This is a genomic window from Nostoc sp. (genome assembly GCF_036917615.1).
Lineage (GTDB): Bacteria > Cyanobacteriota > Cyanobacteriia > Cyanobacteriales > Nostocaceae > Nostoc.
Window position 1 is genome coordinate 115,343 of sequence record NZ_JBALCZ010000093.1, and the last position, 57,671, is coordinate 173,013.

Below are 57,671 nucleotides of genomic sequence, written 5' to 3' on the forward strand. Positions count from 1 at the left end.
CAGAAGTTTTGTGTTTTGTTTAGTCCATGTTCTTGAGGACTCAGTACTACTTAATAGTCAATATTTCAGATGCCAGCAACAACTCATACACCAACAGAGGCAATCTAATTGCCCTGTTTTTTTATACTCAGTAATGTTAACTTTTAGGATTCACCTCTTGACAGAAGCGATCGAGGATAGAATGGTTAGTGTCAGGCATAAAAGTTTGATTTTACCCGCTTGCTTTTGTGAGTAATCAAAAGCGCTATCTGGCGACAAGCCGCCACGCATCTACACTAGCAGTCTGGAATAACTGAACTTCTTTAATGCCCAACTTATTCGATGCATAAGTCCTAAATTTAGGTTTGTACCGCTACATCTACCCAAGGCACTACACAAGCACTTGAAAGGATAATAACTCAAGACATTTCTCGTCGGTTCAGATATTACGCGCACTTATTTGTAGAAGGAGAACCACTATAAATGTAATGCAGCTTCATCAAGTCGAATTCACCAACCTTTTTACATGAACACAACATACCAAGGACAAAACAAACAAACTGCTCTTATTACTGGAGCAGCAGGTGGAATTGGCTATCAATTAGCATGTCTTTTTGCTGCTCATGATTATAATCTTGTTTTAGTAGATAGAAATGGGGTAATGCTTGTAGAACTTGCAGTTAAATTCAAAGAAGAATTTGGAAATTTTGTTACAACTATTGTTAAGGATCTATCTATACCAACAGCTCCTGAAGAAATTTTTGCAGAGTTGCAACAAGCCAATATTAAGGTTGATGTACTGGTAAATAATGCTGGATTTGGTATTTATGGATTATTTCATGAAACAGACCTAGCGACTGAACTGGAAATGCTACAGGTAAATTTGGTGTGTCTCACCCATTTAACCAAGCTATTCCTGAAGGACATGGTAAAGCAAGGTGAAGGAAAAATATTAAACGTCGCCTCAGCCGCTGCCTTTCAACCAGGCCCTTTGATGGCGGTTTATTTTGCTACTAAAGCCTATATCTTATCTTTTTCAGAAGCGATCGCTAATGAATTAGAAGGTACAGGTGTCACTGTGACAGTTCTTTGCCCAGGCTCAACCGCATCTGCGTTTCATGAAAGAACCGGGATGGCTGACTCTAAGTTGCTCAAGGGCAAGAAGATGATGGATGCACAAACAGTAGCCGAAATTGGTTTTCGCGCCTTAATGAAGGGTAAAACCATTGTCATTCCTGGTTTTATGAATAAACTACTTGCAAAAAGCGTCAGATTTGTACCCAGAAACCTGGTGACAAAAATTGTTAGAAATATGCAGGAAGATAAATAAACGATTTAAAATACTGAACATTAATACTGCCAACACTTCAAGTGCCAGTCAAAATTCTCTACAGCAATAGCAGCAACATAATTGTTAGCAGGTAGTAGTTCAAAAAGACTCCAGTCTTCTTCAGATATCTGTAACTTGGCTGGTTCTGTGAGAGTCAGCGACACTTCAACTTGCTCTAACTGAGCTAGTCCGTCTCCAGTTGCTTTTAAATAAGCTTCTTTACAAGTCCAGTAACGGAAAAATACGTCTTGCTGTTTGCTGGGAGATAGCGATCGCAACATTTCATATTCTCTCGGTAAAAAGAACCGTTTGGCAAGAGTTTCTAAATCAGACATCAGGCGAATATATTCTAGGTCTACACCAATTGGGCGGGTGCAATTCACCCCACACAAACCCAACCCTTGGGAATGAGATAAGTTAAACGCCAGTCCAGTATTGGCAAATGTATCTGCTAATACTGGTTTGCCACGGTGTTGATAATTAAACTGCACTTGTAGCGGCTGAATACCCAAATAGCGACCTAATATAGTTCGGAGAATACCACGGCCAGCAATGAACCGCTGCCGATGTTCCTGAAAATAGAACCGTTCAGCACGAGCCATTTCGTCACTGGAAAGAGTCGCTGCTAAATTTTGCAGCTGTGATTCTGGTTGGTCAAGGTCTATGCGCCAGACATGAATCTCATCTGGTAGCAAAGTTAAATCTGTTGGTGCAGGTAGCCAGAGATGATGAGTAGCAGTCACGTCACTTCGCTCCGAATTCAAAATTCAAAATTAATAATCCCCATAAATAAATTTAGTTGCTTTGTAATAAGGACGCCGTATTTCTCTCTACGAGAAGCTTAATCACTTAGCAAAGTAGCTGCGCTTATTTTTCCTAGAATGAATCTGCCAGAGGAGTTGTTAGATGTTAAGTCGGGCTGTAAACATAACTACAGATAGCTATGAGCGCTTTCCCTGACTAACATGCTAATTTATTACTCTACCGTGCCATTTTTATTACTTTAGATGTACGATCCTTTACTCAAGGTTAAATCCTTTGAAAGAGAATACGTTAAAACCCTTGACAGAGAATAATAAATTTTCTTTTGGCTACAACATTAGCTATTACAGTATTACTCTAAGGAATTACCAGGAATGTCTGCAAGTGATTTGCCAGTACGTAAGCTTTGTAAAGGTCAGATAGTAAGTTTTATGGGTGGGGAAGGCATGATCAAAAACTACCGATTTGAGTCAGGTAGCTGGGAATATTTGGTGGAAATGCCTATGGGACCAAAGCCAGAAATGGGTCGGGTTGGTTATGAAACCATGATTTGGCTACCTGAAGTAGATATCTCTTCACTGATAAATAGTTTTTCTCAGAAATTGTTAAATCTGGAACAAAAAAACCTCCCCAAAGCTTGTTAAAAACCTATTAGAACTACTTTTTTACAAAACATAGTGAGAATGAATGCTCGTTAATTTGGAGTACCTTACCTTCTTCGTGCTGCTACTGGCAGCGCTGCTATTAGCAATTAAGCAAATGAGTGTTGCTTTGGATGAAGTAGATATTGAACGCTTTACTCTCTGGACAGGTGTTGCTTCTGTCATTGCTGGTTTACCAATAATATTGTGGTAGTTTCTCAGCCAATGCTATCTTCTCTATTGCAATAGTTGATTGTAGTAAAAACAAGCTACTCTGTTCACTTTTTTGGATTTCCAAACAATACGACGCCATGCGTCGAGTAGCCTAGCAACTTGAATATTTTCTCGGCTAGTACAGTACGGCGTAAATAAACAGACCATACTCTCCGGGAAGCCGCTTTGCGTCTACAAAATTGCACAAAAGCCCGGAATACAATTCTTTTGACTTTTGACTTTTACTTCTCTACGAGAGGCTGCGCCCTTCGACGCCGCTCAGGCTAAACTCAGTACAAGTGACTTTTGACTTTTGCCTTGCGGTATTAGTACCTTATTCGCTTTTCCTCCAACCATTGTAAAATCCGATTCCATGCCCACCAAGGGTCAGGATCTTGTAATTGGCGCTGGCACTCTTTGCTACTCAAATAGCTAACATGACCACCGTACTGAGTGAGTAACAAATCTATTGTGGGATTGCGATCGCAGGCTTGTTGTAAATCTGGTATGATAGCTGGGTCAAAAAGTGGGTCATCAGCAGCATATAAAATTAAAGTCGGTTTCGAGATTTGTGGCAATATATGTAAAGGACTACTAGCTTGGTAATATGCTTCCACAGAAGGAAAACCTAGTCGGTTAATTACTAGTTCATTGTCAAAACCCCAGATACTATTCGCCCGTTCAATCGCTGCTGGATCAATGCTTCCAGGATGGGCATCATGGATTTGCCATGCCAGTTTTTTTAAATTCTGTGCAATCCCTGCTTCCAAATATCTGCCGAAGGGCGTTGTAACTAGATAAGATAGCGATCGCTCAGAATCTAAACTGGGACAAATCACCATACCACCGCCAATATCGCTATCTTCTAGTCCTAAATCTTCATGCTCCTTAATCACCTCAAGAGCGACCTTCACCGCCCATAGTGCCAATTGCCCTCCTAAAGAATACCCTGTAAACCAAAATTTTCCCGGACATCCCATTGCCTTAGCAGCAGCGGCGATGCGAACAAAATCTTCCCCCTCGTACAGTCCATCGGAAGTCAGAGTCGGAGACAAAACGGCCGTTTTGCCGTGGGCACGCCAATCAAATAACACCATAGCGTATCCTTGAGCGTAGGCTTTACGTCCTAGCACTCTCAAAAACCATTCTGTTTCTAACTCTCCAGTAATCCCATAAGTACCGATAATCGTGCTATGAGCATTTTCAGGAATAGCAACCAAGCCAAAAATTGGCACACCTTGGCCACCAATAAAGATTTTTTCGTGATAATACGGTTCTTGTAATTGAATAGTACTTTCCCAGTGACGTCTTCCCCACAAAGCGGTGTATACAGTCATCGTCACACCGTTTTGTAAAAACCGAGACGGATTGTAGGGGGCAGTATAACACATCATAGACTATAAGATTTCGTGTAGTTGAGTCTTGATTTCACAGTCATTTAATCTTAATATTTATGTAAGATTTAAAACCTTTTTCATAATCGATTCAAAAATCTTTGTATCTATCAAAGGTTGTTATTTATCCTTAATAAGTAGTAATAATTTTTTAAGAATGCCGAGGATTCTTGTCATAGACGATGACCCAGCGATTTCAGAACTAGTTGCCGTCAACTTGGAAATGGCTGGCTACGATGTTAGTCAAGCTGAAGACGGGATCAAAGGTCAAGCGCTGGCTCTCCAGCTACAACCAGACTTGATCATGCTCGATTTGATGTTGCCCAGGGTAGATGGGTTTACCGTTTGCCAACGCCTGCGTCGCGACGATCGCACCTCTGAGATTCCGGTGTTAATGTTGACGGCTTTGAGCCAAACTCAAGACAAGGTGGAGGGCTTCAACGCTGGCGCAGATGACTACCTCACCAAGCCTTTTGAAGTTGAAGAACTGCTGGCGCGGGTGCGGGCGCTTTTGCGGCGGACTGACCGCATTCCCCAAGCAGCAAAGCATAGTGAGATTCTCAACTATGGCTCACTCACTCTCGTTCCCGAAAGATTTGAGGCAATATGGTTCAATGAGACGGTGAAATTGACTCACTTAGAATTTGAGCTACTTCACTGCTTACTACAACGCCACGGTCAAACGGTTTCTCCCAGCGAAATCCTCAGAGAAGTTTGGGGCTACGATCCCGATGACGATATTGAAACGATTCGAGTCCATATTCGCCACTTGAGAACTAAGTTAGAACCAGATCCCCGCCACCCCCGCTATATCAAAACAGTATATGGTGCAGGATACTGTCTTGAGTTACCCGGTATACCTCCATCAAATGAAGGGGCTTCAGTAAAAGTCGTTGAATGAAACCACGCTAAATAACCTTAACTAAGCCATCACTTAGGCAAGAACTCTTAGAAACTCTTATTCCTTACCGTTTAGTTAAGGTTATTGCTGAGATTTTCCGCTGTGTAGAGACGTTGCAATGCAACGTCTCTACAAGCGCATCCGTGATAATAGAGGATAAAGCATCTTTTCTCCATGAGTGAAAATACTTAAAATAAGCTTAATGAAAATGATAATTGTGTGGTAGAAAGGGAGAGAATTCGAGTTTCGGTTGCACTTCTTTATCTCTTTTTGATTATCATTATTTTCATTTTGCAATAGTCACTCATTTTATTTATATAGTTAGCAGAAGCAGCATAGGATTTAGATCAATACGCTTGGGTTAAAAAGAATAGTAGGTTGGGTTGAGCAATAGCGAAACCCAACAAAGCCTTGATAATGTTGGCTTTCGTTCCTCAAACGCCACTTGCTAAAGAGCGGGAACGCTAAGAGCGAACAAGTCGGGAAACCGCAAGGGCGCAGTGGCTTCCCAACCTACGCCAGTTTTAGTTTTTAGCCTTAACCCAAGCGTATTGGGGTTTAGATGCCAACACACCTCCATCAGTAAATAAACCCATACCAATGACATTTGTTTGCATTACCCAGTCATAAGCATCAATAAACACTGCATGGAACCAGTTTTCTATAAATTGGGAGTGTTTATCTGTAGTGGGGAAGTTGCGACGAAGCTGGCCAGAGCGATCGCACTGACTTTGGCTATTAGATTTTTCTATTTTCCTACCTTCTAGTATAAAAATCACTTGACAACATCAGTTAAAGGGTGATAAAGCTTTTATACCGATTGGTAAATAAGTTACTCACTAGCAATAAGATAATCTGCAAAGCGGATTATCTTGCGATCGCGCGTTATGCCCGTCTGGAGAAACTCGCCTTCGACATCATTTTCCTCGCCTATACCGGGACGGTGCTTGATGTCGAAGGCGGCTACAGCGCTTAAGCATAAGCCCAATCGAAGAAACATCTGGTTCACACTCAAATTCAAGCGAGCCATTACCATGTCACAGAAACTCACAGGAAAAATCGCACTTGTTACCGGCGGTAACAGCGGCATTGGACTAGCCACAGCAAAGCGGTTTGTCGTAGAGGGGGCGCACGTCTTTATCACAGGTCGTCGTCAAGACGGACTTGATGCTGCGGTTAAGGAGATCGGCGAAAATATCACTGCTGTTCAAGGTGACGTGTCCAATCTCACCGATCTCGATCGCCTTTATGCCACGATCAAAGAGCACAAAGGACGCCTCGATATCCTGTTTGCGAACGCGGGTGGCGGCGAGTTTGTGCCGCTCGAACAAATCACCGAGGCGCACTACGACAAGTATTTTGGCATCAACGTCAAAGGCACCCTTTTCACCGTACAGAAGGCGCTGCCGCTGATGCCTGCTGGTGGGTCGATCATCATCAACGGGTCGATGGTATCGATCAAGGGCATACCAGCTTTCAGTGTCTACGCTGCTACCAAGGCAGCCCTGCGATCGTTCGCACGCACGTGGTCGGTCGATCTCAAAGACCGCAAACTCCGAGTCAATGTTGTCAGTCCGGGGACGGTGATCACACCTGGCTACAAGACCGAACTCGGGATGAGCGACGACCAAATTGAGCAAATCAAGGCAGATACTGCTGCTACAACGCCTTTGGGTCGCCCAGGCACGCCCGACGAAATCGCCAAGGCAGTTTCTTTCCTCGCCTCCGACGACAGCAGCTACATCACTGGCATCGAACTCTTCGTCGATGGCGGCACGGCACAAATCTGAAAATTCCTAACCACAACCCTAGGAAACATCCTCATGTCACAGAAACTTTCGGGAAAAATCGCACTTATTACCGGCGGTAACAGCGGCATCGGACTCGCCACAGCAAAGCGGTTCACTGCTGAAGGCGCACACGTCTTTATCACGGGCCGTCGTCAAAACGAACTTGATGCTGCGATTAAGGAGATTGGAGAAAACGTCACTGCTGTTCAAGGTGACGTGTCGAATCTCGCTGATCTTGATCGCCTTTATGCCACGATTAAAGAGCAGAAAGGACACCTTGATATCCTGTTTGCGAACGCGGGTGGCGGCGAGTTTGTGCCGCTCGAACAGATCACCGAGGAGCATTTCGACAAGACATTTAACATCAACGTCAAAGGTGTTGCTTTCACGGTGCAAAAGGCGCTACCGCTACTTAAAGATGGCAGTTCAATTATTTTGAACGCTTCGATATCAGCCTCCATAGGCCAACCTGCGTTCAGTGTTTATGCAGCGACTAAGGCAGCCGTGCGCTCATTCGCACGCACTTGGTCGGTTGACCTCAAAGAACGCCACATCCGGGTCAATGTCGTCAGCCCTGGAATCATTCCTACACCAGCTCATGAGCGCATTGGGATAACTGACGAAATGTATACGGCGATGTTGAATGGCGTTCCGCTGGGGCGCGTGGGAACACCGGATGAAGTGGCAAAACCTGTCGTGTTCCTGGCTTCAGACGACAGCAGTTATATCACCGGCATCGAATTGTTCGTCGATGGCGGTATAGCACAAATCTAATCGCTTTTAGTCAGCGTAACTCGATAAAGCCAGCCTGCACTCAGCCACGGTAAAACAATTTTGGATTTTGGACTTCGGCTACGCCCTTCGACTACGCTCAGGCTAAACTCAGTCGAACGATTTTAGATTTTAGATTGACCCGATGCCTGTCCCTTGAGCGTTCCCACTCTTTAGGCAGTTGCTCTGAATAGATAATTTTAGATTTTGGATAATAAAATTGTTCTCGCACAGGACTTAGGCAAAAAGGCAGTGAAAGCCTTGATTTAGCTAGGGGCAATTCATGAATTGCCCCTACATTTCGTACTTGATGCGTAAGTCCTATCGCATTTAAATTCGCTTGCTCTCAGACCTTTTTAAAATTTGAATCTTTCAATTCCATTATCCAAAATTTAAAATCTAAAATTGGGTCACAGAAGCCAACTACCCGATTTTAGGCAATTCGAGTTACCTGCTGATTCACACGGGGACGGCCAAAGCGCTCCCAAGCACTGCCTCCTCGCAGAAATAGCTCTAAAAAGCGCAATGGTTCTCCTGAATCGCCTCTTGACCAACCGGAACTACCAGGAGCAAAGGCCAAGGTTCCTTCAGACACCTTGAAGCTGCCATCAGAATACACTGCATCACTGACCACATCTCCAATCCGGATCACAATCTTGCTTTGAGGCTCCAAATTAAGTGTATGCGCCCCAATAGTTGTTTTGATGTTGCCGTAGCCATCAATCCAGGCAATTCGATCTGGTGGAACATCTGGGATTTGCTCACTCTTAAGGCTATCTCCCAGAAGGCTAAAATCTTCACCCATAATGGCAGCCGCAGCCGGAGGAAAGACATCTCGTGAGCGAAACTGCGAGCCACCACGAGAAACATTAACCACTCGCAACTCCTTTGTATAGTCTTTGATGAAGGAGAGAGTGTAACCTGCATTCACACCCACTACTTTTACACCATTGGATAAAAGGGCATAAGTTAGTCCTTCACCTTCATTGTCTCGTCGGGCTTCGGGATCATCTTGACGAGGCGCACAGTTATGATAAATTAGGCGATCGCTCTTTCCTGGGTTGAGTCCAAGTTGGGCAATCCAGAATCCCGTTGCCAATGTACTGAATGCTGGAACCGAAAGCAAATGAATTTGGGCATGGGGAAAAGCCATCAGCAGACGTTGTGTGACTTCAATAAATGCCGGATCTCCTGTACCGTAGTCTGCAATGACGCAGATAAACATTTTGCTCCTCCTTCCTTAACTAGTAATTTGCAATCAATGGTTAGGCAATGGATGGCTCTCAAACGCCCCAGTCAACCTGCCTGATCAGCAGTCTAGATGTGATCTCAACTATATGCAAGATTTCTAGATAACATTGAGCGTAATTTTCTAGTAAAAAGATGCTAGAACCATGCAACTCAGTTAATTACATCAGTCATCATGTGATTACAGAGTGAAATGAACAAACAACTGTTCATTTCACCCCTATTAGTAACGTTAAAGTCTTAGTCAACGCCATGAAAACAATAACTTCACTTTTTAGCGAAGAACGCAACCAACTTCAGACAGATATTGATAACACAACCAACATTGAGCAGACAGTTAAGCTGGTTCAGAACCGACTCGATCATCTCGAAAGAATTTATATTGAAAAGCTTAATCTGGCTCAAGTTCGTCTGGCTTCCTTTTTCCTGGATACGCTGCGCCAGTCGATCGCCACTCTCGCGGCGGCTAACTATTCTCAACTTGCTCCAATAGAGCAAAGGCAAATTACTAACCCAGGTACAAAGTTTTTTGCCAACAGATTTATCCTGAAACTGCTACAGGGACTAATTTTTATCGGCATCTTAGGTTCGTTGTTTTCCTTAACTAAAACTACCCCAGGTGCATGGATGGCTATCTTACTAACCTCTCTACTTCTAGGACTAGAAATTGTGCTTCAACTCGACTTAAACAATCAGCAAAATTCTATGTCTCAAGAGCTATTGGAATTACCTCAACCTATTCTCCGGGTTGATAGCAAAGTATTTCTAGATCACCTTGGCGATGCTCTCAACACGATCGACCTAGCAGTGGCTAGAGTAGAAGAATCGAATAAACATGAAGGCGATTTAGCAATAGAAGAACTGCCAGAGCTATTGAACTTTCTGCAAAGGCTAATGGGCGCATCAAAACTTGATAAACCCCAAATGGCTCATGAACTGGCGAAACTTCTGCCACAGATTTTAATGTCTCAGGGAATTAACGCTCAAATTTACCGACAAAATGACCCTCATAGCGATCGCGAGTATTTTGACTTTGAGCCAAGTATCGACCCTGATACCAAAGATCACGTAACTCTAACTCCGGCTTTGTTGAAAGGCGATCGCCTCTTGAGGCGCGGTCGGGTAATTGAGCCAGTGTATTCTTCTTCTAGAGAATAATAGACAATAAGGGTATGGAAATTTTAGAAACAATCGGTTTTGATTTGGGACACGGTGAAACGGCTGTAGCTAAAGCTATAGTGGAAAGCATCGAACCCCCCCAGATGCTGGAGATTAATAATAAGAAGAACCAAGTTACAGCTCTTGGTTGGCATCCTAAACTCGGTTATCTTGTCGGAGAACAAGCATTAATTCAAGCTGGCGTTACCCAACTGACAATCTCTTTTAAGCAAAAACCCAACAACGATCCCAAATATCGGGAAACAATTAGCACTTTTGTCGCAACCTACTACCGCCTTTTGAAAGAAAGCAAACAAGTTGAAGGTGGTGAAAGTAGCTATTTTTACATTGGTTGCCCTTCCGGATGGTCAGTTAGCGATCGCTCAGAATACCAAAAGCTACTTCAAGAAGCTGGCATTCCCCGACTAAATGTTGTACCCGAATCGCGGGCTGCTTTCATGCAAGCTAAGGAAGCCGGGAAGCTGGAGTATGACAAACTTGTTGCATCGGTGCTAATTGTCGATATTGGTTCTTCAACCACAGATTTTACCCTAGTTAAAAGCTTAGAAGAGATCCCGATAGATTTCGGGAGTAATACTTTAGGAGCATCTCTAATTGACAAGGCAATTTTTGCCCGGACTCTCGCCAACCACGAGCAAAAAGCATTACTCGAAAAAGTATTTCAGGAATATCCGCATCACCAAGCTCGTTGTGAACTTGCTTGCCGCAAAGCTAAAGAAGATTACTTTTCTAATGAACAGCTATACAGCGAGCCTGAATCCTTTGCGCGTGGCTTCGAGTCTATCAACGAACAGATTTATTTTATTCCCCAAGTTAATAAATTGATGATGGAGGAAATCTTAAACCAACCCTTACCTGAACTGGAGCTTCATAGTTGGATGCGATCGTTTCGCGACTCTTTAAAGGAGGCAAAAGAAAAGCTGGACGAACTTGGAATCGTGCCAAAACTTGTGCTGATGACTGGCGGTGCATCTCGCATGAAGTTTACGCACTTTCTTTGTCAGGAAATGTTTCCCGAACCAGAAACGCTGCTTCGCCCTGATCCAGAACCGGAACGGTGTATTGCAATGGGTTTAGCACGAGTAGGACGATGGGATCTGCGTGCGGCTGCTTTTAAAGAAGAAGTCAACAAACTATTTACCTCGAATCAGCTTAAAGGTTTGATTGAGAGGCATATCCCAGAGTTAATCGAATCACTAACTAAGCCTTTGACAAATAGCTTGATTGTCAACGCAGTTAAACCAGGTTTAAAAGATTGGCAAAAAAACAAAATACGGACTTTAGCAGATTTGGAAACATCTTTGATCAGTCGGGCAGAACAGTCGCTCAAAAGCGATTTCGCTGGGCAGATAATTAATCATCAATGCGCTTCTTGGTTTAACAATAAAATACAACCCGATTTAGCCGCACAAACCGATCCAATCTGTCGAAAGTTTCAGATCCCTAGAAGCAGCTTAAGGTTCGAGGATAGCATTGACCCAAATTTTGTTAACCCAGAGCTACGAATTGGAGATGCTATCATTGCTGAGACAGTAGCGTTTATTGTCAATGTCATAATTGGTGGTGGCGCTGTGGCTAGCATCATCACTCTCATACTGACTGGACATTTAACTTGGCCTATTGCACTAGTATATGGGGCTTCGCTTATGGCGGCAGGAATGGAGCTAAATCGCCAGAGTGTTCAAGAAGTAATCAAGACAAATGTGGATGTACCTAGTTGGATTCGTTCTAGTTTTTTGAGCGATAAAAAAATCGAGGAGATGTGTGAGCAAATAAAGCCGGAGTTAGAGAAAGTTCTTCAAGAACAACTGACAGCGGATCAAGAGGCTTTTGACAAACTGATTGGCAAAGTTGAGCAAGGACTTCAAAAAACCCTTTCTACCAAGGTTCAATCTTGCATAATTCTGATCCAATAGCGGTAATGTGTGCCAGTAAATATAGTTTTTATAAATTCTGATCCCATCGCCTAAGTATTTTACAGCGCTTTTAAAGTAATTGAACTACACCACTCCCTACTTCCCTGACTTAAATATGTAAACTGCTCAAAAGTCAATGATTAAAACAATAGTTGCCTTTCTGATCATCGGGCTAATTATCACTGGGATTTTAATCAATCCCATGCTAGTCAAAAGGCGAAGAAACCGTTTCAAACATCGTCCTTTTCCCCCACTTTGGAATGCCATTATTGAGAATAACCTTCCCATTTATCTTTATCTTTCTCCCAATGAAATCAGACGACTTCAGGGACATATTCAAGTGTTCTTAGCAGAAAAACAATTTATTGGCTGTAGAGGATTACAGGTGACGGAGGAAATGAAACTCACCCTTGCAGCTGTCGCCTGTTTACTCCTACTCAATGAACGTGGGCAGTACTTCCCCAGACTTCGTTCAATTCTGGTGTATCCCAATACTTATTTTGTTCAGGAAACGACTTCTATCGGAAATTATGTTGTTGAAGAAAGGCGTGTGGCAAGATTAGGGGAATCCTGGACAAATGACCAAGTAGTACTGTCTTGGGAACAGGTGAAACAAGACACTGAGAACTGGAGGGATGGACGTAACGTTGTGCTTCATGAATTCGCCCATCAGTTGGATCAAGAAGATGGTAAAGCTGAAGGAGTTCCGATACTGCAACGCGACTCAGACTATCCTATTTGGGCGAAGGTGATGACAGAAGCATATCAGCAACTTTGCAATGATGTTCTACAAGGCGTAAAGACGGTAATGGATAGCTATGGCGCAACCAATCCCGCAGAATTTTTTGCCGTAGCGACTGAGACATTTTTTGAGAAACCGCACCAATTGCTGTCCAAGCATCCGGCAGTCTATGAACAACTGCAACGTTACTATCAATTAGATCCTGTGCAATGGGCGTGAAGTAAAGGGGCTTAATGGGAGTTAGACAAGAAGTAGCCCGAAAAAAGCCTCAAATGTATGTACAGAGGGACTTTGACATCGATTTGCCTAGTTTCTTGATATATCTGGGTTTCAAGCATTTTTGAACCTTTGGTGTATTTTCCTTGCCCTGTATGGGTTTGAGGCTTATTTATCCCCCAAAAATGTTTAAGTCCCGTTAAGCCCCTTATCTGATTTGAGATGGTAGCTGGATTTACGCCCTCGCTGTACTGGTAACTATTTGGCTTAACTGCGGTAAGCTATAACAGCATAAAACGGGTCTCCTCCAGCTGCACCTAACCACTGGAATAAATTCGGTAATGTTGACTTATGAACTATAACTTCTGCGGTTGTGAATCCTGGAACTGAGGCGAAGTAGGCTTTGACTAATTCCACTCGCTGTGCTTCTGAAGCCTCCCGCCAAGCTTGAATCGCCTTTTCAAAAAACATCCGGTTAGAAAAACTGATAATTGCCACACCACCGGGTTTCAGGATGCGGTAAATTTCGGAAAAGACTGCTTCTGGATATTGCACATACTGCACAGATACGCAATTCAGGACAGCATCAAAATCTTCATTTGGTAAAGGTAGCTGCGGATTTTCGTTGAGATTTTGCACAAAGTAATGATTTAAGCGGGGATTACGTGCTAGTTCCTCAGCGTTGAGTCCGTGTCCCTCCACATGATCAAACTGCATCTCTTCTGGCAGATGAGACACCCAACTGCTCATCATATCAAAAATGCGGGTGTTGGGTTTGAGGCGATCGCGATATAAATCCGTTAGCTGTTGAATAAATCCTTCATCGACATGGGTGACGAAGCGGGGATAGGCATAGAACAGCTTATCATCTGTGTCGTCTAATTTCAGGCGTTGATTCGGTCTTAACTGCATAAATCTCTGTTTTGAAGAACTTTTTCGGAAAATTGCGGCAATTTTAGGTATTTTTCAACCATCACTATGTAACATATTTTAATAACAGCAGAACACATAAACGAGTCTAAATAGCAGCATTCAATTTTTATCAATTTAATGTTATATAAACTACACTTCTTGCAGTATATTTGGACACAAATTCGCCTAGTCGGATCATTACCCTATTTTAGTTTGTTAGTTTGGATACTGCCCTTATTATTATTTACTTCTGGGCACAATAGTCTGATGGCACATGATGAAGCGCTTTACGCTTCGCGTGCCCGTCTAATGTTTGATTCTGGTAATTGGATAGCTCCTTGGGAAAGAGCACATCATAAAACCCCTGGTCCTTATTGGTTAATTGCTAGTTTTTACAAGCTGTTTGATCTTAGTGATGCTAGTGCGCGTATTCCTAGTATGATTGCTGGCATTTTTAGTTTATGCCTTGTGTATGAAATCGGCAAAATTATGCTAGGCAAAAAATTAGCAAGGCTTGCTGCTGCAATTTTAAGCGTGGAATTTCTCTGGCTGCAATACTGCCGCTTAAGTACACCTGATGTACCGATGATTTTCTTGGTACTTTTAGCTATTTGGTCTTTAATAAAAACGGAATTACATCCTAAATATCGCTATTTTTGGAGTTTTATAGCTGGTTTAAGTTTAGGTTTAGGCTTCTTAATCAGAAGCTTTATGATTTTTTTGCCAATTCTAGCTTTATTCCCTTATTTAATTTGGGAACATCGCCGTCATCGTCATCTTACTAACCCAATTTTGTATTTAGGCTTTTTCGTAGGTTTAATACCTACCTGTGTTTGGCTGTGGTTAAGCTGGCTACACTACGGAAATCAAAGTTTTGAGGAGTTGTTCAAGTTTGTTGTGCAGCTAGGTTCTGAGGATCATTATAATAATGGGCCGCTGTTTTATATATGGAATATTCCTTTAGGAGCATTTCCTTGGGCTTTTTTTGGGATTTTAGGTTTAGTTTTGACTCTCCGTCGTCCCATTCCTCGTTACCAGTTAATATTAGTTGGCTTTCCCCTTGTCCTATTTTGTGAACTTAGTCTTTTTAGCACTCGTTTCCCTCACTATAGTCTTTGCCTTTATCCGTTCATAGCTTTGTTTGCATCTGTGGGTTTAAACTGGCTAGGTAATATTTATCAGACAGGGATTCCTCTACAATTTCCTCTTCAAAAGGGTAAAATAAATATATTAAAGCTTTTTGCCAAGAAGAATCTTCCTCGAAATCTCAGTTATGGCTTTGGTGGGTTAGGTGTTTTACTTGTTATAGCGAGTATTGGTGTTCTTAGTTGGGGTAGTTCCGACATCTACAAATATGCAACTATTGGCTTGGCTATGGGCTTGGGTTGGCTAATTTTGCCTGGGGTGTGGATTAGTCGTTACCACTTTGGCAAAAACTTTCTCACAGCTCGTTACTGGATTGCAGGTTGGTTAATTCCCTGTTGGCTAGCTTTAGCGGCCACAGGTAGCATCGGTCTGTTAAGTGACTATAACCCTGTTTTGAGAACTTTCTTACAACAACCTGCGATCGCCTCAATTCTCCAATCTCATCCTATCTACTTTGTGCAAATAGACGCTAAAACCAAAGTACTGCTTAATTTCTATCTTCCGATTCACCCCCTACAAATAGTCTCTATTTCTCAAGTACCAGCTTTGAGCTATGCTTGGATCTATACTGACCAGTCTCCTAAATTATCTAGACCTCACCGCATTCTCGGTACAGTCAATGAGTACCAGTTGATTCAATTTATTCCCTAAGACAGATGCAAAGCAACTGTTGCTAAAAAAGACTAATTTAGTTATAATAGTACGTACACTAAGTATTTTGCTAAATGGTTTCTACATCTAATCACTTCCCAGCTTTAGAATCGTGGCAACAAAATCTGGCACCATACAATTTGGGTTACAGAATCAAATTAGTTTCACAACTGCTCAGTCGCAAGTTTACTGAGAGGCTAGAACCGTTTGGATTGACGCCATTTCACTGGTTAGTGTTGTGCTGTCTTTGGCAAGAAAATGGTTTACCTACTTCTAGTATTGGGGACAAACTCAAACAAGTGGGAGGGACTTTAACAGGCGTACTAGATCGGATGGAAGAACGCGGCTTGGTGCGTCGAGAACGCGACACCCACGATCGCCGCATCTGGCGGATCTGGCTAACGGATGCAGGTAAGGAACTAGAAGCTGTCTTACCGCCTATTGCGGCAACAGTGCGTGATGAAGCAATGGACGGTATTTCCTTCGCTGACCGGGAACTGTTTTCCCAAATGTTGAATCGGGCGATCGCTAACCTCTCCTAAAGATGATCCGATAATCACCCGACTGGGGGAGGTGCTGTAAAGATTTGTTTTGAGATAATAATACGCATACTAAGGAAAAAAGTTTTTTTCAGAAAATATTACGCATTCTAAATAAACGACTATCAATCAAATTATTGAACGGGCAAGGGAGGTAACAATCATGGGTGCTAATACTTTGAACGGAAGCAACGGACACAAAACCCCAGTTTTAGAAAAACAATTGATTACTAATTCAGAGACTTTAGAAGTTGTGACCACCGAGACACCCGCAACAACAGAAGCGCCTGTTGTAATTCCTGAGACAGAGAAAGAAGTTCCAGCGAAACCGAAGCGGAAAAAACCGACTGGTTTAATTTTGGCAGGATTAGGTGTGGGTGCGATCGCCGCAGGTGCTTTTGGTTTTCACTATTGGCAATACGCCTCCACCCACCAGGAAACAGACAACGCCACCGTTGCAGGAAACATTCACCAAGTTAGTAGCCGCATTCCCGGAACTATAAGTCAGGTGCTTGTGAATGATAACCAACTGGTGCAACCAGGACAATTGTTAGTGAAGTTAGATCCACGGGACTATGAAAGTAAGGTATTACAAGCACAAGCAGCCCTAGAAAATGCGCGTGGTGAAGCGCAAGCCGCCCAAGCAAATATTGCCTTAAGTTCACAAACTACCACTGGTAAGACAAGTCAAGCGCAGGGGGATGTCAGCGGTGCGGTAGCAGCAATTTCCACAGCCCAAGCAGCAGTACAAGAAGCCCAAGCTGGGATACCAGCGGCGCAAGCTGAAGTCAGACTAGCCCAAGCGGGGATTCCCGCCGCGCAAGCGCAGGTAGCGCAAGCAAATGCGAATTTGGAAAATGCCCAAGCAGATTACAATCGTTACAATCAGTTGTATAAAACAGGTGCGATCGCTCGTCAGCAGCTAGACACAGCCAAGGCAGCTTATGATGTGGCTACGGCACAAAAAAACGCCGCTATTCAGGGAGTAGAACAAGCCCAAGCTAAGTTAGCCTCCGCCAAAGTTGGTGTCGCCAAAGCCCAATCTCAACTAGCACAAGCGCAAGAAAATGTCACCAACGCCCAAGCTAAATTGGCAGCATCCAAAGGAGGATTGCAACAAGCTACTGCTGGTGGACAAGATACAACAGTAAAACGTAGTCAATACGAAGCGGCAAAAGCGGCGATCGCCCAATCAGAAGCATCGCTCAAAGACGCACAATTGCAACTATCTTATGCCAACGTTACCGCTCCCAGTGCCGGACGAGTCGGGAAGAAAAACGTGGAAATTGGCAACCGAGTCCAATCGGGAGCACCATTAATGGCGATCGTGGATAACAACTATTGGGTAGTTGCAAACTTCAAAGAAACTCAATTAGAAAAGATGCGCCCAGGAGAGCCAGTAGAAATCAAGCTGGATACTTTCCCTCATCACACCTTTATTGGTCGTGTTGACAGTATTTCGCCAGCTTCCGGCGCTCAGTTTGCATTATTGCCACCGGATAATGCTACAGGTAACTTTACTAAAGTGGTACAGCGCATCCCAGTCAAAATAGTTTTTGACCAAAAGAGCATTCAAGGGTACGAATCGCGGATTACTCCTGGGATGTCTGCGGAAATTGCGGTGGAAGTTAAGTAATATCATGTCCACTAAATTACCCATAATAAAAGAACCCCAACCCCTAAGAGCAGGCTCTTAGGGGAGACAAAGCACAGCTTTGGCTCTTTGGGGTTCTCCGGGTTTAATAAGTAATCAAACGAGAAATCAGTAAACAAAATTGTCTGCAAACAGATGAAAAACCTCTTTTTTGCTATGACATTCTCTTACATCTAAAGACAGGCGTATAGAGATGAGGTCAAGCAATTTTGGATTTTAGATTTTAGATTTTAGATTTTAGATTTTAGATTGAAAAGAGTAATCAAGTCAGGCGATGCACTTAGCGTACTTGTACTGAGCGCAGCGATGCACTGAGCTTGTCGTAAAGCCTGCGGCATAGCTACGCTTAGGGCGCAGCCTCTCGTAGAGAAGTGTCGAAGTAGCCGAAGTGGGCAAGTCAATTAATGCAAGGATTTTGGATTAAAGAATTATTCTCGCATTTAAATTCGCTTGCTCTCAAACCTCTCTTACAAAGTTCAGATACCTACGGCGGGCTACGCCAACGGCGGGAGCCGCCGCTCTGACGCAAGCGCTTTTGAAATTTTGGATTTTGAATCTTCTTTTCCATTATCCAAAATTTAAAATATAAAATTCGGTGAGATGATATTTGTGAGAGCAGATTGGTATAAAACAAACCTTAGATGAAAAAACCGCTACTACCTGCATTAAGGTCAAAAAACTACCAGCTGTTTTTTGCCGGACAAGGTATTTCCCTAATTGGGACGTGGATGACGCAACTGGCGACGATTTGGCTAGTTTATCACTTAACAAACTCCCCATTAATGCTAGGAGTTGTGGGATTTTCGAGTCAAATTCCTAGCTTTTTTTTAGCTCCCTTTGGCGGAGTATTTGTAGACCGCTTTTCTCGGTATCGTACCTTAATTAGTACGCAAGTTTTGGCGATGATTCAATCGTTAACCTTAGCAGTGCTGGCGCTAACTGGTGTGATTCAGGTATGGCATATCATCGTCTTGAGTTTGTTTCAAGGATTTATTAACGCCTTAGATGCGCCAGCACGCCAAGCATTTGTACCAGAATTGGTTGAACGCAGAGAAGATTTAGCCAATGCGATCGCTATCAATTCAACGATGATCAACGGTGCGCGATTAATTGGCCCTGCGATCGGGGGTTTATTAATTGCTAGCGTTGGAACGGGCTATTGTTTTTTAATAGATGGTTTGAGCTACATTGCTGTAATCGCTGCTTTATTGGCAATGAAAGTTAAACCTTGGAAAAATTCGGTAACTGACGGTAATCCCTTGCAAAAAGTCAAAGAGGGATTTGTATATGCCTTTAGCTTCCCACCCATTCGCTCCATCCTATTGCTATCAGCTTTAGTTAGTCTTATGGGACTGCAAAACACTATTCTTGTACCAGTGATTGCAGAACAAGTTCTCAAAGGTGGTGCAGAAACATTGGGGTTTTTGATGGCGGCATCTGGAGTTGGAGCCTTAACTGGTGGTATTTATCTAGCTACGCGCCAAACAATCTTGGGAATTGGGAAATTGATTGCTTTAGCTCCAGCAATTTTAGGAATTGGTCTAATTGCCTTTTCTTTGTCTCGATTTTTACCACTTTCTTTATTCACAATGTTATTCGTTGGCTTGGGAACAATTCTCCAAATTGCTGCTAGCAACACATTTTTACAAACAATTGTTGAGGACGACAAACGTGGGCGATTGATGAGCTTATACACAATGTCATTTTTGGGAATGATTCCCGTGGGTAATTTATTAGGAGGTTTATTAGCAAGTCGTATTGGTGCTACCAACACTTTGATTATTGATGGGATAGCTTGTATTTTAGGGTCGATCATTTTTAGCAGACAGTTGCCTGCTTTAAGGAAAATAATGCGTCCAATTTATGAGCATAAGGGTATCTTAATAAGTAATAAAGCTTAAGATAAAAAACCACCAATAGATGGTATAAGATTTAATAATAATTTTGTGACTTAACCTTGGAACTGGAACAACACTATGGCTAATACAGGTGTAATTCGTCAGCAAGGGCAAAATCCTGCTGTACCACCAGAACGTGTACCGCTAAAAACCTGGATTGGTGTATTAGCCAGTATGCTTGGTGCATTTATGGCGGTATTAGATATTCAAATAACTAATGCTTCGCTGCAAGATATTCAAGCAAGTTTAGGAGCGACTCTAGAAGAAGGTTCTTGGATTTCTACGGCGTATCTCGTAGCAGAAATTGTGGTAATTCCTCTAACAGGATGGTTATCACGGGTATTTTCTCTACAACGTTATCTGTTAGTCAATACTACACTATTTATTTTCTTTTCTATATGCTGTGCTTGGGCATGGGATCTGAATTCCATGATTTTATTTCGCGCCTTACAAGGTTTTAGTGGAGGAGTATTAATTCCCACCGCTATGACAGTTGTCTTAACGACTTTACCTCAATCTAAGCAATCAATTGGGTTAGCTGCATTTGGATTTAGTGCAGTTTTTGCACCCTCAATTGGCCCGACAATAGGAGGTTGGTTAACAGAAAATTTTGGTTGGGAATACAACTTTTATATAAATGTAATTCCAGGAGCATTAATGCTGGCTGGCGTTTGGTATGGAATTAAGCAAGAAAAACCCCAAATTAATTTACTCAAACAAGGTGACTGGTGGGGAATTATTGCAATGGCTATAGGGTTAGGTTCCCTGCAAGTTGTTTTAGAAGAAGGTAGCCGTAAAGATTGGTTTGGTTCAGCGTTGATTGTGCGCTTAAGTGCGATCGCAGTAATTTTTTTGGCGATATTTTTCTTTATAGAATTAACTCGGAAGCAACCATTTATTAATTTACGGCTTGTGCTTAGGCGGAACTTTGGTTTAGCCAGTATTGTCAATGTGTCGCTGGGAGTAGGATTGTATGGATCAATTTATATTTTACCGCTGTATCTTGCCCAAATTCAAAAATATAATGCGCTGCAAATTGGTGAAGTATTAATTTGGGCTGGTATTCCCCAACTATTTATTATTCCCCTCATCCCCAGATTAATGAAACGCATTGATGTGCGGTTAATGGTGGCTGTTGGTGTGACTTTGTTTTCCATCAGTGCATTTATGAACTCCGGAATGACTAATGAAACAGGATTAGATCAGTTACGCTGGTCGCAATTTGTCCGGGCAATGGGACAACCCCTAATTATGGTGCCGCTGAGTTCTATCGCAACTGCTGGTTTGAGTCCGAAAGAAGCAGGTTCGGCAAGTGGTTTATTTAATATGATGCGGAATCTGGGTGGTTCTATCGGAATTGCTTCTTTAGCAACTTTATTAGCAAATAGAGAGCAATTTCACTCGAATAGATTGGGTGATGGAGTATCTTTATATAATCCAGAAACTCAGCAGCGAATTGACCAAATGACACAGTATTTTGTCAGTCGGGGAGCAGATTTGAGTACAGCCCAAAATGAAGCGATCGCATCTATATCTAACATTGTCCGCCGGGAAGCATTTGTAATGGCTTTTAACGATTGTTTCTACTTTATTGGCATTGCTTTGTTACTCAGTGGACTTGCTGTTTTATTCCTTAAAAAGGTGAAGGCAACCGGTGGCGCTGTCGCTCATTAAATTTGTTCTATGGGTTAAAATGTTTGATAAAACTACTAAGGTACTAAGATGGTTATTAGCCAAAGTGAGTACTATATCTCCCCAGAAGAATATTTAGAAGGCGAGAAATTTAGTGAAATCAAACACGAGTATATTGATGGGCAGGTCTACGCAATGGCAGGGGCAAGTGATGCTCATGTCACAGTTAGCATGAATATATCTATGCTGTTACGAAACCATCTCCGGGGTAGTGGTTGCCGTGTTTACATGTTAGACATGAAAGCACAAATTGATGTGATAAATCGCTATTTCTATCCTGATGTCATGGTGACTTGTGATCCACGAGATAGAGAATTTGAATATTTTAAGTCTTATCCTTGTTTAATTATCGAAGTACTTTCTGAATCAACAGAAGGCTTTGAGAGAGGGAAGAAATTTGCCAATTACCGACACTTAGAATTACTACAAGAATATGTGCTAATTTCATCAGATAGAATGAGTGTAGAATGCTTCCGTCGCAATGAGCAAGGACATTGGGTACTTTACCCTTATGAAAAAGAACAAGAAGTGCATTTAGCTAGCGTTGATTTTCGTTGTGCGATTGCAGCTATATATGAAGATGTATTATTAGTAGATTAATTCCCTTCTCCAATAGCAGATGCTGCACGTACCAAAATCACAGTTTGGTTGTTATTGCGGCAGATAGTTGCTGGGATATTACCATGCACTACTTGTTGCAACATTCCCTCACGAGAAGCTCCCAAAATAATCACATCACTCTGGTTGCGTTTAGCACAATCCAAGACGGCTTCTGACACAGAATTTGCATAGACTGGAGCAATTGTTACTAAACCATTGAGCCGTTGTTTGAGAAAATCAGCAGCTTTTTTGAGAGTTGTTGTATCCGCTTCGGCTTTATTTGGTTCAAACACTTGACATAAGTTGACCACTGGAGTTTTACTCAATGAAGTCAGTGCTGGGAGCAATTGAATTGCCTGTTGGGCATTGGGGCCACCCGCTATCGGCACTAACCAGCGTTCCAAGTGGCTTTGCTTATTCAGCTTAACTAACACTAAATCACAAGCTGCTTGCCGGATAACCGTATCTACTACCCGACTGAAGACCCTTCCCGGTGTGGCTGTGCTGCCTTTCCAACCCATCAGCATGAAATTAATATGGCGGTCTTTGATAGTTTGCAAAATTGCTTCAGACAAGTCGTGAGCAACTCGAATTTGGGTATGTACTGGGATATGCCATGTCTGTCCCAAATGCATTGCTTGCTCCAGTGGACCCATAGCTGGCTTGATATTCACTTGGGTTTCTGCAAGAATCTTGTGACGGGGGACAACAATAATATGCAGACATTCTATTTCATAATGGCGATCGCGGGCAATTGCTATAGCCATTTCCAACAGCATACCTGCTGTTTTCGGGTTACTCAATGGTACCAGTAACCTTCCCTGTCCAGTTTCTGGCGCACTGGTATGGTAAATCACGCGGGATGGTTCGGCTTTAGAACCTACATCTTCGGAACCATTGAAATAGGCAGCTTCCACCCGAATAATATCACTACGGGTAATGATACCCACCAAGCGGTTTCCTTGCACAACTGGTAAACAGTTAATCTTGTAACGGTTGAGCAAGTGCAGCACATGGGCAAGGGTATCACCAGGAGAGGTAGTTACTGGTTCTGGAGTCATCACTTGGGCCACAGTGGGATGCTCAGTTAAGCTCGTTCGGGAGAGATTTGTGATATCTTGTTGGGTTAAGATTCCGACCAATTTACCCTTTTCCAATACTGGAAAGTGGCGGTGGGAGGATTCGGAAAATGCCTGCAATGCCTCATCCCAACTCATCCGGCTCCCCAGAGTTTCCACATTTGGTTGCATGACATTGGATGCGGTTAGTTGCGTCCAAGGCGCTTGGGGATTGGCTTCTTTTGGCAAATGAATACCCTTAAATTCTAACAGATGGTCGTATAGTGACCCCGTTTCTAGAGCTTCCGCCACCAAATAAGCAGTTACCGAAACAATCATCAGCGGTAACACTAAATTAAAGTCGGTTGTCATCTCAAACACGATGATGACTGCCGTAATTGGAACTCGCGCCACACCACAGAAAAATGCCCCCATCCCCACTCGTGCATAGGTTGTCGCCAAACTCACAGCCAGGAAGTGGTGTTCTAAGGTTCCTACCAAATAACCCAAAGCTGCTCCCAGTCCTAATGTGGGAACCAGCAATCCAGCAGGCGCACCAGAAGCGTAGGTAAACAGGATAAGTAGGAACTGAACAAAGAAAACTAACGCTACTAATTGCCAGTTTGCTTCCCCCGTCAGCAACAGTTCCCGTAATCCAGCGTTGTCCCGAAATAATGAGGGAAGGCAAGCAAATACCAATCCCGTCACTAATCCAGCCAGTCCCATCCGCCAAGGTAAGCTGATTTTGAGGAAGCGACGACTTAAACCCAAACTGGCGAGAACTCCGCGATTGAACAGCACGCCCCCGACTCCTGCCAAAATTCCCAACAGCAGGTAAAAGGGAATTTCCGACACATAAAAGCTGGTATTGGCAGCCGCTAGAACCAGATTTAAATCTAAACTATGGGTGTCACAAATACGGGCAACAACAGAACCAATAAATGAAGCCAGGATTGCCGTTCCCAAGGTGATGTCAGAGACATCTTGCAAAAGTTCTTCTACAACAAATAATACCCCAGCAATCGGGGCATTAAAGGCAGCCGCCAGTCCCGCCCCGGCTCCGGCTGCAATCAGTTGGCGACGGTGTTCAGGGGAGGTGGGAAACCAGCGACTAAACTGATTGGCTAAGGCTGCACCAATTTGCACCGTAGGCCCTTCCCGCCCCAAGGGCATCCCAGATGCTAGCACCAGTGTTGCTCCGACCAATTTTACCAAAGCAATTCGCAGGTTCAGGGGCATGGGCACCTTTGCCAGCACCGCTTTTACTTCCGACATTCCGCTACCAGCAGCTTCAGGGGCGATGCGCTCCACCAACCAGCCTGCGAGAAATCCGCCCACTAAGCCAATTATCGGCAGTGCCAACAAAGCAGGAAACTGATGGGATATTTGCTGTCGCCACCCACCTAATAATCCCACGCCTTGCCCTAACAAGACAGCAGCCAATCCAGAGACTAAACCAATCAGACAAGCTTGCACCATTGCAAGGCGTTTAGTGGGCAAAAGCTTATGGGAGATGCGCTTCCAAAAAATCTGCCCCATGCGTGCCATGTTGATTTTAAACTTGACAACCAATTGGCTACTCATTCAATTCACCCACTATAATAATCACACGAATAAGTTACTAGTGTGTCACGACGTAAATAGAGTAACCATTTAAAAACTCTAAAAATCCCATTCCATAATACTTTTGACTTTTTACTTTTGGCTTTTGACTTCCACCTTGCGGTACTAATGCGCGATCGCTTCAATTCCAGAGATTTTGCTGGTGCTGGTGTTGACACCGTAGTCGGAGTATCAGAGGATTGCCAGGGCAATTGGTGATGGTTAAACCAATAATCTACATAAAATCCCATGACGATAGCTATTAGTAATAATAAATATAATTCTTTTCGCCCAACGTTATAGGGTGAGTTTTCAGTCAAGTTGGATTGAGATAAAATCGAGTTTCCATCAACAGTGTGATGTCTCATAGAAGACCTCCAACTTTATTGTTAGCAACATGGAAGAGAATTTTTATTAGTTTAAATCAAAATCCCCCGAACCAAATTATGTATTTGGTTCGGGGAAATTTTGCTGTGTGGTGTTCCGAGAAGTTATTCAGAATATGAGCTTAAAAAATAGTTGTGGAAATATCAGGTAGAAATCGGGTAGACAATCACAAGCCAAAAACTAAAGCTGCTTCAGACGATAGCCTAGTCCGTGAACTGTGTCAATAAAATCATCAGGAGCGCCAACTTCTCGGAGTTTATCACGTAAACTTTTGATATGAGATTTAACAGTTTCTTCGCTGGGTGGGTCTTCCAATGACCAAATTTGCTCAAAAAAAAATATAAACAAAATTAATCATTCGTTTGATTTGCGTATAATTTACGCGAATCACTCTTTTTTTGTCCAAAGTCGAATATTTTAGCTTATTCCACAATTATTTGACTCACTACACTTTTATGAAAGTTCCTGTTGTTTTGATTCTTTTTAATCGTCCTGATTATACTGCTCAAGTCTGGGAGTCCATCCGCCAAGCTCAACCTCAACAATTATGGGTGATTGCAGATGGGCCGCGTCCCCATGTTCCTAAGGATATTGAACACTGTCAAGCTGCAAGAGCAATCGTCGAAACGGTAGATTGGCCTTGTGAAGTTATGAAAAATTATGCTAATGAAAATTGGGGATGTGGGAAAAGAGTATTTAGTGGATTATCTTGGGTATTTGATCAAGTTGAAGAAGCTATTATTTTAGAGGATGATTGTCTACCTAACCCGACTTTCTTCCCATTTTGTACAGAATTGCTCGCTCGCTATCGATTCGATCCTCGTATTTTGCTCATTAGTGGACGCAATGATCTCGGACAGTGGAAAAGTGACCAACAAAGCTACCATTTTTCTCATTATGGAAGCATTTGGGGTTGGGCAAGTTGGCAACGGGCTTGGAAACTCTGTGATCCCAGTTTAAAATCCTTTGACTCAACGACCATTCTTCAAACTCTAAGTGAAATCTTAGCGGACTCAGAACAGGTAAATTATCGCTTTTGGCTTTATGAGAATATTTTAAATGGGCGCATTGATACTTGGGATATTCAATGGGCTTTGACTCGATTACTTCATCAAGGTTTAGAAATTGCTCCTTCTGTAAACTTAGTCAAAAATTTAGGCTTTGATCCTCAAGCAACTCATACTAAAAAAGTAGATGATCTGCGTGCAGAGATTATTTCTAGATCAATGCAATTTCCTTTACAGCACCCTCCGGAAATATTTCGGAGTGATGATAACTTTGATCGTCAAACTTTTTTAATGCTACTAATGAGCACCTATAAACAAGTACGGACTTTGAAGGTCTTGCAACAAGCGATCGCCCAGGGTAAAATACCACCTAATTTAGAACCAGGAATTTTCCATGCACTCACACCACTTTACCACTTGCAAGAAGCAAATTCAGTATTAAAACATATTTTGCAATGGAATCCTAGCCATAAAGCGGCTAATTTACTTTGCCAGGAATTTCAAAAATTTTTACATTGATCACGCCGAACATTTGAAGACTAAGCTAATCGATTTTTGGAGCATTCGCCATCCTTTTTGTAGCAATATCCCTGGCACTTGCCAGACATGATCTAATTTCCATTGATGCTTTAAAAATTCAAAGAATCCTTCAGAATAACCAGACTGCTCATCCTGGCACTTTAAAGAATATTCCTCATATCGATACTGTAAACTTAAGTAGTAGTCTAAGATTACTGAAGTTGCCTTTATTCGCGGAAGAGGTTGAAGTTGGTGTTCATACAGAATCTTTTCGTTTAAGGAATTAGATATTTTTGCTAATTTTTCTAAAACTTCTACAGGAATTGGGGCATTCAAAACAAACTTTAAATAGCCAAGAGTATCGTACAAAGGTTGATTAAGATGAAATTGATCGGCGAAATTGACGAGTCTTTGCCAGTCTAAATCAGGTGATTGCTGTAAAATAATCCAAGCATCTACAGCCCAACGGAGTGGAGGTAAAGAATTCCATCGCGCACCATGAATACAAACATGAAATAGCTGATCGCTAGGATTGAGAATCTTGACTGTCCCACCCCGAATTTGTAGCGATTCAGAAGCTTGCCAAAAAGCTGTATCTAACTCTGGAATACATTGGTGTAAAATATGCCAATGAAGATCAAGTTCTAAGCCACTTTCGTTGATAAAAGTTTGAGCGTGCCGTATTAAAAGTAAATGTTTTGAACTAGAATAAGATTCACCTGGCTTTTTGTACCATTGAAGGTTTTCCAAAACTTGAACTGCAATCTCCACTTGTTCAGAGGACACTAGTAAATCTAAATCATTCATGGAGCGACGGCCAAGATTTTGATAGTAGCGTAAGATTAATCCCACTCCTTTTAACAACAACGTTGAAATTTCCGCTCCCTCAAAAGCTTGAATTACTTTTTCTAGCTGATGTATAAGCAACTGATTTTTATACCAAACTTTGCAATAAATGCCTTTTAGTTTAAGTAAAATTTCATCCTCAATCGGATGACTTCCTATGTTGTAATAAAGCTGGGATAGAAGACGATAAGAACCACTATCAATACTGTCAAAATCAACTGTATTTCTCCACTCTCGCCAAGCAAGTAGGCTCTCTTGTCCCTGCCATAAAGCCGCCTTCAAAAGCAGTTCTTGGAATGAATTTGGCCAAGGTCCTTGTGGATAACGAAGCAAAAGAGACGCATCATAATTCTTCTGAGTCATTTAAAGAAACCTAACAACTTCACAAAAGTAGCAAATAATTTAAAAAACTTAAGGCTCAATAGCTATTTCAAGGAGATGAGCTTGGGAAAAAGGCTAAAAGGATTAAACCAAAAGTGATCCAAATGCTGAAGAGTTATGGGGCTGAAAGCCAAGTTCAGCAAGCATTTTAAGCGCTTCTCTCCAAATACCTCCCCGAAAGCCCTATAGAACCAAACTTAAAACTACTTATGCTTCCTGCATCTATCTCCCAAGAAATCCGTATTTTTACTGTTACCTAAAACCTGGTTTAACATTGTAAACTTTTTGGAGCGTATAATTGAGTATAGAATTTATGAATTACAAGACTTGCTTTAAGTTTAGAGATTCCCAGATTGTATATGAGTTTTTTGATGATGAGGTGATTTTAATTGATTTGAACAATGGTAAATATTATCACCTAAACCGGGTAGGACTCATTATTTTGAAGGGAATTGAACAACAAAAGTCACTGCTGGAGATTATTCAACTTCTTTTCCAAAATTTTATAAATTGTCCTCCAGATTTACAGCAAGTTGTCACAAATTTTTTAGAGGAGTTACAACAAGAATCTCTTATTGTTGTTAATACTGAAGTTTTAGACAATGGTAATAATACGGAAGTTAGCCAGAATGATCCATCTTCTGAGTCTCTGTCAGTATTTGAGCTTCCCTCTCTAAAAAAATATACTGATATGCAAGATTTACTCTTACTTGATCCCATTCATGATGTGGATGATGCAGGCTGGCCTGTACGTTTACCCTCATCCTAAGTAGCCTTTGTTTTTCTAAGTTATGGATGCGAACGCGTATTTTAGTGCGGCCCACGAAGCATTTTGCCAAGCTCAAGTTCAGCAGGGGAATATTGAGTACTGGTACAAAATCGGCGGATATATCATCTGTCAGCGTTTTGCTGGACAAGCTTTAATTCCTCAAATGACCGAGGCTTTATCTCACTTGCAAATTTCTCCTTGTTCCTCAGCAGATTTTACAATTTGTCTTTGGGACAGTTCTTCTACAGGCATAGCCATGCCTTCTCCCCCTTGGTCGGTTTATGATTACGGCGATCGTGGATTAGTAAATGGCTATAATAGCGATCGCTTTTCTACCCTGTTTCAAGTTGGACCCGATGTTTTGCACCTTTTTGATCGAGATCGTCAGCTAGCTCTGTATTGGGTTAAAACAGCAGCGCAAATTCCTTATTGGGAACATAGTTTTCCACTGCGAATAGCGCTACATTGGTGGACTCGTTCTTTTGGGCTCCAATTAGTTCATGCAGGAGCAGTAGGGACGCAAACAGGCTGTGTATTACTGACAGGTAAAAGTGGTTCCGGAAAATCAACAACGACCTTAGCTTGCCTAGAAGCCGACATGCTATACCTAGGAGATGACTACGTGATGATACAAACTGAACCGATTTCCAGTGTTTATAGCCTTTACAATACTGCCAAACTGGAAGCTAGTAACCTATGGCGCTTTCCCAATCTAGCCAATAATGTTAGTAATTTGGAACGATTAAACCGCGAAAAAGCCTTAATATTTTTACACAGTCATAGACCAGAACAGTTAATATCTCATTTACCGATTCGGGCTGTTTTAACACTTCAGATTAGCCATCAGGAAAATTCCTCACTCCAAAAACGCTCCCCCTCAGAAAGTTTTGCCGCTTTAGCTCCCACAACGACTTTCCATCTCCCCCGATATACTAAAGTTATTACTCAAAAAATTGCTGCTTTAGTCAATCAAGTACCCAATTACAGATTAATCTTAGGTACGAATTTAAAACAAATTCCTGAAGCTATTTTGAGTTTGCTCTAGTCGGTAATTCATGGAAGTAACCCTCTTTCATCACTCTCATAAAATAATAAATAAATGATATGTTGTAAACGCTTTGCTAGAGTATATTTGCGGGAAGTCCAGCAATCTTCTTCCTCTAATTCTTTAGGAATGCATTGTTTCTGTTTTTTTGACAAATGACTACAGAGCCGATATTTAATTGCTTGCTTTTTAGAATATATTTTGTTTTATTCTAGCAAAAGCACACTCCTTTGACTCACAATATAAAAGATTAAGTAACTAGAATGAAACCTACCTTAAGCATTATTATTCCTATTTATAATGGTGCCCAATTTGTGTCTCAAGCTCTTCATTGTATTCAGCAACAGGAACAATTACCTAAAAATACCGAAATCTGGCTGATTGATGATGGCTCTACGGATGATACGGCGGCGATCGCTCAACAATTTTCTGTAAATTATTATTATCAACCTCAGCAAGGTCCTGCCTCTGCTCGAAATCAAGGAATTTTAATCACTCAAGGTGAATTTATTGCCTTTCTAGATGTAGATGATTTGTGGGCAGCTAATAAATTAAAAACTCATCTTGCTGTGTTATTAGCTCGACCTGAAATTTCTATTGTTAAAGGTTTGATACAGGAAACGCATTTAAATCAGTCCTCTGATCTCAGTGCAAATCAGGAAAATAATATCGATTTTGAATTCAAAGGTGAACCCTATGAAAGTTTTCATTTAGGAGCTACAACCTTTCGGCGGAGTATTTTTGAGCAGGTTGGCTTGTTAGATGAAACATTTTGGTATGGTGAGGATGTAGAGTGGTTTGTACGAGCTAAAGATAAGGGTGTGACCTCTGTAGTAGTACCTCAAATCTCTCTTTACTACCGTCGCCATTTAAATAGTCTAACCATGCAATGTAAACAGCAACCTCTGGGATTAACCAAGGCATTACATAAATTATTGACACAACGTCAACTTTTTAATTCACCCTTGGGTTGAGTTTTTAATTAAGTAAATCTTTATTCTTTGTACTTATGAATACTTCTAACCTCGTTAGTATTATTGTGGTTGTCAAGAACGGTGAACGTTATTTGAAAGCAGCCTTAGATAGTATTCAACAGCAAAACTACTCCAATTATGAAACTATTGTGATTGATGGAGCTTCAACGGATCGAACAGCCGAAATTGCTCAGTCTTACTTAGGTATGATTTATCAACAACAAGACGGGAAAGGATTAGCCCAAGCACGGAATACTGGAATTTTGGTAGCACAGGGAGAATTAATTACCTTTCTAGATCACGATGATTACTGGGAAGTCAATTTATTAAGTCAACGAGTAGATTCTCTCTTATCGGAACCACAGATACAGGGGACTTTAGGGTATTTACAAAAATTTTTTGAATCTGATTATAAAACTACGGAATCACTTAAGGATAAAGAAGCTTTTAAGCCCATCATTGGTTATACACCTGGTACGCTTTTAGCTAGACGAACACTTTTTGAACAGGTGGGAGGTTTCAATTCAGAATTTAAGATTGGATGCGATAGTGAATGGTTTGCACGAGTTCAAGACCAGGGAATTTTACTAAAAGTTTTACCGCTGTTAGTCTTGCATAAACGTTTACATAATAATAATCTATCTTCTAAAAAAGAAGTTTATCGCAAAGAGATTTTTACTTTATTGCAACAATCTTTGAGGCGTCGTTAGGCTTCTAAACTATAGAAAAATATAAAAATAATCCCTATAATTTTTAATTCAATTTGGCGTTACTAAGTCAACATTTTAATCCTGATTCTTGAGTTACTAACTGTGACATTACATATCTTACATATTATTAATCGATTATCTGGAGACGGCCCGACGCGATCGCTTTTAGCAATGGCGAAGTATTCTAAGTCCTTAGATCTTGCTCAAGAACATCGAATTTTAGCCTTACAAGAAGCAGCCTCTCCCCTAGCTCGTTTACTAGCAAAGCAAGTTGGAGTTCCCTTTTTACTAAATCCTTCTATAGAAAAAGTTCAAGCAGAGTTATCTAGGGCTGATATTGTTGAACTTCACTTTTGGAATTGCCCAGAAAATTATGAGTTTTTGAGAGGGGATTGGCCACCCATTCGGTTATTAATTTGGTCAAAAATTTTAGGTGATCAAGCACCTCAGATTATTACTCAAGATATTATTGCTGTTTCAGATTTTTTTGTGGGCACAAATTCTTTAACCATTGATTTAATGGTTAAAGAATTCTCTAAGATGGAACTACAATCTCGACAAAAAATAGGATTGGTTCCTGGAGTTGCAGATTTTGAGCGATTGAGTAATTTTCAAACTCAACTTCATAGTACTTTTAATGTTGGCTATATTGGCACTGTCAATTTTGCTAAGATGCACCCTCATTACGTGTCCATGAGTGCTGCTATTCAGATTTCTGATATTCGTTTTATTGTTTGTGGCGGTGGAATTGAGGCAGAGTTGAAACAACAAGCTGCAACCTTAGGGGTAACAGAAAAATTTAACTTCCGAGGATATGTCGAAAATATTCGGTCTATCCTATCAATTTTAGATGTTTTTGGGTATCCCCTTTGCCCAGAAACCTATGCAACGAGTGAAAAATCTTTGCAAGAAGCGATGTATGCTGGAATTCCTCCCGTCGTTTTTCCCTATGGAGGTGTTAAATCTTTGGTACAACATCAAGAAACTGGGTTAGTGGTTGAAAATGAGCAAGAGTATCAACAAGCCATCGAGTATCTTTATCACAATCCGCAAGAACGACTCAAATTAGGGTATAACGCTCAACAGTATATTCGTCAGCACTTTGATGGAGAAAATTTAACCCGGAAAATGCACCAAATTTATGAACAAATGATGCGATCGCCAAAACGCCTCCATCCATGGCCAGATCATTTGTCTTCTAAAACTTCTGCCGAAGGATTTGTGAAATCTTTAGGTAATGCAGGATCTCAATTTGCGATTAGTTTACAGCCTCAAAGTTTTGAGGAAGCTATACAAGCAGATCAACTAATTGCTTGTTCTTCAATGCTTTTAGCCCAAGGGGAAGGAGGAATTGTTCATTATCGCAACAAAAATCCCCAAGATGGTTTTTTACGCTTTTGGACAGGGTTAGTTTTTGATCATAAACAACAGTTTTCTAAAGCTTTAATAGAATTTGAAGCAGCGATCGCTTTGGGTTGTGATTACAGACAAGTAAATTGGTTCATTGAAAAAGTCTTGCATGAAATGGATCAAAAGGACAAATTTTAGAAAAATTTATTTATATAAGAATATTACTGTGTGGCACTATTATCTCAATCTATATCAACTCGATCGAATTCGTTTAGGCTTAGTAGTTTTAGCCGTCATTAGTCAATCCTTGCTTCTGATTCCTTTTGCAGGTCTAATTCGTTCAATGTTTGATATTGTCATTCCCAATTTCAATATTTCTCAACTTTTAATTAATACTTGCTTATTGCTAGGTTTATATTTAATTCAACAATTATTGGCATTTTGGTCTGAGTATACGATTACAGAAATTACTTTGACTGTTTCTCAAAAATTGCGAGAAATAATTTTAAAAAAACTATATACATTTTCTTGGCATTATCACAATCAAATTAATCTAGGAACCTTTCATGCCAGCCTTGTTCATGATATAGGTCATGTAGAAACCGTTAGTAAGCTTTTAATTGCCCGTTGGCTCCCTGCCTTAGTTACTATTGCTTGCTTAAGCTTCATTTTAATAATTTATAACTGGATTTTATTTCTAGTTATAATTGTTTCAGTTCCATCCTCTATCTTAATTGGCAAGAGACTTAAAAATCGCATCAAAAGCAATTTTGCTCTCAAGCGCCAAGCAATTATAGATTTTAGTGATCTTACTCTAACAGCCCTGAAAACTATTGAATTAACTCGGATTCAAACGGCAGAGCTACTTGAGATTGAGAACCAACAAAATCAATTATCAATTCTTAAATCTACCAGCTTAAATTTTACTCGATTGCAAACGCTTTACAATGTACTCCAGCAAATTATTGTGACTTTGGCTAAGTTATTACTGCTTGTTGTCGGCAGTTTACTGATTTATTTGCATCAATTAACCCTCGGATCATTGATTGCTTTTTTTGTTGCGGCTAGTCAATTTAATTCTGCTTTCAATGAGTTAAACACTGCTTTGCCTAATTTTCTAACAATGTCGCAATCGTTAAAGACTTTGATGCAAATTATTCAAACTCCCGATACAGAGCCTTATTCAGGAAAACTACAGATTGCATTTCAAGGAAGTCTTAGTTTTAATAATGTTAATTTTCAATATGATGATCGCCCTGTTTTACAAAATTTGAACTTAAAAATTCTTCCCCAATCCATCGTCGCTATTGTCGGGAATAATGGTGTCGGTAAAAGTACCCTGATTCGTCTGCTCTTAGGATTTTATCTCCCCACACAAGGAGAAATTTTAATTGATCACTATCCTTTAAGCCAATTAGATATTAATTATTGGCGAAAAAACTTAGGAGTTGTGACTCAAAACTCAGTTTTTATTCCTGGAACAATCTGGGAAAACTTAACCTATGGTTGCCCCCATTTATCAATGGCAGAGGTAATTGAAGCAACAAAAATATCTGCGGCTCACGATTGGATCTGTCACTTACCTAAAAGCTATCATACTTTGATTGGTGAAGAAGCGAATTGGCTATCGGGCGGGCAACGTCAAAAAATTGCGATCGCCAGAGCTCTGCTGCGTCGTCCCAAATTTCTGATCTTTGATGAACCAACTAATCATCTAGATCAAACTACTATTACTACCATTATGCAAAACTTAACAATACTTCCCGATCATCCAACCATTTTATTAGTAAGTCATGATCCAACTGTGATTGCTTATGCCCATCAGGTTTACAGAATTTTCTAGAATCTATTTCAAATATCCTCTAAGAAATAAGTTCCCAACTCTTTGATTCGCCCTACCCAAGCCTTAACGTTATCAGCCGCTTTATATTTCCATTGAAGTTGAAGTACTTCTCTGGTGTAAGAATCATCAAACACTACGTTGTCTTTATTTTCAAATATTGGTGCTTGGAATTTTACCTGAGCAGCCTCCGCAAACAAAGTTGCCATCTGGCTAATACTCAGATTTTCAGCCGCTGCAAGGTAGTGTCCTCCTTTGAAGCCTTTTCGGGCTGCGGCGATGTAGCAGTCTGCCAAATCTTCAACGTGAATCCACGCGGTCATAAAATCTGGTGGAAATGGCTGATAGCCTTGGTGCGGTTTGCCGGTGATAAACTGCTGAATTGCAAAATCCCAGATACTGCCACGGGTAGGCGATGAACCATACACTGATGAAGGATAAACGATGGAGGCGTTACCTCCTTTGCTGATATATTCCTCTATTAGTTCATCCTTCATCAAATTTACATTTACTAGTAACTCAATCCATGCTAGATATTCGAGCTTTTTGAAACCTGTGTGGAGAGGTATTTCTGTTATTCTTCCTCCATCAGCAGTCACTAAAGAGAAATTGCCACTGGTGGCGATGACATGAATATCTGGTGAAACCGCACTAGCAGCGTGTAAAGCGGCTTCTAATGCTATACGATCTTTCTCAAATTGAGCTTCTTGGGTTGATTCTGGAGGCATGTGCCATGCCAAATTAATTACCGTTTTAACATCATGCTTGCGAATTACTTCTTCAACATCCTGTTGAGAAAATTGTTCTTCTTTGGAGAAAATTATTTTTTTACAGAACGGTTTGATAGCCTCAATATCACGGTTTGGACGCACAAGGGCTAACACGGCAAAATCTTGTGTTTGAGAAAGCTTGCGGCACAAAGCTCCACCAATATAGCCGGTTGCGCCCATGACCAAGATATTTTTAACTGAACTGTCTGTCTTGTCTGAAAATTGTTTTTTTTCTAACATATTTGAGAGTTATAGCTAATCAAGTTCTTCAATTTACATTCAACAAGCTAATATTGTTTACAAATTTGCTTTCGAGACTTTTTCAATTTGCCCAGTAAAGTATGCTTCCTGATGTTTAAGTTGTTGCGCTAGTTCTAACCCTTTTTGAAAAGCTGTTAGTGCTTGAGGAAACTCTTTACGTTCTAGATACAATTGCCCAATTTGGTCATAAGCTTGCATCAACCCGTAAAAGTTGGCGGCTTGCGCCTCTATCTGCACAAGAATTTCACTAGCCTGCAAAGCCTCGTCTGTTTGTCCTTGAGAACGGTACAGCGCAATTAATTTTTGCAAAGCTTCACCAGCCCGAACATACTCTTGTAATTGCCAAGCAGTTATATAGGCTTCTTGATAATTTTTAAAAGCTTCTAGCAGTAAGTTAGGATCTTTCTTTGCTAGAGATTCGTAATCTGAAGCGATCGCTAGCTTTAATTCTGGTATTTCAGTAAGATTATTTTCATTGACGTAAATTTCTGCTAGTTTATTAAGTACATTCAATGACTGCTGCGGTTGGTTTGTCTGCTCGTAAATCTCAGCCAGCCGTTGCAAATATGTTACTTCGTTTACACGATCGCCAACAGAAGTAGCTAAACCCAACAATTCCTCGTAGATTGGCGCAGCTTTGCGATAATCAAACCAACTCAAATTTAGTTCTCCAATTTTTTTAAGGATTTCTACTAGGGCTGTTGTATCTTTTTGCTGTCGCACCACTAACAAAACTTGGTCGTAAGCTTCCAGAGCTAGTTTAGGCGATCGCACATTTTGGTAAGCTTGCCCTAGCGATCGCCACAATTCAAGATCAATTTGGGCAGTTGTTTTCTGAGATTGTGCCTGCTTTTGAATTGCTTGCAATCGCTGCGTAATATATTGTACTTCTTGGCTGTCGTTTTGCTTCCAGGCGATCGCCCCGACTCGTGATAGTGCTTGCACCTCTAGTGATGAACTTAAAAAGCGTCGCAAGCGCAGTTCCCGGTTCCAAATTTCAAACGCCCCCACCTGATCCCCTGCTTGCAGTTTCGCTGCTGCTTCTTGGTTTAAGGCATCCAGCGCTGGTTCTAACTTTTGCTGTTCTTCGAGAGTTAACGGCTGTTTATCCTTGGGCAAACGTGGTACGAGTGGATCGGGTGTGGTAATTTCTAGAGGACTAGGAGGAAATTCATCCGGTGGTTTGGGCTTTTTACTCTCTGCCAGCGTCAAGGAGTTGCTAAAGAGTATAGCGGCAGTAACAATCACAATTAAGCGCCTGAGCATGGGTACTTTGCCTTGCCTTGAGTTGGTTGCATGAGGTAATTATCCCCATGCCCTATTATTTACTAACTATTCCCCAGCTTTACAAGGTTGGGTTGAAGTACGAAACCCAACATCTTCGGCACTTTGTAAACTTTATATGAACCTATCCCACTAATTTCGAAATGTGGTAATCTAATTATCAATTTAATATCAAGCTAATACAATTAAAGGTTTTTAAGTACAATTACTTATATTTTATAGCACTTTAACATAATTTATGCAAGCGAAAATCTCTTGAAGATGGCTGCAAAAATATACTAAATAATTTGATAAAATTTATTATTGGCGTTTGCATCACTCAGAAAATATACCCTCCCAATAATTAATTAATACAGATATCCTTTATTAAAGCTAATTAGCTCTCGAAGTAGAGACGCGATATATCGCGTCTCTACATGGGTTTTGACATCAAACAAAATCATTTTCATACTTCTTATTCAGCAACGCCAATTTTTTTTTTTTCATGGGTGCTGTTTGGTGAAACGAAGATATAGCGGCTTAAACTGGGGCTGTTAATCACCCTTTTCCTGTGGTCGAGACTGCGCGAATGGGTTTGCCACTTTAGTCAGCGACTACTTTTTTAAATAGGAAGGTAAAAAATGGAATGGGCTATTTACAAAAAGAATACAGGCAGTTTTGTAATAGCAGTGGCAATTATGACTGGTGTTGGCGTCGTCTCTTATCTGAGTTTGCTTCAGTATAAAGAAAACGCTCAATGGGTTACACATACACTCGAGGTGCTTGAAAAGACTAAAGAAGTAATGTCACTGCTCAAAGATGCAGAGACTGGGCAACGCGGCTATCTGCTCACGGGCAAAGAACGGTATCTAGAACCCTATCGCGCTGCAACTGGCAAGATTGCTCAGAATGTTAAGGCTCTGCGCCAATTGACTACGGATAACCGCAATCAACAGCGGCGGCTCGATAGCCTTGAACCCATGATTGCCAAAAAACTGGTTTTGATTGAACAGACAATTAAGGCGAGGAGCGAAAATTTAGAGTCCGCACTGCAAATAGTTCAGACAGATCAGGGTCAGCAGCTCATGGAAGACATGCGAATGCTCACTATAGCTATGGAGAAGGAAGAAAATCAGTTGTTGAAAAAGCGGTCAGCACAGGCAAACGCCAGCGCTCGTCAAACAACTTTGCTGACTATTTTTGGCAGCATTATAGCTTCTGTGATCGTCGGTTTAGCAGCCATGATCACCAATCAAGAACTCGTCAAACGCGAGCGGATGGAGAAGTCTCTGCAAAAGGCTCGTGATCAGTTAGAAATAGAGGTGAAGAAACGGACTGCCGAACTTAGAAACACTAACGAAGAATTGCAAACTGAAATTAATGAACGCAAAAGGGCGGAGTCAGAGATTCTGCGCCTGAACGTCCAGCTTGAGCAGCGAGTCGTCGAACGCACAGCACAACTCGAAGCCACTAACAAAGAGATGGAAGCATTTAGTTATTCTGTGTCTCACGACCTGCGGGCGCCCTTGCGGAGCATCGACGGCTTTAGCCAAGCACTACTAGAAGACTATGCTGACAAGCTGGACGCACTAGGTCAAAACTACCTCCTGCGGGTACGTGCAGCCACCCAGCGGATGGCACAACTCATCGACGATTTACTGAATCTGTCACGACTGACGCGCAGTGAGATGCGTTGCGAAAAGGTTGATCTGAGCGCCCTGGTGGAGACGATCGCCACAGAGTTGCACAAAACCCAACCAGAACGCCAAGTAGAGTTTGCGATCGCGCCGGGATTGGTTACCAATGGTGATGCTCATCTGTTACGGATTGTGCTAGAAAACCTGCTGGGTAATGCGTGGAAGTTTACAGGAAAACATCAAAAAGCCCAAATTCTATTTGTGCTTTTGCAACAAGATGACACCGATGCGTATTTTGTCCGTGATGATGGTACAGGTTTCGATATGTCCTATGTCGATAAACTCTTCGGTGCCTTTCAGCGCCTGCACGCCATGACTGAGTTTGAAGGTACTGGCATCGGATTAGCTACTGTGCAGCGGATTGTTCACCGTCATGGTGGCCGTGTCTGGGCCGAAAGCGCAGTGGAGCAAGGCGCAACATTTTACTTCACCCTTTAACTACAATGAAGATATAAAACAAGATGATTCTATTAGTAGAAGATAATCCTGACGATGAAGCGCTAACCCTACGCGCACTCAAGAAAAACAATATTTTAAATGAAGTGGTGGTGGCACATGATGGGGTGGAAGCCCTAGATTATCTCTTTGGTAAAGGTGTGTACGCCGATCGCGACATGAGCGTTATGCCGCATCTCATCCTCCTGGATTTGAAGTTGCCTAAAATGGATGGTCTGGAAGTTTTGCGACACCTGCGAACCGACGACAGGACAAAAATCCTTCCTGTGGTCATTCTCACCTCGTCCAAGGAGGAGCAAGACTTAATCAATGGTTACAGCTTGGGTGCCAACAGCTATGTTCGCAAACCAGTAGATTTTTCCCAATTTAGTGAATCAGTGCGACAACTAGGGTTGTACTGGTTTGTGTTAAACGAATCACCGCCGAGGCTATAGTTTAGATGGGTATGCCTCTGCGCGTATTACTTGTTGAGGATTCAGAAGACGACGCTTTCTTGCTGTTGCGGGAACTGCAACGTGGTGACTATCAAGTAACCTTTGAACGGATTGATACACCCACAGCCATGAAAGCTGCGATCGCAGGGCAAATATGGGATATCGTTATCTGCGATTATTCCATGCCGACCTTTAGCGCCCCTGCTGCATTGAAGCAGGTTAAGGAAAGTGGGCTTGATCTGCCATTTATTATCGTCTCAGGCACTATTGGTGAAGATACCGCAGTAGCCGCCATGAAAGCTGGTGCCCATGACTACATCATCAAAGGCAATCTAGCGCGACTTACTCCTGCTGTTGCCCGCGAGTTGCGTGAGGCACAGGTGAGACAGGAGCGTAAACGAGCAGAGGAGCAGATTAAAGCATCGCTTCAAGAAAAAGAGGTGCTATTGAAAGAAATTCATCACCGGGTAAAAAATAATTTGCAGATTATTTCTAGTCTGCTCAACCTGCAAGCAGATTATCTCAAGGACAATCAAGCCCTTGAGATATTCAAAGATAGCCAGAACCGGATTGAATCAATGGCTCTGATCCACGAGAAACTATATCAATCTCAAGACTTGGCAAGGATTAATTTTGCTGACTATATCCAAGATTTAGTAACTAATTTATTTTATTCATACAACGTTAGTTCAAGCACTATAACCTTAAAAATGAACGTTGAGGAGGTTTTTCTAGTCATTGATGCAGCTATTCCCTGCGGCTTGATTATCAATGAACTTATTTCAAATTCCCTAAAATATGCCTTTCCCCAAACAGAAACGGGAGAAATTTGTATTGAATTTTGCTCCCTAGAAGCAAACTTATTTACACTTACTATCAGTGATAATGGTGTCGGTTTTGCCCAAAACTTTGACTTTCAAACTACAGAATCATTAGGTCTGCGATTAGTAAAAGGTCTAACACATCAGCTACAAGGTAATATCGATTTTATCAGCCAGAACGGAGTGAAGTATAAAATTATATTTCCGACTAAAAATTTCTAAAATTATAAGTTAAACAAAATCATGAACCCAGTAAATATATTAGTTGTTGAAGATGAAATCATCGTGGCAATGGATATACAAAATCGGCTACGAAAATTTGGATACACTGTTCTGGGGCTTGCCGATTCTGGAGAAGAAGCAATTAAGAAGGTAGCAGATAATTCTCTAGATTTGGTTCTAGTGGATATTCACCTCAAAGGAAACATGGATGGTGTGGAGACCGCTCAGATAATTCATAATATTTTTAATGTTCCAGTCATATATCTTACTGCTAATGCATATGAATTAACATTAGATCGAGCAAAGGTAACAAAACCGTTTGGCTATATTCTCAAGCCTTTTAAAGAAAAAGAATTAAAGTTCACTATTGAAATTACCCTTGACAAACATCGGACGGAAAAAAAATTAAAACAGAATGAACAATGGCTGACTACTGTACTTAAAAGTATTGGAGATGCTGTGATTACTAGTGACGCATCTGGATCTATAACTTTTATGAATCCTATTGCGGAGGTACTGACGGGTTGGAATTATTCAGATGCGTTTGGTAAAGAAGCAACAGAAATATTCAATATTACTCATGAAAAAACTCGTACAATAATTGAAAGTCCGATAACGCAAGTCCTTCAGTCGGGCGTTACTATAGGTCTACCAGAACAGACGATACTTATTGCTAGAAACGGTGCAGAAATACCAATTGACGATAGTATTGCACCGATTAAAGATGATAATGGTAACATCACTGGTGCAGTTTTAGTCTTTCAGGATATCACCGAGCGGAAGCATATATTGGAGGCACTAGCGCGTCGCCAGCAAGAATTCAAAGCATTAGTTGAAAATGCACCTGATATCATTTCCAGATTTAACACTCAATTGCGCTACGTTTACGTTAATCCAGCAATTGAAAAGGTTACAAAAATATCAGCCGAAACATTTATCGGCAAAACAAACGCAGAGTTAAATCTGCCGGAAGAATTTTGTCGGATATGCGATCATAAGCTCCAGCAAGTTTTCCAAACTAAGCAAGAGATGGAGTTTGAATGTAGTTTAGCGATCGCTTGGGAAACAAAACATTACCATACCCGCCTTGTGCCGGAATTGGCTAGCGATGGTTCAGTATATTTTGTCTTGAGTATCGCTCGCAACATTACTGCTCTCAAACTTGCAGAGGCGCAATTAATTCATGATGCCTTTCACGATATACTAACCGATCTACCAAACCGCGCCTTATTTATGGAACGGCTAGAACGTGCGCTCATGCAGACAAAACGACGTGCGAACTATACATTCGCTGTTCTCTTTCTAGACCTAGATCGCTTCAAAGTTGTCAACGACAGTCTCGGTCATATGATTGGTGACCAACTATTAACTGCACTTGCTCGCAGATTGGAGAATTGCTTGCGCTCTGGAGACACAGTTGCCCGTCTAGGGGGAGATGAGTTTACAATTTTGCTTGATGATCTCAACAACATCAATGACGTAATAGGCGTAGTGGAGCGGATACACGAAGCTCTGGCATCTGCGTTCAAACTCAGCGGGTACGAGGTATTTACTACCGTCAGCATTGGCATCGCCCTGAACAAGGGTAATTACAACCGACCAGAGGAACTCCTGCGCGATGCTGATATTGCAATGTATCGCGCTAAGGCATTGGGTAAGGCGCGCCATGAGATATTTGACTCAACCATGTATACCCAAGTTACAAAGCTATTAGAGTTAGAGATGGATCTACGACGGGCAGTTGAACGCCAGGAGTTTCAGATTCACTACCAACCAATTATTTTGTTAGAAACTGACAAGATTATTGGCTTCGAGGCTCTCGTTCGCTGGCAGCACCCGCAACACGGATTAGTTCCTCCAGACAACTTTATTCCACTGGCGGAAGAAACTGGGCTGATTATCCCTATTGGTTATTGGGTACTCCGCGAGGCTTGTCGTCAGATGCGTGCTTGGCAGGTACAATTTCCTACTGACCCACCCTTGACAATCAGTGTAAATCTTTCCACTAAACAGTTTTCACAACCCGAGTTGATTGATCAAATTAACCAAATTATGCAAGAAACTGGTCTGGAAGCCGGCAATTTAAAGCTGGAGATTACCGAAAGCGTACTTATGGAAAATATTCAATCAACAACTTTTATCCTCTTGCAACTGCAACAGATGAATATCCAATTACACTTAGATGATTTTGGCATCGGCTATTCATCTTTGAGTTACCTACACCGCTTTCCAAGTAATGCCTTAAAGATTGATCGTTCGTTTATTTTCAAAATTGGTGCTAATGGAGAAAACTTGGAGATTATTCAAGCGATCATCGCCTTAGCACACAGTCTAAATATAGATGTGATCGCAGAGGGCGTAGAAACGGTGGAGCAACTGACACAACTTAAAGCCATGAAATGCAAGTACGCACAAGGATATTTTTTCTCTAAACCTGTGGATAGCAAATCGATAGAGACATTAATTGCATCTGGCATTCAGCCGAGACAAGGATAGGGTTAGGGAGTGTACTACAAACGAATAGATAATAGTTAACAATTCAAAATTCTGGCATTCGTCTTGGAAAGCTCTGATGCCTGTCTGGAAAAATGACCAAATAATTACGAATTATTTTGACTCTCTTTTTCTCCTCCGGCTCGTTCCCGTGTCAAGCTATCAATAGCATCACCCAAGGCAGTAGTCAGGCTATTGCGGGTTTGAGCGTGGTTATCCTGCTCAGTTTTTAAAGCTTGCAAAAGGCGTGAGCGTTCTTTGATCACAGCGATGAGTTTAGCTTGCAAGTCCTCCACAGATTTTAGTTGTTCTATTTCTTGTTGGATCGCTGTTACTGGTGTCTCAACAGCCAGTGTCTCGACCTCAAGACCCTGAAGTTTATGTAGTTCTGCCTTAAGGGATGCGATCGCCTGTTGGGACAGTTGGGCATCTGTGCGGCGTTGTTCTGCTTCTGTGTTGTAAAGCTGACGCCATTTTTGGGCACTTTCCCAAGCAACATCGCGCTCGTGTTGAAGTCCCGCCATCTGCTCTTTGAGTACCTGGATTTCTGTCAACCACTGTTGTGTTAAATCTTGATTCATAAATAAATAGTTATTAGTCATTAGTCAATGGTCATTAGTCAAGAGTCAATGGTCAATGGTCATTAGTCAGGAACTCTCCTCTGCTCCCCACTCGGTATTCTTGCAGTAAAAAGATAAATGCGATCGCTAATAAACCCAACTAGTTTTAACTCTAAATCATGCCAAAGCCTCGTTTTTTCCGCTTCTTTCGCCACCTCAATTTGCACACGCTCAAAAAAACTTTTGCCAGGACAACCGAAAGACGACTTTTGGGACTGGCTTCAGAAATCGCCTTCAATGCCATGCTATCGCTGTTTCCAGCAATTCTGGCTCTGATCACAGCCATTGGCTTATTGGCAGAATCTTTGCAAGCCACCTTTAACAAACTGGCGGATCAACTCAGTCAAATTCTACCTGAACAAGCACTGGATCTGATTCGTGATTTTGCCACCACAGAAATTACCGACTCCAAAAACAGCGGTTTGTTTTCTCTGAGCTTTGTATTAGCAATTTGGACTGCTTCTGGGGCGGTAAGTACCGTGATGACAGCCCTCGACCAAATCCATCAAATTCCTCCAGAAAAGATACGCCCCTTTTGGAAAGCCAAGCTCATCTCTCTGGGATTAACAGTCGGTACTATGTTGCTTTTAGTATTGGCTTCTTTGTTAGTGTTTACCAGCGACTTACTATTGGGAATGGTAGTGCGCGAAAATGGCTCTTTGATCTTCTTGGTGCATCTTTGGCAGCTATTACGCTGGCCTTTAGCTTTAAGTATTGTTGCTGTCGCCTTTAGCTTTCTCTATCGCTATGGCCCAAGCCAGTGGAACTCAGGCACGCCAATGATGCCTGGAGCAATTTTAGCAGCTGTTTTTTGGGCAATTTTGTCTGCCCTATTTCGGCTTTATGTGGCAAATTTTGGGAATTATAATAAAGTCTATGGTGCAGTCGGGGCTGTGATAGTTTTAATGCTCTGGCTGTCGATGAGTGCTGCTGTTCTATTAATCGGCGAGCAGCTGAACGTCACTGTCGGCGAAGATATGCGCCCAAAAGCACAGTCAGAATCTCCCGAAAAATATTAGATATAGCTATAAATCCCTGATGAAACTTTTGCTAAAGCTCATTAGGGAAGTAGAATATCTAACGATTCAATACAAAGCTAGCGATCGCCTTTATGTCTGATTCTCCGCCTCGATTTTCGATGATTGAACCTGATACCAAAGCACCCACCTTGAAGCGCCTGCGTCAGTTAAGTCGGCTGCTGGATAATGTCGTTACCATTCCTGGTACGAAAATTGGTTTTGGTCTAGATCCAATTTTAGGACTAATACCTATTGGTGGTGATTTTTTGGGAGTCATGTTTTCTAGCTACATCATCCTAGAAGCAGCGCGGCTGGGTGTATCTAGAGCCACTTTAGGGAAAATGGTTTTGAATGTGATCATTGATGGCTTGGTAGGCGCTGTCCCAGTTTTGGGAGACTTTTTTGATTTTGCTTGGACAGCTAACACCTATAATATCAAGCTCTTGGAAGAGTACTTAAAGTTTCCTAGCCAGCAAAAGCGTGCAGACAGGTGGTTTATCTTTGCCGTTTTGGCTGGATTGTTGCTAATCTCTATTGTTTTAGTGGCATTACCGGTAATACTAATTAGAATGTTGTGGAACGCCTTAACTGGCACTTAAATTATTTATTGATAATCGAATGAAAGATTGGTGGCAAGCTACTTTTCCTAAAGGGCGGCAAAGTCTAGTTATTACTGATGCTAAAGGGTATCCTGTACAAATTGCTTATGGCGAAAAAGGTAGAGGTAAACCGTTAATTTTATTACATGGCATGGGGAGTTGGAGCTATAATTGGCGCCACAGTATAGCACCATTATCTAAACATTTTCGGGTAATTTGTTTTGATGCCAAAGGTTTTGGTTTTTCCGAAAAACCATTGTCTCGTAGAGAACACAACGGTCATCAACTTATTGAGTTTCAAAGAATTATTCAGGCATTATGTGATGAACCCGCAGTGATTGTGGCTGAATCTCTGGGGGGATTAGTTGCCCTTGCCCTTGCTCAAGAAAATCCGCAGTTAATCGCGCAGCTTGTAGTAGTAAACGTACCTATTTTTGCCGAACGGCTACCCCATTGGGCTATGTGGTTACTTGCCCAAACGCCCCTGGAAATAATGCAAACAATTGATTCCTTACGCCTGGTATATTTGTTTGCACCTCTATTTAGAGAAATTATGGCAATAGAAAGACGTGGAGTATTATTTGATCCGTCAATTTTGACAGAGGAAGATGTCTATTGGATAACTTACCCGTTTATTGAGCTACCAGGTACGGTTGGAAAAGTCGCCGAAGAGTTACAAATAGCAGCGCAAGAAATTGAAAATTGGCAAGCAAATAAGCCAAATATGCTCACCAAAATTCAAAATAACCTGAGTTCAATTAAGTGTCCTACACTAGTTTTGTGGGGTGAGCAAGATAGTTGGTTTCCTGCTAGTCATGGTGAAAAATTGCATCAGCATATCCCCAATTCCAAATTCCAAATTTTGTCTAACTGCTGTCATGATGCCTCCACTGGCGCTTTTGAAGTCTTGAATGCAACGATTCTTGAGTTTTTACGGGATACTGACTTATAAAAACAATTTATATTCTAATTGAGTTGATGGTTGTTTTTTTGATTGGTATATCTGAGAGCGATGCCGTACTCGTACGAAGAAGCAAGCTACGCGCAGGGTTTCGTAGAGAAGTGCGGGCTGTGACGCTCCTGCGTCGCTAACGCTACGCTATCGGTGACGCTAAATAAAAAAGAGTGGGAGGAAGCATATCAGTCAGCTTTCAAACTCCCACTCTGCCATTTGCCGCTGAAGTGAACAGGAATGTATACAGACGTTGCCCGTTAGTTGGGGGCTAATGCGTACTTCAACAACAACGTCCGCACGCATTTAATATTCCTGTTGCAGCAAATGCCAAACCTGATTATTGATATTTATCTGCTGAGAAAAATCCTCTGCAAATAATTAGTATAGATAGTTTTTTATTTTTGTAAATCACTTAGAAAATAGTGTTTTACAAAAGGAATTTGCTTACGTGGTAGTCTTTGATAACAAAACTATTGAAGTCGTTTATCTTTGTACAATTTAACTTGGTTAATCAGAATCAGGTTGCCATTTTGGCAGGTTTTTAAATTTCCTAATTGTTCATAAGTAACCTTTATGAACTGCGTAAGCATCTGATCATTGTTCCAATACTTTTTGGGAAGTATAAGGGACTTCCAAAAAATAAATTATGTCATTATCAATAATGATTATCCTTATTATCAAGCTGCTGTTTTTTTTGGAATATTTTATTCTTTGGAAGTCTCGTTAAGCTGTTTAGCTGTCCATCAGCTTTTGCGTTGAGTTACAGAGATGATCCGACTCAGTAGTAATTGGCTTGCATAGACTACCGTATCACTGATGATTTTAATTAACCATAACGTAGCCTGAATTGCGATCGCAGCGATAAAAAAGGTGATCGCTGTTTTGCAAATTGCCTACACTCTGACTTCTCTGTTTTTAGCAGAGAGGCTTTGAATCTTAGTCTCCTTGCTTATAAAACAAGGGATTGGGGGTTAGGTCTATATTGCACTCAACTGCAAACTGCTATAAGTGAATGATCAGTTTATTTTAGTGATTATACGTAAATTTAGTATTCGCTTTGGTAGTTTAACGAAAAAGTTAAACATAGTTAAATATACGTTGTATATAAATTACACAAATCTAACGTATTTTCGTCATCGCGTACTCCTTCCCTACGGTACGCTGCGCGAATGTAGAACCCGTCGGGGAAGGAGCGAGCGCCAGAAGCATTACCGTAGAGTAGCAATCCCAGTCTTTACCAAGTACTTCGATGTTGCTAACGACAACTTCTGCTAACACCCAATTGAAAACAACTACCTCAGCACTATTTTATGAAAAAATAACATCGGTCGAGTCTACGATGCTTTAGGACAAAAGCAGAAAGCACTCGATTTTTATAACCAAGCTCTGCCTCTTTTTCGGGCTGTGGGCGATCGCTCAGGTGAAGCTACTACCCTCAATAACATCGGTGCAGTCCAGGGGTCAAATGAGCAGTGATTCCGAAAGTTACGCCCTTGGACTTGATAAGCCGCTTTCAATCCAAGCGATCGCAAAAATTAGCAATCCCTAGAATTAGAGATAAAACTTGGGATGAGTTGTATGGGACTTCCAGAAAATAAACTATTCCCTCAACAATAATGATAATCATTTAAAAAAGGGGGGTGAAGGGGCTGCTGACGGCAGCCCCTTCACCCTCACACGAAGACTACAGAGATTAAGCTCACTAGGGATTCCTGATAAACCACTCTTGGGCGATAGTATAACTGTAGATTCTTTCAATTCTCTGATCTCCCATGCCAAAACAGTCTATAGGTCTTGATAACAAACTCTACAATTATCTTTTATCCGTTTCGCTGCGAGAACCGGAGATTCTTTGGAAGTTGCGCCAAGAAACTGCCAGCCATCCCCAAAGCATAATGCAGATTTCACCAGAACAAGGGCAGTTTATGAGACTACTGGTAGAACTCATTGGAGCCAAGAAAACCCTGGAAGTTGGTGTATTTACAGGTTATAGCTCACTTTCAGTTGCCTTAGCCCTTCCTGAGGATGGCAAGATTATCGCTGCTGATGTGAGTGAAGAATTTACTGCGATCGCCCGCCGATATTGGCAAGCAGCCGGAGTTGCCGATAAAATCGATCTGCGATTGGCACCAGCTTTGGAAACTTTAGATGCGCTGTTGGCAACTGGCCAAGCCGAGACATTTGATTTTGCCTTTATTGATGCCGATAAAGAAAGTTATGATGGATATTATGAGCGATCGCTGCAATTGTTACGTCCAGGTGGATTGATTGCTATTGATAATGTTTTACGGTCAGGACAAGTTGCTAACCCCCAAAATCAAGATCAAGGCACCCAAGCTATCCGGGCGCTCAATGAAAAGTTACATCATGACGAACGGGTAACGCTTTCCCTTGTCCCCATCGCCGATGGACTTACTTTAGCAATCAAGCGACCTTAATACAGTTTGATCCAAACTATTTGCTGGAATACTGTAGAGTAGCATAGCTGTGCTACCCTACTGCGTGTTTTACTTCTATTTACTTAGAAGTTATAGCCAACTCCTAATTGTAGTCCTACATCAGTTTCATCCATAAAAGCAGCATTTACACCACCTGTTAACGTCAGCTTAGAACCGAGAGGAAGGTCTACACCACCAGTTAACAGTAATCCAATATCAGTATCAGCATTAGCTTCAATTGCTACACCAGCACCTATGTAAGGAGATATAGCAAAGGTTCTTTCACCCACCGAACCTGCTCTGCGAGGAGAAAAATCCAAAGTTACGGGAACTAGAAATATTGTGTCGTCCCCAAAGATCACCGATGGTCGCACTGATAAATAGTTTGTCAAACCAAGTTTGCTGATTACTGTAAAGTTACCATCACTCAGAGCTGTATCGCCGCCGCTCAAACCAATGTTACCACCAACCCCGATATAGCTTCTGCCACCACGAGTAGCTCTACCTACCGTAACATCAGGTGTCCCATTAGTTCCTGTTGGTGGCTGATTTAACTTACTGATGTTAATATCAGGCGGGATCAAGACTTGGTTAATTGCATGGATAATACCATTGCTAGCTTTCACGTCCGGCTGGATAATTGTGGCATTATTCACCGAGACTTGATTGTTAGCACGATTGATTTTAATATTTACAGGTCTTTCTTCAGAAGTTTTCAGTTCTCCAGCTGAGAGTTGACTAGTAGTGACTGCACCAGGAACCACATGATATCTCAAAATCTTAATCAATGCATCTCTGTTTTCTGGTTGCTGTAACTGCTGTAGGGTAGCAGCAGGTAAAGCAGCAAATGCTTGATCGGTGGGAGCGAAGACTGTATAAGGCCCAGGTTGTTGCAGAATATCTGCTAGACCGGCTGTCTTTAATAAAGAAGTCAGAGTTGTAAAAGAACTACTGGATGCAGCAAGAGAAACAATATCAGTACCAGTTTGAGCTCCACCGACAATATACTGAGTAGCTGGAAGATTGCTCGCAATGGGTTGCAACCTTCCCTGTTTAGCCAAAGCTTGATATAAGATTGCCGCAGCTTCTGCACGAGTTAGGGACTGTTGCGGATTAAGTTGTTTTATATCTGGATAATTTACAACAAGATTAGATTGTGTTGCTGCTGTTACACTACTAACAGCATAGTTCGGGATACTTGAGGCGTCATTGTAGTATGTGTTGAGATCAGTACTTGTTCCAGTACTGCTAACAGTTAAACCCAAACCATTTGCTAAAGCAACGATTCCCTGCACTCTCGGAATTTCTTGATTTGGTCTAAACACGTTCCCAGGATAGCCTGCCAGAAATCCAGTTTCATAGGCGCTCTGAATTGCAGAAGCCGCCCAATAGTTAGCAGGAACATCACTAAATCCACCTGAGGTTAATTGCCGAACTCGGTTTTGGTTACCAAAAGCTTTTTGAATTAGGGCGGCAAATTCAGCACGAGTTACAGGTTGATTCGGCCTAAAGGTGCCATCAGGAAAGCCAGCAATCACGTTATTCTCAGCTAGGGTTTGAATGAAGGGACGTGCCCAATAATCTGAGGAAACATCAGACAAGTTAACTGTTGAAGTAGGTGATGGTGTTGCAGGCGATGGTGTGTCAGATGATGGTGTCTGAGGCGATGGTGTCGCAGGCGATGGTGTGTCAAGCGATGGTGTGTCAGGCGATGGTGTCGCAGGCGATGGTGTCGCAGGTGGAACAGTATTTTGAGATAAAGCTGGTGCAGAAATTACGATGGGACTTACTATAGCGGCTATCATTCCCAGAACTAGCAAAGCAACCTTTGTTGATGACCTACGAGAGAAACTAGACATGGAAATATCCTCTTTTCAAATTCTTGGATTGACTCTGGAAAATACTGGATGCAAGGTTAAGTGAATACAAATATCGAGAGAATTGTTTGGTTTGCCCCGATATGGAAAGCACAAATATAACCGTTAACTCTGGAAAATTCAAATGTTGGACATTATGAGCAGTTGCTCTGACATCTCATAAGATTTATCCAAATGTTCACCACACCCCCATCTAGTATGGAATTCCTATTTGATTTTTAAAAAACCGCAGATCACACTAATAAGGATAAGCAGGTATACTGTGGTAATATGGTATGTTGCAATAATAAAGATAATTAATGCAAGTAGGGGATTTTATCAGTTCTAAAATCGCAGTCAAGCAGTAGGACAAATGGCTTTTAATAGCCGTCTCTTTATAATTGCCGAGGAGGGTTAATGCTGTCAAGCTCAATTTATCATGATCTTTAGCAAGATTTAAGAAATAAAATGTATCTTGACGATATGCTGTATTTTTAATCTTTTATCAAAATTATACAACTAACTAATGGCTGGATTTATCTAAAAAACTTTCACTCTTTAGATAGTTGTCTGTGATGTTAAATTTTAAAATATTAGACCGAAAATTAGCGATCGCAATCAAAATTTTCGAGCATGATTGCGCCAAAATTTTTGGCTAGGAATTATTTTTTTTTCAAAAGACAATTTTATGAAAATGAACCCACAGATAAACTAGGATTTTTGGAAGATGTCTAATCTGTGTCAATTTTGCTCATTACTATAACTCCTTTGCCATTGCCTGGATTTCTACTGGTCTGTAGCCCCAACCTTGAGCAATTTCGTAATTAACATCAGAATTTTGCTACTCAATTAGGTCAAAAATGTAGAGTATCCCTGGAAGAGTGCCAGCAATTTGTTGAAATAGAGGTTGACTATCCCATAGTGCCTGAAATTCATCTGCATCAACTTGTTGAGTATCTTCAGCACAGCTACAGTTTTCCGGAAGCTGCACGTGCTTACATTCAGTAATATCCGAAAAAGTTGTCACGATCGCGTCGGGAGAAGTTCCTCCAGCTTGGAACAGAGGTTGTGAAGACAACAATAGCCCCCCTTGCTCACCATTTGGCTTATAAAAGCCACACACCACATTCAAGCAAGGTTTACATGTATTCTGGGTAATGATCGCTGGGTGAATTTCACCTCCAAAACGAGAGCCATCTTCATAAAAAAATGCCACCTGGGAGCAAGCAAATTTTGCCCCACAAGTTGTTCTGCTCTCAGTCCCAGAATGCGATCGCAAGTTGTACTACAAGCCTGGATAGTGCCATCAGCCAACTGAAGTACCATTCCCTCTTCATTCCTGGCTACTGGCGAATAATTTGCTTTTTTACTAACTTGGCGGTGCAGCAGCTTCTCATTAGCCATCTGGTTTTGGGGCTTTTTGCGTTTGGGATTCTAAAAAGTTAAATAGATTTAAACTTCATCTATCACCTTTAATACTCGTGAACGAGTCTTTGATACTCGTTCATCCACCTTTAATACTCGTGAACGAGTCTTTGATACTCGCTCATCTCCAAACGATGGGAGCAATCGCTAATCATTTCCAAATTGCCGACAATCAGCCCAAGGTACGCCCATCAATAATGCTACCAGAGCCATAAAATAAGATAAAATTCGCTGTTTTTTACCTTTTGCTATCCAAATACCAAGATGCCTTCTAAGCGAATCTTATTTATCAGTAACGGTCACGGAGAGGATAACCATACCTCTCATGTTATTCAAACCCTGTGCCAATTGTGTCCTTCTCTTGATATGGCAGCAATGCCGATTGTCGGGGAAGGAAAAGCTTACCGCAGCTTGAACATTCCCATTATTGGCCCGACGCAAAGGATGCCCTCTGGGGGATTCTTTTATATGAAGCGCCTCTATTTGCTCAAAGATTTTCAATCGGGATTGATTGGGTTAACGTGGCGACAGTTACAAGCAGTGTTAGATTATGCTCCCAATTGCGATTTGATTATGGCTACTGGGGATTTTGTCTCTCAGACATTTGCTTACTTAACAAAGCGCCCCTTTGTCTCCTTTATCTCTTGTCTTTCTGCCCTCTACGAAGGGCGGTTACGACTCAATCCGCTTCTGTGGCACGACCTTAATTCTTCTAGATGTCTGGCAGTTTTCACCAGGGATTCCTATACGGCTTATGACCTGCAACGGCAAAGTTTAACTAAAGCTCAGTTTGGTGGCATTCCGGCTTTAGATCGGCTCGTCCCTGCTGGCAAAGACTTGCATCTGAAAGCAAACGGGACAGCGATCGCTCTCCTGCCAGGGTCACGGATGCCTGAAGCCGCGCGAAATTTCTGTTTGCAGTTGCAACTGGTGGTAGAAATCGCCAAGGTGATGCCTAAGTCAGGATTACAGTTTCGTGCAGCCTTGGTATCGGATTTGATGGAACAACTGGACTACATTGCCAAAAGTCAAGGTTGGCAACATCAGCAAGGCGTACTTACCTATTCTCCTCCAGGAAGTTCTGCTGATGAATCACCGATTGTGGAAGTGAGATGTTATTCAGATGCCTTCAGTGACATTGTATGTTACTCTACTCTCGTGATTGGGATGGCAGGGTTGGCAGTGGATCTAGCTGTAGCGATCGGCAAACCTATCATCCAAATTCCCGGAGAGGGCCCTCAATTTACCTATCAATTTGCCGAGGCGCAAACACGGCTGTTGGGTATTTCTGCCCAAACTATCGGCACTAAGCCAGCAACCCCTGAGATTCTCAAGCAAGCGGCTCAACGAGTAGTTGAGACTTTACAAGATTCAGACTATCTCGCTAAGTGCAAAGAAAATGGCCCTGAGCGATTTGGCCCGCCCGGCGCATCTGAGAGAATTGCCCGCCTTTTGTTAACCTATCTAGGAGAAACTGAGGATAAATTACTGTTGCTGCCAAATTTCAATAATGAAGGTAAGGATAACAGAATGTAGGTAAAACAGCGAGTTATTACAGCAGTTTTCATCTATTTGAACCACATCTGTTGTAGGGGCACAGCAATGCTCATAGGTGTCAACTTAACGTGAAAGCCTGTCTAGATAAGTCCTTCAGAGATTGCCTCGAAAAGAAGTCTCTGACTCTTAATGCCTAATGGGAGGCTCCGCCTCTTACTTGCGGCTCTGCCGCAAGTAAGAGCATTTCCAGCCTCTGGCTGGAAACGAGGTTTTAAAGGGGTTTGCGCTTAAGTTGACAATAATGAGCAATGCTGTGCCCAAGAGGACATGGTTTATTTAGCTGAAAATAGCTGTAAAAAAATCATCCGGCATGGGAGCAAAAAGATGTTATGTGTGGAAAGCTGCTAATTATTGCATTCGGCAATCCTTTATCTATGGTCATAGTGCCATCTTCCAATCAGATGGACAAGTTAATGCAGCCAATTCAAGAGTACAAAAGTTTATCTGCCAAGGTTGCACAATAATTTTTGAGATTGTTGGATAAATCATCGAAGGGATACTTTGCGGCGCTGGCAGAATATAAACATACAGAATTGAACTATGAAAGTCCGCTCTAGCTACTGGCAACTGTTGCCTTATCTGTGGCCCCAATGGCCGCTGTTAGTTCGGGGATTAGCTTGTATCTTAGGATTTGTGTTGTTCACCCTAGCAATACCCTATTTAGCAGGTAAGGTCGCTCTTTTTCTTGGTCAGGGAAATGTTAACCAGATTGCCTACTGGCTCGGACTAGCCACTTTAGTATTTTTGGTTCGAGGGTTTTGTCAATACGGGCAGAATGTCTTTATGATAGCTGCTGCTCTGGAAATGGTTTTAAACTTGCGTAAGCGAGTTTACGCTCACCTGCACAAACTCGGATTGGATTACTTTGAAACCACACAGACGGGAGACCTGACTTATCGCCTAACTGAAGATATCGACCGGGTAGGCGAGATTGTTGATAAGTTATCGCATCAGTTTCTTTCCAATCTGTTGCAGTTAATTGTGATTCCCATTTACATGCTCTACCTGAATTGGCCGCTGACGCTTGCAGGTTTGATTTTGGCTCCCTTGATGGCTTGGTTGATCGGACAATTTGGTCAGCGATTACTCGTGCTATCTCGCCAGAGTCAAAATCAGGTTTCCAATTTGTCAGCGCTGCTAACAGAAGTATTTAGTGGGATTCGTGTGGTTCAGGCTTTTGCGGCACAAGAGTATGAAGTGAAGCGATTCAATCAGGAAGCAGAACGCAATCGTCAGGCTCAGTATCGCACTCAACAACTCAAATCCATTCAGTTTCCTGTTGTCGGTTTTTTGGAAGCAGTTAGTATTATGCTGCTATTTTTATTGGGAGGATGGCAGATTTCTCAGCATCAACTGACATCTCAAGGATTTATCAGTTTTTTAGCTGCTGTGGCTTTACTGATTCAGCCAATCGACATGATGATTAGCAATTACAACGAGTACAAACAGACCGAAGCTTCTGTCGAACGCATCTTTGAACTGATGGCGAAGCAGCCTAGCCTCAGCGAAAAATCGAATGCTCTGGAAATGCCACGAGTTATTGGCAAGGTAGAGTATCGTCATGTCAATTTCGCCTACAATCCCGACCAGCCAGTGCTAAAGGATCTTTGTCTACACGCTTCTCCGGGTGATGTCATGGCTTTGGTTGGTTCTTCTGGAGCAGGCAAATCGACGTTAATTAATCTTTTACTTCGCTTTTATGACCCTCAGGCGGGTCAAATTCTGATTGATAATATTGATATCCGCGACGTTACACTCACCAGCCTGCGCCGTCAAATTGGGATTGTTCCCCAAGACATTACCCTTTTTTCGGGAACGATCGCCGAAAACATCGGTTACGGTCAGGAAAAATTAGATTTAGCAGCGATTCAGGAAGCCGCAAAGATTGCCAACGCTCACTCCTTTATCACCCAGTTTTCTCAGGGTTATCATACCTGGGTGGGCGAACGGGGAGTTAAGCTATCGGGAGGACAACGCCAAAGATTAGCGATCGCCAGAGCAGTTGCCAACGATCCGCGAATTCTCATCCTGGATGAGGCCACCTCTGCTTTAGATTCGGAAGCAGAAGCACTAGTTCAAGAGGCGCTGGAGCGAGTCATGCAAAACCGTACCGTGTTTATTATTGCCCATCGCTTGAGCAGCGTTCGTCGTGCTGACTGCATTCTCGTACTAGAACAAGGACAGGTGGTTGAAGCTGGTACTCACGCCTCCCTACTATCTAAAGAAGGACGGTATGCCCGTTTTTACGCCCAACAGTTCTACTCTACAAATGAGTAGAGCATTGTCAATCAATTTTGGATTTTGGATTTTGGATTTGTTCTGCCCACACTCGCTTTGCTCGAAGTCAAAGGTCAAAGGTCAAAGGTCAAAAGTCAAAAATAATCAAATAATTCTTCCTTTTGGCTGTTGACTTTTAACTTTTGACTTCCGCCTTGGGGGCGGTGAACCAAATAATTCTTTGTTCTTTAATCTAAAATCTAAAATCTAAAATTGGCAGTCAAGTTAATGTCCGTTCGCTGATTTTTTAACATCTACTCGAATTTGATAAAATCTATATTTGATATGAAGTCTGGCTGATCATCAGAGGCGTCCGCTCCGGAATGTTGATTTGGAGAATTCTGATTCAAATCAACATTCCAGCAATACAAGCGGTGATAAAACCTGCTAACAATCCGCCAATCATTGACCTTACACCCATGCGAGCTAAATCATGCTGACGATTAGGTGCTATCCCAGTAATGCCGCCAATGGTAATGCCAATTGAACCGATATTTGCAAAATTACATAAAGCGTAAGTTGCAATAATTACTGCGCGTTGGGAAATTTTACCACTTTCGATTAGTGCCTTCAAATCCAAAAAAGCAATAAACTCATTGAGAATTGTCTTTGTACCCAATAAAGCTCCAACTTGCCGACAATCAGCCCAAGGTACGCCCATCAGCCAGGCCACGGGAGCCATAACAAAAGACAAAATCCACTGTAATGAGAGTTGCTGTAAGCCCACAAATGCCCCCAACCATCCCAGCAGCGCATTCAGGGCGGCTAATAATCCTAAAAAGGCGATAATCATCACCCCAACATTAACTGCTAACTTTACGCCGTCAAGCGCTCCGGTAGTAGCAGCATCAATTACATTTACATAATTGGTTTCTACATTTACCTTTGCTTTACCAGCCGTCTCTGATACTTCTGTTTCTGGGTAAAGTAATTTTGATACCACCAACGATGTGGGAGCAGTCATAAAGAAAGCAGCAATCAGGTGTTCTGCTGGTATGCCAAAGGAAAGATACGCTCCTAGTACTCCACCCGCAATTGTGGCAAAACCACTCGTCATTAGTGCATGGAGTTCCGATTGCGTCATATTCGCTATATAAGGTTTAACTATCAGCGCCGACTCTGTTGGGCCCAAAAAGATGTTACCGGCACAAGATAAAGATTCAGAACCCGATGTTTTCATCGTCTTGATCATTACCCACGCCACCACATTTACGACTCGCTGTAAAATGCCGTAGTAATATAAGACGCTGATGAAGGCAGAGAAAAAGATAATTGTGGGCAGCACTTGGAAAGCAAAGAAATGATCCTTAAAATTTTCTCCAAAGACAAATTTAGCACCGACATCAGAAAATGCTAAAAATTGGCTGACAATATCTCCTAGAGATTTAAACACATTCAAACCCCAAGGGGTTTTAAGAATCACTAGCGCAAATGCAAACTCCAATCCCAAACCCCACGCCACTATTTGCCAACGCACCGCACGACGATTAACAGAGAAGGCGTAGGATATACCGATAAAAACTAAAATTCCCAACGCAGAAATGGCGCGTTCCATATTGACTCCCGGAAATGTATCGCTAAGGCACATGGTCACAAAGCATACACAAAATCCGCCTGGTTTTGGGGCTTTTTAGTCAATTACTAGAGTTTTGATCCTCTAAAGATGAATTTAGCGTAGGCATAGCCCGCGTAGGCATCGCACTTCTGGCCTCATCTGTAAGTAAGCAAGCAGTTCTGTGGCTAATGTGCCAGTTCTAAAAAACACCGATGCATAGCCCCCAAACAACTCTCCAATTAACTAAGGTGAGTTCTGGTGACTGCGCCAGCGCCATAATCAGTAAGGTAT

49 protein-coding genes and 2 pseudogenes are annotated in these 57,671 nt (G+C 41.8%); 34 read left to right on the plus strand and 17 right to left on the minus strand.

Translation table 11 applies throughout. From position 1 onward, the window contains the following. Positions 1-505 precede the first annotated feature (505 nt). The gene (locus V7K85_RS35555) at positions 506-1,309 is read left to right on the plus strand and encodes an SDR family NAD(P)-dependent oxidoreductase (RefSeq protein ID WP_334821303.1); all 804 of its coding nucleotides are present in this window, start codon (positions 506-508) and stop codon (positions 1,307-1,309) included. A gap of 20 nt (positions 1,310-1,329) precedes the next feature. On the opposite strand, the gene hetI is transcribed toward V7K85_RS35555, so the two are convergent. After that, positions 1,330-2,052: a 4'-phosphopantetheinyl transferase HetI gene (hetI, locus tag V7K85_RS35560; protein ID WP_334821305.1), complete on the minus strand. Its 723-nt coding sequence runs from the start codon at positions 2,050-2,052 to the stop codon at positions 1,330-1,332. Between the two features lie 393 nt (positions 2,053-2,445). Between hetI and V7K85_RS35565 the strand changes: the two genes are divergently transcribed. Continuing rightward, positions 2,446-2,715 carry a hypothetical protein gene (locus V7K85_RS35565; RefSeq protein ID WP_334821307.1) on the plus strand — a complete coding sequence of 90 codons (270 nt, stop codon included), beginning with the start codon at positions 2,446-2,448 and terminating at the stop codon, positions 2,713-2,715. A 43-nt stretch (positions 2,716-2,758) separates the two neighbouring features. Beyond that, positions 2,759-2,926 carry a hypothetical protein gene (locus tag V7K85_RS35570; RefSeq protein WP_334821309.1) on the plus strand — a complete coding sequence of 56 codons (168 nt, stop codon included), beginning with the start codon at positions 2,759-2,761 and terminating at the stop codon, positions 2,924-2,926. Positions 2,927-3,251: 325 nt separating this feature from the next. Here the strand turns inward: V7K85_RS35570 and V7K85_RS35575 are convergent, their stop codons facing one another. Then, entirely contained in the window at positions 3,252-4,319 is a 1,068-nt protein-coding gene (locus V7K85_RS35575; protein WP_334821311.1) for a YheT family hydrolase, read from the minus strand. Positions 4,320-4,476: 157 nt separating this feature from the next. Between V7K85_RS35575 and V7K85_RS35580 the strand changes: the two genes are divergently transcribed. Then, entirely contained in the window at positions 4,477-5,220 is a 744-nt protein-coding gene (locus tag V7K85_RS35580; RefSeq protein ID WP_334821313.1) for a response regulator transcription factor, read from the plus strand. Positions 5,221-5,744: 524 nt separating this feature from the next. On the opposite strand, the gene V7K85_RS35585 is transcribed toward V7K85_RS35580, so the two are convergent. Beyond that, a complete protein-coding gene (locus V7K85_RS35585) occupies positions 5,745-5,999 on the minus strand; it encodes a hypothetical protein (RefSeq protein ID WP_334821461.1) in 255 nt (84 codons plus the stop codon). Between the two features lie 53 nt (positions 6,000-6,052). Continuing rightward, positions 6,053-6,220 carry a hypothetical protein gene (locus V7K85_RS35590; protein ID WP_334821315.1) on the minus strand — a complete coding sequence of 56 codons (168 nt, stop codon included), beginning with the start codon at positions 6,218-6,220 and terminating at the stop codon, positions 6,053-6,055. 34 nt (positions 6,221-6,254) lie between these two features. Here V7K85_RS35590 and V7K85_RS35595 point away from each other — a divergent pair, with 34 nt between their 5' ends. Then, on the plus strand, positions 6,255-7,010 hold the full coding sequence (locus tag V7K85_RS35595; protein ID WP_334821317.1) for an SDR family oxidoreductase: 756 nt from the start codon (positions 6,255-6,257) through the stop codon (positions 7,008-7,010). A gap of 33 nt (positions 7,011-7,043) precedes the next feature. Continuing rightward, positions 7,044-7,784 carry an SDR family oxidoreductase gene (locus tag V7K85_RS35600; RefSeq protein WP_334821319.1) on the plus strand — a complete coding sequence of 247 codons (741 nt, stop codon included), beginning with the start codon at positions 7,044-7,046 and terminating at the stop codon, positions 7,782-7,784. Between the two features lie 430 nt (positions 7,785-8,214). Here the strand turns inward: V7K85_RS35600 and V7K85_RS35605 are convergent, their stop codons facing one another. After that, positions 8,215-9,006: an SAM hydrolase/SAM-dependent halogenase family protein gene (locus V7K85_RS35605; protein ID WP_334821321.1), complete on the minus strand. Its 792-nt coding sequence runs from the start codon at positions 9,004-9,006 to the stop codon at positions 8,215-8,217. A 275-nt stretch (positions 9,007-9,281) separates the two neighbouring features. On the opposite strand from V7K85_RS35605, the gene V7K85_RS35610 reads away from it, so the two are divergent. The 3 genes from V7K85_RS35610 (at position 9,282) to V7K85_RS35620 (ending at position 13,085) form a co-directional block, all read left to right on the plus strand. Further along, a complete protein-coding gene (locus V7K85_RS35610) occupies positions 9,282-10,187 on the plus strand; it encodes a hypothetical protein (protein WP_334821322.1) in 906 nt (301 codons plus the stop codon). Between the two features lie 14 nt (positions 10,188-10,201). Then, entirely contained in the window at positions 10,202-12,124 is a 1,923-nt protein-coding gene (locus tag V7K85_RS35615; RefSeq protein ID WP_334821323.1) for an Hsp70 family protein, read from the plus strand. Between the two features lie 136 nt (positions 12,125-12,260). Next, complete coding sequence (locus tag V7K85_RS35620; RefSeq protein ID WP_334821324.1) at positions 12,261-13,085, plus strand: M90 family metallopeptidase; 825 nt, start codon at positions 12,261-12,263, stop codon at positions 13,083-13,085. Between the two features lie 264 nt (positions 13,086-13,349). Here the strand turns inward: V7K85_RS35620 and V7K85_RS35625 are convergent, their stop codons facing one another. Next, complete coding sequence (locus tag V7K85_RS35625) at positions 13,350-13,994, minus strand: class I SAM-dependent methyltransferase (RefSeq protein WP_334821326.1); 645 nt, start codon at positions 13,992-13,994, stop codon at positions 13,350-13,352. Between the two features lie 138 nt (positions 13,995-14,132). On the opposite strand from V7K85_RS35625, the gene V7K85_RS35630 reads away from it, so the two are divergent. From V7K85_RS35630 to V7K85_RS35655, 6 genes are all read left to right on the plus strand, one after another. Further along, positions 14,133-15,791 carry a glycosyltransferase family 39 protein gene (locus tag V7K85_RS35630; protein ID WP_334821328.1) on the plus strand — a complete coding sequence of 553 codons (1,659 nt, stop codon included), beginning with the start codon at positions 14,133-14,135 and terminating at the stop codon, positions 15,789-15,791. 74 nt (positions 15,792-15,865) lie between these two features. Next, on the plus strand, positions 15,866-16,333 hold the full coding sequence (locus V7K85_RS35635; protein ID WP_334821330.1) for a MarR family winged helix-turn-helix transcriptional regulator: 468 nt from the start codon (positions 15,866-15,868) through the stop codon (positions 16,331-16,333). A 160-nt stretch (positions 16,334-16,493) separates the two neighbouring features. Next, positions 16,494-17,966, plus strand: coding sequence for an HlyD family secretion protein (locus V7K85_RS35640; RefSeq protein WP_334821332.1), 1,473 nt, complete (start codon positions 16,494-16,496; stop codon positions 17,964-17,966). Between the two features lie 659 nt (positions 17,967-18,625). Continuing rightward, positions 18,626-19,885: an MFS transporter gene (locus tag V7K85_RS35645; RefSeq protein WP_334821334.1), complete on the plus strand. Its 1,260-nt coding sequence runs from the start codon at positions 18,626-18,628 to the stop codon at positions 19,883-19,885. Positions 19,886-19,960: 75 nt separating this feature from the next. Then, entirely contained in the window at positions 19,961-21,556 is a 1,596-nt protein-coding gene (locus V7K85_RS35650) for a DHA2 family efflux MFS transporter permease subunit (RefSeq protein ID WP_334821336.1), read from the plus strand. 48 nt (positions 21,557-21,604) lie between these two features. Then, positions 21,605-22,174, plus strand: coding sequence for a Uma2 family endonuclease (locus tag V7K85_RS35655; protein ID WP_334821338.1), 570 nt, complete (start codon positions 21,605-21,607; stop codon positions 22,172-22,174). On the opposite strand, the gene V7K85_RS35660 is transcribed toward V7K85_RS35655, so the two are convergent. The 3 genes and pseudogenes from V7K85_RS35660 to V7K85_RS35670 all read right to left on the minus strand — a co-directional run. After that, entirely contained in the window at positions 22,171-24,780 is a 2,610-nt protein-coding gene (locus V7K85_RS35660; RefSeq protein ID WP_334821448.1) for a chloride channel protein, read from the minus strand. The two genes, V7K85_RS35655 and V7K85_RS35660, sit on opposite strands and share 4 nt — an antisense overlap. A gap of 41 nt (positions 24,781-24,821) precedes the next feature. Then, on the minus strand, positions 24,822-25,202 hold the full coding sequence (locus V7K85_RS35665) for a hypothetical protein (protein ID WP_334821340.1): 381 nt from the start codon (positions 25,200-25,202) through the stop codon (positions 24,822-24,824). Positions 25,203-25,401: 199 nt separating this feature from the next. Then, a pseudogene (locus tag V7K85_RS35670) lies at positions 25,402-25,551 on the minus strand (winged helix-turn-helix domain-containing protein); the annotation flags it as partial. A 125-nt stretch (positions 25,552-25,676) separates the two neighbouring features. On the opposite strand from V7K85_RS35670, the gene V7K85_RS35675 reads away from it, so the two are divergent. Then, positions 25,677-26,747, plus strand: coding sequence for a glycosyltransferase family 2 protein (locus V7K85_RS35675; RefSeq protein WP_334821342.1), 1,071 nt, complete (start codon positions 25,677-25,679; stop codon positions 26,745-26,747). Here V7K85_RS35675 and V7K85_RS35680 read toward each other — a convergent pair whose 3' ends face one another. Beyond that, on the minus strand, positions 26,748-27,956 hold the full coding sequence (locus V7K85_RS35680) for a nucleotidyltransferase domain-containing protein (protein WP_334821344.1): 1,209 nt from the start codon (positions 27,954-27,956) through the stop codon (positions 26,748-26,750). Between the two features lie 331 nt (positions 27,957-28,287). Between V7K85_RS35680 and V7K85_RS35685 the strand changes: the two genes are divergently transcribed. From V7K85_RS35685 to V7K85_RS35710, 6 genes are all read left to right on the plus strand, one after another. Then, on the plus strand, positions 28,288-28,743 hold the full coding sequence (locus V7K85_RS35685; protein WP_334821345.1) for a PqqD family protein: 456 nt from the start codon (positions 28,288-28,290) through the stop codon (positions 28,741-28,743). A gap of 22 nt (positions 28,744-28,765) precedes the next feature. Next, on the plus strand, positions 28,766-29,788 hold the full coding sequence (locus V7K85_RS35690) for a serine kinase (RefSeq protein WP_334821347.1): 1,023 nt from the start codon (positions 28,766-28,768) through the stop codon (positions 29,786-29,788). A 263-nt stretch (positions 29,789-30,051) separates the two neighbouring features. Next, positions 30,052-30,762 (plus strand): glycosyltransferase family 2 protein, encoded by a 711-nt coding sequence (locus tag V7K85_RS35695; protein WP_334821349.1) that lies wholly within the window; start codon positions 30,052-30,054, stop codon positions 30,760-30,762. Positions 30,763-30,797: 35 nt separating this feature from the next. Next, complete coding sequence (locus V7K85_RS35700) at positions 30,798-31,472, plus strand: glycosyltransferase family A protein (protein ID WP_334821351.1); 675 nt, start codon at positions 30,798-30,800, stop codon at positions 31,470-31,472. 102 nt (positions 31,473-31,574) lie between these two features. Then, positions 31,575-33,020, plus strand: coding sequence for a glycosyltransferase family 4 protein (locus V7K85_RS35705; protein WP_334821353.1), 1,446 nt, complete (start codon positions 31,575-31,577; stop codon positions 33,018-33,020). Then, positions 32,992-34,665, plus strand: a complete 1,674-nt coding sequence (locus V7K85_RS35710) for an ABC transporter ATP-binding protein (RefSeq protein WP_334821354.1) — start codon at positions 32,992-32,994, stop codon at positions 34,663-34,665. The genes V7K85_RS35705 and V7K85_RS35710 overlap by 29 nt, the downstream gene beginning before the upstream one ends. A gap of 8 nt (positions 34,666-34,673) precedes the next feature. On the opposite strand, the gene V7K85_RS35715 is transcribed toward V7K85_RS35710, so the two are convergent. Together V7K85_RS35715 and V7K85_RS35720 are read right to left on the minus strand one after the other, a co-directional pair. Next, a complete protein-coding gene (locus V7K85_RS35715; protein ID WP_334821356.1) occupies positions 34,674-35,672 on the minus strand; it encodes an NAD-dependent epimerase/dehydratase family protein in 999 nt (332 codons plus the stop codon). 57 nt (positions 35,673-35,729) lie between these two features. Further along, positions 35,730-36,959, minus strand: coding sequence for a tetratricopeptide repeat protein (locus tag V7K85_RS35720; RefSeq protein ID WP_334821358.1), 1,230 nt, complete (start codon positions 36,957-36,959; stop codon positions 35,730-35,732). A gap of 638 nt (positions 36,960-37,597) precedes the next feature. Between V7K85_RS35720 and V7K85_RS35725 the strand changes: the two genes are divergently transcribed. The 4 genes from V7K85_RS35725 to V7K85_RS35740 are packed head-to-tail and all read left to right on the plus strand — an operon-like array spanning position 37,598 to position 43,082. After that, entirely contained in the window at positions 37,598-39,091 is a 1,494-nt protein-coding gene (locus tag V7K85_RS35725; RefSeq protein ID WP_334821361.1) for a sensor histidine kinase, read from the plus strand. A gap of 23 nt (positions 39,092-39,114) precedes the next feature. Then, on the plus strand, positions 39,115-39,543 hold the full coding sequence (locus V7K85_RS35730; RefSeq protein WP_334821363.1) for a response regulator: 429 nt from the start codon (positions 39,115-39,117) through the stop codon (positions 39,541-39,543). An 11-nt stretch (positions 39,544-39,554) separates the two neighbouring features. Next, positions 39,555-40,586, plus strand: a complete 1,032-nt coding sequence (locus V7K85_RS35735) for a sensor histidine kinase (RefSeq protein WP_334821365.1) — start codon at positions 39,555-39,557, stop codon at positions 40,584-40,586. A 21-nt stretch (positions 40,587-40,607) separates the two neighbouring features. After that, the gene (locus tag V7K85_RS35740; RefSeq protein WP_334821367.1) at positions 40,608-43,082 is read left to right on the plus strand and encodes a GGDEF domain-containing response regulator; all 2,475 of its coding nucleotides are present in this window, start codon (positions 40,608-40,610) and stop codon (positions 43,080-43,082) included. A gap of 104 nt (positions 43,083-43,186) precedes the next feature. Here V7K85_RS35740 and V7K85_RS35745 read toward each other — a convergent pair whose 3' ends face one another. After that, the gene (locus tag V7K85_RS35745) at positions 43,187-43,660 is read right to left on the minus strand and encodes a hypothetical protein (RefSeq protein ID WP_334821450.1); all 474 of its coding nucleotides are present in this window, start codon (positions 43,658-43,660) and stop codon (positions 43,187-43,189) included. Positions 43,661-43,818: 158 nt separating this feature from the next. Here V7K85_RS35745 and V7K85_RS35750 point away from each other — a divergent pair, with 158 nt between their 5' ends. The 5 genes and pseudogenes from V7K85_RS35750 to V7K85_RS35770 all read left to right on the plus strand — a co-directional run bounded on the left by V7K85_RS35750 (position 43,819) and on the right by V7K85_RS35770 (position 48,710). After that, positions 43,819-44,718 carry a YihY/virulence factor BrkB family protein gene (locus V7K85_RS35750; protein ID WP_334821369.1) on the plus strand — a complete coding sequence of 300 codons (900 nt, stop codon included), beginning with the start codon at positions 43,819-43,821 and terminating at the stop codon, positions 44,716-44,718. Positions 44,719-44,810: 92 nt separating this feature from the next. Beyond that, positions 44,811-45,317, plus strand: a complete 507-nt coding sequence (locus tag V7K85_RS35755) for a DUF4112 domain-containing protein (protein ID WP_334821371.1) — start codon at positions 44,811-44,813, stop codon at positions 45,315-45,317. Positions 45,318-45,336: 19 nt separating this feature from the next. Beyond that, positions 45,337-46,269, plus strand: coding sequence for an alpha/beta fold hydrolase (locus V7K85_RS35760; protein WP_334821373.1), 933 nt, complete (start codon positions 45,337-45,339; stop codon positions 46,267-46,269). A 1,320-nt stretch (positions 46,270-47,589) separates the two neighbouring features. Next, positions 47,590-47,727 (plus strand): annotated as a pseudogene (locus tag V7K85_RS35765) (tetratricopeptide repeat protein); the annotation flags it as partial. Positions 47,728-48,044: 317 nt separating this feature from the next. Then, positions 48,045-48,710, plus strand: a complete 666-nt coding sequence (locus V7K85_RS35770; RefSeq protein ID WP_334821374.1) for a class I SAM-dependent methyltransferase — start codon at positions 48,045-48,047, stop codon at positions 48,708-48,710. Between the two features lie 83 nt (positions 48,711-48,793). On the opposite strand, the gene V7K85_RS35775 is transcribed toward V7K85_RS35770, so the two are convergent. The 3 genes from V7K85_RS35775 to V7K85_RS35785 form a co-directional block, all read right to left on the minus strand. Beyond that, positions 48,794-50,569 (minus strand): fasciclin domain-containing protein, encoded by a 1,776-nt coding sequence (locus V7K85_RS35775; protein WP_334821376.1) that lies wholly within the window; start codon positions 50,567-50,569, stop codon positions 48,794-48,796. 838 nt (positions 50,570-51,407) lie between these two features. Further along, positions 51,408-51,644, minus strand: a complete 237-nt coding sequence (locus V7K85_RS35780; RefSeq protein WP_334821379.1) for a hypothetical protein — start codon at positions 51,642-51,644, stop codon at positions 51,408-51,410. 50 nt (positions 51,645-51,694) lie between these two features. After that, on the minus strand, positions 51,695-51,970 hold the full coding sequence (locus tag V7K85_RS35785) for a PAS domain-containing protein (protein WP_334821381.1): 276 nt from the start codon (positions 51,968-51,970) through the stop codon (positions 51,695-51,697). A gap of 77 nt (positions 51,971-52,047) precedes the next feature. Between V7K85_RS35785 and V7K85_RS35790 the strand changes: the two genes are divergently transcribed. The 3 genes from V7K85_RS35790 to V7K85_RS35800 all read left to right on the plus strand — a co-directional run bounded on the left by V7K85_RS35790 (position 52,048) and on the right by V7K85_RS35800 (position 55,825). Further along, on the plus strand, positions 52,048-52,206 hold the full coding sequence (locus V7K85_RS35790) for a hypothetical protein (RefSeq protein ID WP_334821383.1): 159 nt from the start codon (positions 52,048-52,050) through the stop codon (positions 52,204-52,206). 49 nt (positions 52,207-52,255) lie between these two features. Continuing rightward, entirely contained in the window at positions 52,256-53,527 is a 1,272-nt protein-coding gene (locus tag V7K85_RS35795) for a lipid-A-disaccharide synthase-related protein (protein ID WP_334821385.1), read from the plus strand. A 561-nt stretch (positions 53,528-54,088) separates the two neighbouring features. Next, positions 54,089-55,825 carry an ABC transporter ATP-binding protein gene (locus V7K85_RS35800; protein ID WP_334821386.1) on the plus strand — a complete coding sequence of 579 codons (1,737 nt, stop codon included), beginning with the start codon at positions 54,089-54,091 and terminating at the stop codon, positions 55,823-55,825. 346 nt (positions 55,826-56,171) lie between these two features. Here the strand turns inward: V7K85_RS35800 and V7K85_RS35805 are convergent, their stop codons facing one another. Next, positions 56,172-57,380 (minus strand): NupC/NupG family nucleoside CNT transporter, encoded by a 1,209-nt coding sequence (locus tag V7K85_RS35805; RefSeq protein ID WP_334821454.1) that lies wholly within the window; start codon positions 57,378-57,380, stop codon positions 56,172-56,174. Positions 57,381-57,671: the final 291 nt, after the last annotated feature.

Coding starts and splice junctions, on each gene's coding strand:
- V7K85_RS35745 (WP_334821450.1), bottom strand. CDS start 43,660: ATGAATCAAGATTTAACACAACAGTGGTTGACAGAAATCCAGGTACTC.
- V7K85_RS35800 (WP_334821386.1), top strand. CDS start 54,089: ATGAAAGTCCGCTCTAGCTACTGGCAACTGTTGCCTTATCTGTGGCCC.
- V7K85_RS35700 (WP_334821351.1), top strand. CDS start 30,798: ATGAATACTTCTAACCTCGTTAGTATTATTGTGGTTGTCAAGAACGGT.
- V7K85_RS35685 (WP_334821345.1), top strand. CDS start 28,288: ATGAATTACAAGACTTGCTTTAAGTTTAGAGATTCCCAGATTGTATAT.
- V7K85_RS35735 (WP_334821365.1), top strand. CDS start 39,555: ATGCCTCTGCGCGTATTACTTGTTGAGGATTCAGAAGACGACGCTTTC.
- V7K85_RS35730 (WP_334821363.1), top strand. CDS start 39,115: ATGATTCTATTAGTAGAAGATAATCCTGACGATGAAGCGCTAACCCTA.
- V7K85_RS35740 (WP_334821367.1), top strand. CDS start 40,608: ATGAACCCAGTAAATATATTAGTTGTTGAAGATGAAATCATCGTGGCA.
- V7K85_RS35555 (WP_334821303.1), top strand. CDS start 506: ATGAACACAACATACCAAGGACAAAACAAACAAACTGCTCTTATTACT.
- V7K85_RS35715 (WP_334821356.1), bottom strand. CDS start 35,672: ATGTTAGAAAAAAAACAATTTTCAGACAAGACAGACAGTTCAGTTAAA.
- V7K85_RS35605 (WP_334821321.1), bottom strand. CDS start 9,006: ATGTTTATCTGCGTCATTGCAGACTACGGTACAGGAGATCCGGCATTT.
- V7K85_RS35615 (WP_334821323.1), top strand. CDS start 10,202: ATGGAAATTTTAGAAACAATCGGTTTTGATTTGGGACACGGTGAAACG.
- V7K85_RS35775 (WP_334821376.1), bottom strand. CDS start 50,569: ATGTCTAGTTTCTCTCGTAGGTCATCAACAAAGGTTGCTTTGCTAGTT.
- V7K85_RS35580 (WP_334821313.1), top strand. CDS start 4,477: ATGCCGAGGATTCTTGTCATAGACGATGACCCAGCGATTTCAGAACTA.
- V7K85_RS35755 (WP_334821371.1), top strand. CDS start 44,811: ATGTCTGATTCTCCGCCTCGATTTTCGATGATTGAACCTGATACCAAA.
- V7K85_RS35575 (WP_334821311.1), bottom strand. CDS start 4,319: ATGATGTGTTATACTGCCCCCTACAATCCGTCTCGGTTTTTACAAAAC.
- V7K85_RS35565 (WP_334821307.1), top strand. CDS start 2,446: ATGTCTGCAAGTGATTTGCCAGTACGTAAGCTTTGTAAAGGTCAGATA.
- V7K85_RS35610 (WP_334821322.1), top strand. CDS start 9,282: ATGAAAACAATAACTTCACTTTTTAGCGAAGAACGCAACCAACTTCAG.
- V7K85_RS35785 (WP_334821381.1), bottom strand. CDS start 51,970: ATGGCTAATGAGAAGCTGCTGCACCGCCAAGTTAGTAAAAAAGCAAAT.
- V7K85_RS35590 (WP_334821315.1), bottom strand. CDS start 6,220: ATGTTTCTTCGATTGGGCTTATGCTTAAGCGCTGTAGCCGCCTTCGAC.
- V7K85_RS35640 (WP_334821332.1), top strand. CDS start 16,494: ATGGGTGCTAATACTTTGAACGGAAGCAACGGACACAAAACCCCAGTT.
- V7K85_RS35680 (WP_334821344.1), bottom strand. CDS start 27,956: ATGACTCAGAAGAATTATGATGCGTCTCTTTTGCTTCGTTATCCACAA.
- V7K85_RS35655 (WP_334821338.1), top strand. CDS start 21,605: ATGGTTATTAGCCAAAGTGAGTACTATATCTCCCCAGAAGAATATTTA.
- V7K85_RS35795 (WP_334821385.1), top strand. CDS start 52,256: ATGCCTTCTAAGCGAATCTTATTTATCAGTAACGGTCACGGAGAGGAT.
- V7K85_RS35635 (WP_334821330.1), top strand. CDS start 15,866: ATGGTTTCTACATCTAATCACTTCCCAGCTTTAGAATCGTGGCAACAA.
- V7K85_RS35595 (WP_334821317.1), top strand. CDS start 6,255: ATGTCACAGAAACTCACAGGAAAAATCGCACTTGTTACCGGCGGTAAC.
- V7K85_RS35630 (WP_334821328.1), top strand. CDS start 14,133: ATGTTATATAAACTACACTTCTTGCAGTATATTTGGACACAAATTCGC.
- V7K85_RS35805 (WP_334821454.1), bottom strand. CDS start 57,380: ATGGAACGCGCCATTTCTGCGTTGGGAATTTTAGTTTTTATCGGTATA.
- V7K85_RS35620 (WP_334821324.1), top strand. CDS start 12,261: ATGATTAAAACAATAGTTGCCTTTCTGATCATCGGGCTAATTATCACT.
- V7K85_RS35750 (WP_334821369.1), top strand. CDS start 43,819: ATGCCAAAGCCTCGTTTTTTCCGCTTCTTTCGCCACCTCAATTTGCAC.
- V7K85_RS35770 (WP_334821374.1), top strand. CDS start 48,045: ATGCCAAAACAGTCTATAGGTCTTGATAACAAACTCTACAATTATCTT.
- V7K85_RS35710 (WP_334821354.1), top strand. CDS start 32,992: ATGAAATGGATCAAAAGGACAAATTTTAGAAAAATTTATTTATATAAG.
- V7K85_RS35660 (WP_334821448.1), bottom strand. CDS start 24,780: ATGGCACGCATGGGGCAGATTTTTTGGAAGCGCATCTCCCATAAGCTT.
- V7K85_RS35725 (WP_334821361.1), top strand. CDS start 37,598: ATGGAATGGGCTATTTACAAAAAGAATACAGGCAGTTTTGTAATAGCA.
- V7K85_RS35650 (WP_334821336.1), top strand. CDS start 19,961: ATGGCTAATACAGGTGTAATTCGTCAGCAAGGGCAAAATCCTGCTGTA.
- V7K85_RS35675 (WP_334821342.1), top strand. CDS start 25,677: ATGAAAGTTCCTGTTGTTTTGATTCTTTTTAATCGTCCTGATTATACT.
- V7K85_RS35600 (WP_334821319.1), top strand. CDS start 7,044: ATGTCACAGAAACTTTCGGGAAAAATCGCACTTATTACCGGCGGTAAC.
- V7K85_RS35570 (WP_334821309.1), top strand. CDS start 2,759: ATGCTCGTTAATTTGGAGTACCTTACCTTCTTCGTGCTGCTACTGGCA.
- V7K85_RS35665 (WP_334821340.1), bottom strand. CDS start 25,202: ATGAGACATCACACTGTTGATGGAAACTCGATTTTATCTCAATCCAAC.
- V7K85_RS35690 (WP_334821347.1), top strand. CDS start 28,766: ATGGATGCGAACGCGTATTTTAGTGCGGCCCACGAAGCATTTTGCCAA.
- V7K85_RS35760 (WP_334821373.1), top strand. CDS start 45,337: ATGAAAGATTGGTGGCAAGCTACTTTTCCTAAAGGGCGGCAAAGTCTA.
- V7K85_RS35645 (WP_334821334.1), top strand. CDS start 18,626: ATGAAAAAACCGCTACTACCTGCATTAAGGTCAAAAAACTACCAGCTG.
- V7K85_RS35695 (WP_334821349.1), top strand. CDS start 30,052: ATGAAACCTACCTTAAGCATTATTATTCCTATTTATAATGGTGCCCAA.
- V7K85_RS35625 (WP_334821326.1), bottom strand. CDS start 13,994: ATGCAGTTAAGACCGAATCAACGCCTGAAATTAGACGACACAGATGAT.
- V7K85_RS35720 (WP_334821358.1), bottom strand. CDS start 36,959: ATGCTCAGGCGCTTAATTGTGATTGTTACTGCCGCTATACTCTTTAGC.